Consider the following 57,671-nt stretch of genomic DNA (forward strand, 5'->3'; position numbering starts at 1 on the left):
CCCCTCATCCTCTACCACAAACTGCCTACGTAGCTCAGTTGGTGAGAGCATCTGACTGTTAATCAGAGGGTCCTAGGTTCGAGTCCTAGCGTGGGCGCCATCTTTTTTGTGTTTTTTCTTTTGTCCTTGAAACCCATTTTTAAATTAGTATTTTCTAATTTATTAAGTCAATTTTACAATCAATGATTGGCTTATTTTTTTAACAAAATTCTCTTTTTTTTAAGAAAATAATTTTAAATTGATTTTTTATAAATATCACTTAAAATTAAAATAATTATCTAATTATTAAGCTAGTTTGTTGAAATCAATTCAAACTCTAGCTTTTTATTTTTATATATTTTTTTTATCACATCCAAAATTCCCCCAATCCCAACCCAGTTACTTAAAGGAGTATCTCAAGTGTTAAAAAAAGTTTTTGAAACTATTAATTTAAAAGATTCTTTTCAAGTCGAAATAGGAACTTACGCCAGAAACGTTGATGCTTCCATTTTAGTACGCTACCAAGATACAGTGGTTCTTACAACTACTGTTTTTAGTCGCAAACCCAATAATCTTGATTTTTTACCTCTTACTGTTATTTATCAAGAAAAATTATATGCTGCTGGAAAAATTCCTGGCAGTTTTTTACGCCGAGAAGGACGTTCCAACGATCACGAAATCCTCACTTCACGCCTCATCGACCGTTCTTTACGCCCCCTATTCCCTGATTATTTTCAACAAGAAGTGCAAGTAATTAATACAGTTTTAAGCCTAGACCCTGATTTTAAAAGCGAGCTTGCCTCCATGCTTGGAAGCTCTCTTTCTCTATTGATTTCTGAAATCCCCCTTTTTGAAGCTATTTCCGGAGTTTATGTAGGAAAAATCAACGACAAGTTTATCATCAATCCCACTTTGCAACAACTTGCCAATTCTACTCTACATTTGATGGTTGCAGGTACCAAACACAACGTTACTATGATAGAAGCACACGCCAATGAAGTTAGCGAACAAGACTTTTTAGAAGCCATTAATTTTGCTCACCAATATATTAAAAAACTGTGCTTATTTCAAGAAAATATCAAGCAACAATTTGCACCTGCTAAAATAACAAACACCTTGCACCAAACCGAACAAACCCAACAACAAACCTTTTTTGCCAAACACCAATCCCAAGTTAAACAAGCTATTTTAAGTTGCAACAGCAAAAACGATTTACAGCAATTAAAAGAACAAATCCTAGATCAAGCCAAACAAACTCCTTTTTTCAAAACTATTGACACTACCACTGTTTTTGATTACGAAGCCCACAAAAAACATTTACAAACAACAGAAACCCTATTTCAAAAATTATCCAAACAAGAAACACGTTCTTTAATTTTGCAAGAAAAAATAAGACCAGATAAAAGAGGATTAGAAGAAATAAGAACTCTTGAATCTCAAATTGATTTGTTGCCCCGCGCTCATGGTTCTGCTTTGTTTACTAGAGGACAAACCCAAAGCCTTGCTGCAGTGACCTTAGGATGTTTATCAGAAAGCAAAATTATTGACGGTCTAAGCGACGAACAAAATAAACGTTTTATGCTTCATTACAACTTTCCTCCTTTTTCAGCTGGTGCAGTTGGTCGTTATACTGCCCCTAGTAGACGAGAAATCGGACACGGCACTCTTGCCGAAAAAGCCATATCTCAAGTTTTGCCCGAAGAAAAAGACTTCCCCTACACTATTAGAGTAGTTTCTGAAATTCTAGAATCTAACGGCTCTTCTTCTCAAGCCACTGTTTGTGCTTCTTCTTTGGCATTAATGGCATCAGGAGTTCCTTTAAAAAAAGCAGTTGCAGGAATGTCAGTAGGATTAGTTTTTGATCAAGCAACGAATAAATACGTTATTTTAAGTGATATCCAAGGTTTAGAAGACCACGTTGGAGACATGGATTTAAAAATCGCAGGCACCAATAAAGGAATTACTGCTTTACAAATGGATCTTAAAATTCAAGGAATCCCTTTTAAAATTTTGCAAGAAGCTTTTTTGCAAGCCAAAAAAGGACGCCTTCATATTTTAGAACACATGAGCCAAACAATTTCTCAACCTCGTTTAGAAGTTTCGAAGTACGCCCCTAAAGTTTGTATGATGCAAATCAAACCAGAAAAAATTCGTGATATTATTGGAAGTGGTGGCAAAATCATCAATCAAATTATTGAATCTCATGATGGTGTAAAAATCGATATTGAACAAGACGGACGCGTTTTTTTAATGCATTCCAACTTAGAAACAGTCAAAAAAACAGTCGCTTTTATTGAAAGTTTAATCCAAGAAATTCAAATAGGCACTTGTTATCAAGCCTCTATTTTGCGTTTTTTAAGTGACAAACAAGGAAAAATGATTGGAGCTGTGGCACAAGTTTGTCCAGGAATCGAAGGACTTATCCGCGTTAATCAAATGAAATTTCAAAAAATCACCGATGTTTTAAAAATAGGTGAAACAGTTTCGGTTAAATGCACCAAAATCAACGACCGCGGAAGAATTGATTTTTTGCTTTTGCCCAAAAATACACAAGAAAAAAACTCTTAGTTTGGCTTTCAAAAATTATTACCAATACCCATTAATTTATAAAAAAATACCGATATCATTTAAGAAAAGTGTGGTGTTAGTGCATGAATGAATCTTTAAATAATCCCAATATCGCAACAAAACAAAACTTTACAGGACTAACTAACAAGCAAGTAGAACAAAAAAAAACTGCGGGTCAAGTTAATGTTTTTAACTATAAAAATTCTAAAAGTATTAAAGATATTTTATTTAGTAATTTATTTAATTATCTTAATTTGTTGATTTTAATTGTAGCATTAATCATTATTTTCATAGAACAATATGAACATTTATTTTTTTTAGTAGTTTCTTTAACCAATGTTTTTATTAGTGTTATTCAAGAAATTAAAGCTAAAATAACTCTTGACAAAGTATCTTTGTTGATAAAAAACCATTCTCAAGTAATAAGAAATAGTCAAAAAGAAAAGGTTTTTGCTTCTGATTTAGTTTTGGGAGATCTTTTATTTTTGGAAGCAGGAGAACAAATTGCAGCTGATGCCAAGGTAAAATCGGGTGTTTTAGAAGTTAACGAATCACTTTTAACTGGTGAATCTAAATTAGTTATCAAAAAAGAAAATGATTTTTTATACTCTGGTAGCTACGTGGTATCAGGTAAAAGTTATGCCGAAATTGTAGCTGTAGGAAGTGATATGTATATTGAAAAAGTTTCCCAAGAAGCTAAAAAATACAAAAAACCGACCACTCCTTTAATGCAAAACTTATCTTCGTTAATCAAAACAATCATTATTTTCGTCACACTTTTTGCTATTATTTTAGCTTTTTTTGCTTTTAATAAAGAAAATAATAAAATATCAGGTTTCAGGCAAAATTCCTTACTAGGTTTGTGTGGCATGATGATAGCAATGCTTCCTTTGGGACTTTTTTTGCTGACTAACATTTCTTTGGCAGTAGGTTTTGTACGTTTAGCAAAACAAAAAACTTATGCCCAAAATCTATTTGGAATCGAAATGTTAGCTCAAATAAACACTTTATGCCTCGACAAAACAGGAACTATTACTGATGGCACTATGCAAGTTAAAAAAGTCATTCCTTATCACCCTAAAGAACTTGATTTTACTAAATTAATGAACTCTTTTTTATCTGCTTGCCCCACTTCTAATAGTACTTATAATGCTTTAATAAACAAATTTAGCCCCAATACTTTTCCTACTTCAACTCCTTATCAACCCTCCCAAAATCTTCCTTTGTCCAGCACAAGAAAATATAGTGCAGTTGAATTTAACAATTTAGGAACCATTTTTTTGGGGGCTCCTGAATTCATTTTAAAAAACAATTTTAACATTATTCAAAAAGATTTTGAAACTTACACTAAATCAGGTTATCGAGTGCTTTTATTAGCCAAAAGCCCTGAGCCTTGTATTTCTCAAATAACTTGTAAAAACCAAAAATTACACGACATCCCATGCATTCCTTTAGCTTTAATTATCATCAAAGATACTATTAAAAAAGACGCAGTTACTACCATTGATTTTTTCCAGAAAAATGGCGTTTGTGTTAAAGTAATTTCTGGTGATAATCATGTGGCAGTTTCTCAAATAGCTCAAAGAGTAGGTATTATTGATGCTTATAAAACCATCAGTTTAGAAGGACTTTCTGACCAAGAAGTTATCCAAATAGCTACTAAATATAATGTTTTTGGAAGAACTTCGCCCCAACAAAAAAAAATCTTAATCCAAACTTTTAAACAAGCAGGACAAAAAGTTGCCATGACAGGCGATGGTGTAAACGATATTTTAGCCCTAAAAGAAGCCGATCTTTCCATTGCGATGGCATCAGGCAGCCAAGCTACTTGTAATATTGCTAATTTAGTTTTGATGGATTCTAATTTTTCTTCCATGCCTAAAGTAGTTTTTGAAGGCAGAAGAATTATTAACAATTTAGATAAAATCTCTATTTTGTTTTTTACCAAAACTATTATTGCTTTTATGCTTGCAGTTGCTGTTATTTTATTTAATTTTTTAAGACGTCCTTGCTACTATCCATTATCACCTTTGAAATTACAATTTGTCATGGATTATTGGTCAATTGGCATTCCTTCGCTTTTTTTATCTTTTGAAAAAAACAACGAAATTATCAGCAAAAACTTTTTACTTAATAATCTCAAAAAAGCCTTTCCCTATGCAAGTCTAGCTTTTATTAGTTATGTCTTAACTTTTGGTGTGCGAATTGGTTTTGTATCAACCCAAACTCCCGATTTCAAACAATTAGAAACAGTTTCTAATTTTGTTATTTTGCTTTCCACCTTCATTTTATTTACTGTTTTATTTAGAATTTCTCAACCTTTAAATCTAGCTAAATTACTTTTATTTGTAGCAATGTTAATAGGATTTATGACAGCTTCATTTATTTTGGATGTTTTTGAAGAAATGTTTCAATTCGATAAACTTGAAAAAGTTTTATTAGTTTTAATCATCATTTTATCCCTTGTCATAACCCAAATCTCCCAAAAACCCCATCCAACAAAAACTACAAAATCGAAAGAAAACAAATAATTAATATGATTATTTACGGAAAAAACCCCATCAAAGAAGCAATTAAAGCGCAGAGAAAAATTTATCAACTATATTTAGATGAAAAAATTAAAGACCATCTTTTTATAATGTTTTTGAAAAAACACAATATTGCTTATCAATTAGTTGACAAAAAGTTTTTATATGATCTAACCAAACAAAAAACCCATCAAGGAGTCGCTGCCAATGTTTGTGACTACACTTTTTACGACTTAGACACTTATTTAGATTCTGCCAAATTCCAAAAATTCTTAATTTTAGACGCCATTAATGACCCTCATAACTTAGGAGCCATTTTAAGAACTGTTGAAGCTTGTGCTTTGGATGGTGTTATTATGAGTAAAAAACATCAAGCCCCACTCAATTCCACAGTTGCCAAAATTTCTTGTGGTGCCTTGGAATACACTAAAGTTTTTTTAGTTACTAATTTGCATCAAACCATTTTAAAACTAAAAAAAAATCAAGTTTTAATCGTTGGCACTGATAGCAATTCTTCCCAATCTTTTCACCAAATCCCTAAAAACAGTTCTTTGGCTATTATTGTTGGCAACGAAGGAATAGGCATTAGACATTTATTAAAACAGCAATGTGATTTGTTGGTTAAAATTCCTATGTATGGAAAAATCAATTCTTTAAATGTAAGTGTTTCTGCTGCATTAATGATCTACTCCACTTTTATTTTTGGCGATAATTAACCCTTGCCTCCTCCACAAAACAAACTAATCACTAGCTTTTTTAAGCAGCTAATCATTTATCTTATTTGGGTTACTGTTAGTTTTCTTACCATATTTCATCCAACATTCTAAATATTTTCTCCCCGGGATATTTTTTTGCACAAAGCAATTTTTATATTTTATTTTTTGCACAAAAACACTGATTTATGATATAATAAAAAAAGATGTTTTGAAAATAAATTAATGTTTTTTCAACTTTCTAACATAAAAGGAGCTATTTTTTTGAAAAAAAATATTTTAGTTTGTGTTTTGTGTCTAAACCGCAATTACAACACCAAACCACGAGCCAATCCAAACTCAAAACGTTTAACTTTAAAAAAATATTGCTCTTATTGCAACAAACACACTTTGCATCAAGAAACTAAGTAAAGGAGTTTTTAACTTTATGGGAATTAAAATAGTAAGCGAAAACAAACCAAATCAGTTATTAGAAGTAATCAAAAGAGAATATAGTTGGCTCAATATTTTACTCATTACCACTTCTATTTTGTCTCTTGCTCTTTGTGGGCAATTATGGCAACAAAAACAGTTTGAAACTATGCATTGGGCATTGCCTTGTGCTTTAGTTCTTTTGAGTGTTTTTATTTTTGCGATAGGTTCATTTGCTTTTTTCAAAGATGCATTTTTGCAAATTTGTAACATTAGTTGGCCTTCCTTAAAACAAATTTTGTTTAAAACATTACAAGTTATTTTTTTCACATTGTTCTTAATCTTTTTTGTTCATGCCATAGATTCTTATGTTATTGGCAAATTAACCCAATTTTGTGTCAAAATCAAAAATTTGTTGAGCAAATAAAATGAATAAAACAGAAAAACAAATAAAAGAGACACAAGCGCAAGAACAACAAGATCAAGAAAAAGACTCCCAAAATACATGTCACCTTAAATGGTATATTGCTCAAACTTATTCAGGTTATGAAAATGTTGTAAAAGACGATTTGTTAAGAAGAGTCGAAAGCATTGGCATAGGTGATTTAGTATCTAATGTTTTGTCTCCCAAAGAAGCATATTATGAAACTCGTTTGGATGGAAAAAAGGTTAAAAAAGAGCGTAAAATGTACCCCGGGTACGTTTTTATTCAAATGATGATTACTGACCGATCTTGGTTTGTTGTCAGAAACACTCCGCGAATTACTGGTTTTTTAGGTTCCAGAGGGATGGGTTCTAAACCAGTTCCTTTATCTGAAAACGAAATCAATCCTGTTTTATTAAAAATGGGCATCATCAATAAACCCGATTATAAAAATTTTATCGGCAAAAAAGTAGAAATTATTTCTGGTTCTTTTTCGGGTCAAATAGGGCAAGTATCAAGTATTGATGACGACCGTGAAAAAATGACAGTGGAAGTAGATTTGTTTGGTAGAGCAACTCCAGTAGATATTTCTTTCAACGACTTCAAAGAAATATCTTAATTTTTTCATAATTTCTAACATTTTTTTATCAAATATTTAAAATTTATGTTAAAATAAGTTGTCTAAAAAATTTTATCATATTTTTTTATGTGACAATATCAACAATATTCCAAATTTAATGAAACGCAAACAAAGAATAAACAACTCAAATTATCAAGTTTTTTATTTCAAGTCCTCGTTCCAAAGAAAGGTTTTTTATGGCTAAAAAAGTTGTTAAAACGGTAAAATTACAAATTCCTGCAGGAAAAGCTAATCCAGCTCCTCCAGTAGGACCTGCTTTAGGGCAAGCCCAAGTTAATATTCCTGCTTTTTGTTCCCAATTTAACGAAACAACTAAAGATCAAATGGGTTTCGTTATCCCTGTTATCATTTCTGTTTATGAGGACAGAACATTTGCTTTTGTGACTAAAACTCCTCCAGCAAGTGATCTTTTAAAAAAAGCTGCTAAAATTGAATCTGGTTCTGCTAATGCAAGTCAAACCAAAGTAGCTACTATCAGCCACAAACAAGTAGAAGAAATCGCCAATTTAAAGCTTCCAGATCTAAATGCTTATTGCGTTGAAAAAGCTTGCAAAATCATTGAAGGCACAGCTCGTAATATGGGAATTTTAGTAAAAGATTAAAATATTAAAATAGTTTTTACCCCAATTATTCAAATTTCAAATTAAAAAAATTTCTAAAAAATGTCAAGTTGTTTTGAGAAAGGAATTACTGCGATGAAACGAGGCAAAAAATATTTAGCATCATTACAAATGTTTGATGTTAAAAAAACATATCCGCTTCAAGAAGCTATTAGCTTAGCTAAACAAACTCAAGTTGCTAAATTTGATGCTGCGGTAGAATGTGCTTTTCATCTAAATTTAGATCCTAAAAAAGTTGATCAAAATTTAAGAGGAGCCTTAGTTTTACCACATGGCACTGGTAAAGTCTTAAAAGTAGCAGTTCTTGCTAAAGGAGAACAAGCTAAACAAGCACAAGAAGCCCAAGCAGATTACGTAGGCGACCAAGATTTAATTGATAAAATTGCCAAAAACTGGTTTGATTTTGATGTCTTAGTTGCTACTCCCGAAATGATGCCGCAATTAAGTAAATTAGGGCGTCTTTTAGGACCCAAAGGACTAATGCCTAATCCTAAAACAGGTACTGCAACAAATGATGTTTTACAAGCAGTCAAAGAAATTAAAAATGGTAAAATTGAATACCGCCTAGACAAAAGCGGGAATATTCACGCCATATTAGGTAAGGTTTCTTTTGATGAGACAAAATTACTAGAAAACTTAAAAACTTTATATCTTCAATTAATGGCTGTTAAACCTCGTACAGTGAAAGGCACTTACATTAAAAGTGTTACTATTTCAACTACGATGGCACCAGGTATTAAAATTGACCCTGTTACAATTTCGCAATAATCAAGATCAAAATTTTGAAGGAAGGGAAAGGGCATAATCATGATAAAACCTCAGTTAGCCAAAAAAATAGATTCAGTTGCTGTTTTGAAAGAAAAAATTAGCACTGCCAAAACAGTTATTGTTTTTGAATATGCAAGCTTACCGGTAAGCTCTTTTATGCAACTGCGTCGTGAGTTAAAAAAAACTAGTTGTGAAGTAAAAGTATATCCCAAAAACATCATGCAAAGAGCTGTTACCAACGCCAAACAAGCTGATTTAGTTACTTTTTTAAAAGGAGCAAAAGCTTTAATTATTAGTCCCCAAGAATTATTAGAACCAATCAAAACGATTTATAATTTTGCTAAAAAAAATAAAGCAGTTAAAATAGTTTCTGGCATCGTGGAACAAAAAATTGTCTCCTTGCAAGAAATAAACACCTTAGCTACTTTGCCTTCAAAAGAACAAATGTTAGCGCTTTTAGCTGCTTCAATGTTTGCACCTTTGCAAAATTTAGCAATTTGTCTAAATATGTTAGTACAAACCAAAGAACAAGAAAACCCCCAACAATAAACAATTAATTTATGAATGAAAAGATTATAACAAAGGAGATTGACATGGCTAAGTTAACGAAAGAAGCTTTTGTATCAGCTTTAAAAGAAATGTCTTTATTAGAGATTAAAGAATTATTAGATGGTTTGAAAGAAGAGTTTGGAATTGATCCAACTGCTTTAGCAGTTGCAGCTCCTGGAGCAAATAATGCAGCTGAAGTAGAAGAAAAAACCGAATTCACAGTAGTTATGAAAAGTTTTGATGAAAAAAAGAAACTTGCTGTTATCAAAACAGTGCGCGAAGTAACAGGATTAGGCTTGCTAGATGCTGCTAATTTTGTTAAAGTTCCTGACTCTAAAGTAAAAGAAAATGTTTCCAAAGCTTTAGCAGAAGATATCAAAAACAAGTTAGAACAAGCTGGAGCAGTTGTTGAACTTCAATAAATTATTATCTTGTAAGTAATATAAAAACCTGAGTTTTCTCAGGTTTTTTAGTCTTGCATTGTTTTTATTTTTATACCCCACCCCCAAAACCCAAAAATCGCAAAGACACAATTAAAAATAAAGATTTTGGCAAAACAAACTACCAATTAATAATTTATAGGAGCATAAGATGGTTTATCATAATGTCAAATATGGCAAAAAAGCACAACGTCGTAATTATTCTAAAACAATTTATGATGTTGATTTGCCCAATTTAATTGAAATTCAAAACCAATCTTTTGATTGGTTTTTAAAACACGGTATTAAAGAATTGTTGCAGGATTTTTGTCCTATTGAAAGTTATAATGGGGATTTAAAAATTCACTTTGATGATTATTTTTTAGCACCCCCAAAATATAGCATTGAAGAAACTAAAATTAAAGATATAAGTTATGTTGCCCAATTATTTGTCAAAACTACTTTAGAAAATGTTTTAACTGGCGAAACTAAACAAAGCAATATTTTACTTACTGAATTGCCTCTAATGACTCCCACTGGGACTTTTGTTATCAACGGTACTGAAAGAGTAGTAGTTTCTCAAATTGTACGTTCCGCTAGCGTGTATTTTGCAGGCAATTTTGACAGCAAACTCAACAGAACCACTTATTCTGGACAAGTAATTCCTTCACGTGGTGCTTGGATTGAATACGAAGAAGGCTCTAAAGAAATTTTGTATGCCAAACTAGATCGTTCCAAAAAAATCCCCTTGTCTAATTTTATTTATGCTCTAGGTTTTGACAGCAAAGAAGCAATCGAAAATGTCTTTGGCAAAAGCGCTATCCTTGATTCTGTTTTTGATAAAGAAACTGATATGGACTCAGACAATGCTTTGGTAGAACTGTATTCTAAAATCCGTCAAGGCGAAAAAGTTCCTGTCGACACTGCTAGAGATTTTATCAGAACAAGACTTTTTGATCAAAAAAAATACGATCTGGCTAAAGTGGGAAGATACAAATTTAACAAAAAACTAGACGTTCTTACCCGAGCTGAAAACACTTATTTAGCTTGTGATTTTGTCAATCCCAAAACTCAAGAAATAATAATTGCACAAGACGAACTTTTAACCAAAGAAAAAATTGCAATCCTGAAACAAAATCGTCATTTTTTGCTCCAAGAAATCTTCGACGCTAAACATAATTTAGAAAACGAAACTGATGAAGAGATTTTAGCATATAAAAAAAACCCCCAAAAAAACGAATTATTCACCAAAACTAACATCATCAACTCTCGTACTGGTGAAGTTTTAGTAGCTAAAGATACTTTAGTTAACGACGATATTATCAATCATTTAAGACACAATATTCACACTCTTGATGAAAAAGTATCTAAATTTTTCTTAGGAACTAAAGATATTTATCAAAAAGAAGCAGACCGTAAAGGAGTTTTTAACGAAATTTTAGAAGTCTATACTTCAAAAGACGAATCAGGCAAGCTATATCACAAAGTCAAACTTATTGGAAACGACCAAAGAGAAACCAAAAAACACATCACTTTATCAGATGTTATTGCAAGTATTAATTATTATTTGAATCTTTATGAAAACGTAGGCACTGTTGATGATATTGATCATTTAGGGAATCGTCGTTTAAGATTAATTGGAGAATTGTTAAAAAACCAATTCCGAATTGGTCTTACCAGAGCTGAAAAAAATATCAAAGATATGATTTCCACTAGCAAATTCAGCGAAGTTAACGGTCCAGGAGACCTAGTTAATTTTACTTTTTTAATGAGTGTAATCAAAACTTTTTTCACAAGTTCACGCTTATCGCAATTCATGGATCAAATCAATCCTTTAGCAGAATTAACCCAAAAAAGAAGGGTATCAGCTTTAGGTATCGGAGGAATTAATCGTGATCGTGCAGGCATTGAAGTGCGCGACGTGCACAATTCCCACTACGGCAGATTATGCCCCATTGAAACTCCTGAAGGACCTTCCATCGGACTTATCACATCCCTTTCCACTTATGCCAAAGTCAATAAGTGCGGTTTTATCCAAACTCCTTTCTTTAAGGTTTTGCACCAAGACGGGAAAACTACCCTTTCGCGCCACATAGATTATTTAACAGCTGACCAAGAAAAAGAAGAAATTATTGCCTCAGCTGGGTTTGTTTTGGATGCCAATAATGCTTTTAAAGACAAAAAAATAATTGCTCGTAGAAACGGTGAAACAGGCATTTTTGAAAGAAGCCAAATAACATATGCTGACGTTTCTCCTAAACAAATTGTCTCTGTTGCAACTTCTTCGATCCCCTTTTTAGAACACAACGACGCTTCCAGAGCTTTAATGGGAGCCAACATGCAACGTCAAGCAGTCCCTTTATTAATCCCTGAATCTCCTATTGTAGGAACAGGTGTTGAATATCGCGCTGCCAAAGACTCAGGTTGCTTAATTATTGCTCGCGAATCAGGATTTGTTACTTATGTTGATGCTCAAAAAATAATTATCACTAAAAAACCCAACCAAAATGTTTCATTAAATGGCAAAACCCTTTACGATACTACCCAAGAATTTACCTACGCCCAAGCCAAGGCTTTATACGAGAACAACTACAAAGAACACCAAGCCGAATACACCCTCATCAATTTTGCCAAATCCAACCAAGACACTTTAGTATTGCAAAAACCGATTGTAGTTTTGGGAGAACAAATCAATGAAGGCGATATTTTAGTAAGTGGACCTTCTACATCTCAAGGCGAATTAGCACTTGGCAGAAATGTTACAGTGGCTTTTATGACTTGGGAAGGTTATAACTATGAAGATGCCATCATTATGTCAGAAGAATTAGTCAAACACGATGTCTACACTTCAATCCACATTGATAAATACGAAGTTCAAACTAGAGAATTAAAAAAAGGTAGCGGTCAAGAAGAAATCACTAGAGAAGTTCCCAACGTGGGCGCTGATGCTATTAAAAACCTTGACGAAAGAGGAATTATTATTCCTGGTTCCGAAGTTAAAGAAGGAGATATTTTAGTAGGTAAAATAACTCCTCAAGGAAACATTGAACCTTCTCCTTCTGAAAAATTAATTCAAATTGTAATTGGTGAAAAAGCCCGCGAATACAAAGACTCTTCTTTAAGGGTTCCTTTTGGTGAAGGGGGGATCGTTCAAAGTGTTCATTATTTCTCCAGAAAAAACGGTGATATTCTTCCTGCTGGTGTCAACGAAAACATCCGTGTTTTCATCGCTAAAAAACGTAAAATCAACGAAGGCGACAAAATGGCAGGACGCCACGGGAACAAAGGTGTAATTTCTCGCATCTTACCTAAAGAAGACCTTCCTTATATGGCAGACGGCACCCCAATTGATATCATGTTAAATCCTTTAGGAGTTCCTAGTAGGATGAACATTGGACAAATTTTAGAAATCCATTTAGGAATGGCTGCCAAAAAATTAGGCATCAAAGTGGCAACTCCTGTTTTTGACGGCGTTAATGACTACGACCTTAAAGAAATCATGAAAGAAGCCAATTTAGATCCTGATGGCAAAATGGTTTTATATGACGGACGCACCGGCGAACCTTATGACAGTCGTATTTCTGTAGGAGTTATGTATATGGTTAAATTATCTCACATGGTAGATGACAAACTCCATGCCAGAAACGTAGGACCATACACTTTAGTGACCCAACAACCTATGGGAGGAAAAGTCCAAAACGGTGGACAACGCTTCGGTGAAATGGAAGTATGGGCGCTTTATGCTTATGGAGCTGCTCATACCTTACAAGAAATTTTAACAGTTAAAAGTGACGATATTGTAGGTAGAAACAAAACTTACAGTGCCATCGTGCAAGGAACTCCACTGCCTAAACCAAGCATTCCTGAAAGTTTCCGAGTTTTCATTAAAGAATTGCAATCTTTAGGATTGTATGTAGAACTAATCAAAACCGATACTAAAGAAAATGAAGTTAATAAATCCTTAATTGATTACAAAAAGGAAGGTTATAATTAAAGATGAGTGATAACAGATTATTTACTTCAGTAGAAACTTTAAATCTTTCATCTCAAGTTTTAGAAAAATTAAAACTTTCTGGAATCAATACTTTGGAAGATTTTAACACTTTTACTTTAGAAGAGTTAAGGCTTTTACTGCAAGAAGCTTTTTTAGAAGTTTTACCTATCCTCAAAAACTTCGCCCTACCTCGCAATTTACAAAATCTAGATTTGAGTGAAGCCGTTATTAACATTCTTACTGAACTAGGAATGGAAGATTTTCAAGATCTTTTACAAACTAAAATGGCTGTCCTTACAAAAGCATTTGAAACCAATCCCCTTGCTTTTCAAAAATTAAACGACCTATTTAATTTATACAACCACTTCCCTTCTATTTCATCTGACAAAGAATACGGTAGTAGAGATTATGATTATTTTAAAATCCGTTTAGCTGCTCCTGAAGAAATCAGACAGTGGTCTTATGGTGAGGTTACTAGCTACGAAACAATTAACTATCGCACCTATAAACCAGAGATATCAGGATTATTTTGTCAAAAGATTTTTGGTCCAGTAGTTGATTTCCAATGTGCTTGTTCTAAAAAACAAGTCAACATCAAAAGTCAATTTTGTAACAAATGTGGAGTTGAATTTACCGAAACCAAAGTGCGTCGTGAAAGAATGGGACACATCGAATTACAAACCCCCATCGTCCACACTTGGTACCTTAACTCTTCTCCCAGCCGTTTAGCTATTCTTTTAAACATCAAAACTAAACAATTAGAAGAAATAGTTTATTATGTTTCTTACGTTGTAATTGATCCTGGAAAAACCGAATTCAAACCTAAAGAAATTATTACAGAAACCCAATACAGTGAAGCTCTTTATGAATTTGGAAACGCTTTTGTAGCTTTAACAGGTGCCGAAGCGGTTAAAAAATTACTAGAAAATCTCAATTTAGAAAAAACTATCAAAGTCCTTCGCAAATCTTTATCGGAAAATTCCAAACAAAAAAGAGAAAACATTATTAAAAGACTAGAAATCATCGAATCTTTTCATCAATCAGACAACAAACCTGAATGGATGGTAATGGATGTTATTCCTGTATTGCCTCCGGGATTAAGACCGATGGTTCCTTTAGATGGTGGTCGTTTTGCCACTACTGAAGTCAACGATCTTTACCGCCGCATCCTTAATCGCAACAATCGTTTAAAAAAACAAATGCTCCAAAAAGCCCCTCGTTTAATCATTAAAAATGAAAAAAGAATGCTACAAGAAGCAGTTGATGCTTTATTTGATAATGCCAAAACTAGCAAAAAAAACGTTAACAACGTCGAAAAAAATCGCCCGCTTAAATCTTTATCCGAAATGCTACGCGGTAAACAAGGGCGTTTCCGTCAAAATCTTTTAGGTAAAAGAGTGGATTATTCGGGACGATCCGTAATTATTGTAGGTCCTGATTTAGAAATGCACCAATGCGGTGTGCCTCGTGAAATGGCAATTATTTTGTTCAAACCTTTCATTTTGAAAAAACTACAAGAAACCAAAGGCATTGACAAAAAAAACGCCAACACCATTTATGAAAAAATGAATGAAGAAGTTTGGAACGCCTTAGAAGAAGTAGTCAAAGAACACCCGGTCCTTTTAAACCGCGCCCCAACACTACACCGTTTAGGAATTCAAGCTTTTGATCCTAAATTAATTGACGGTAAAGCCATTCGCCTCCACCCTTTAGTTACGCCTTCCTTTAATGCCGATTTTGATGGCGACCAGATGGCAATTTATGTCCCTCTTTCTTTAGAAGCTCAAGCCGAAGCACGCTTATTGATGCTTGTTTCGAACAACATTTTAGACCCTAAAAATGGTAATCCAGTAGTAACACCTTCCCAAGATATGGTTTTAGGAAACTACTATTTAACCATTGAAGAAAAAAAAGATCGCACTATAAACAGCTATGATGCTGCCCAAAGAACTGCAGAACACCAATACAAACATCGCAATGAAGGAGCTTTTTTTGCTGACATCAACGAAGCCAAAACCGCTTATCAAAATAAAGAAATCCACCTTCACACAAGAATTTTTATCAAACCACAAGCAATTAATTTATCATTTACCGAAGAACAACGTCAAAAATATTTAATGACTACTTTAGGAAAATTAATTTTTAATGACATTTTGCCTCCAAGTTTCCCCTACATTAACGAACCAACTCAGTTTAATTTGGATGTCAAAACCCCTGATGCTTATTTTTTAGCTCCAGGAACCAACCCCAAACAATTCCTAAAAAAACTTCCCACCCCTAAACCTTTTAACAAAAAATTCCTATCTATGATTATTGCATGTTTTTTCAAACAAATGAAAATTACAGAAACTTCCAAAATGCTAGATCACATCAAAAACTTAGGTTTCAAGTATTCTACTATCGCAGGAATTACAGTTTCATTTGCAGACATCAATACTTACTCCAATAAACAAGAATTGTTACAAGAAGTAGAAGCCCGCAATATTCAAATTGAGACTTGGTACAACGATGGTTTTTTAACAGATGCCGAACGTCGTCGTTTAGTAATTAACGAATGGAAAACTATTCGTGATGAAATTCAAGAAGGCTTGATGAAAGAATTTCAACAAGACAACCACATTTTTATGATGAGCGAAAGTGGCGCACGTGGTAGTGTTTCTAACTTTACTCAATTAGCAGGGATGAGAGGGTTAATGAATAACCCTAAAGGTGAAATTATTGAAGTCCCTGTTAAAGCTTCTTTCCGAGAAGGTCTGAAAGTTTCTGAGTTTTTCATCTCTACTCACGGAGCCCGTAAAGGTTCAACTGACACTGCCCTCAAAACAGCCGAGTCAGGTTATCTAACGCGTCGTTTAGTTGACGTAACTCAAGATATTGTTGTTATCAAAGAAGACTGCAATAGTGACCGCGGTTTTGTTGTAGAAGCTATGATTAGCGACGGCAAAGAAATTGTTTCCCTCAAACAACGCATTATGGGACGCTTTGCTAGTTGCGACATTTGTCATCCCAAAACCAACGCCCTTATTATAGCGCGCAATGAATTAATTACTGAGTCCAAAGCCCAAGAAGTTATTACTGCCAAAATTAAAAAAGTTCCTATTAGAAGCATTTTAACTTGTAATTGTGAATATGGTATTTGCGCCAAAGACTACGGCGTCAATCTAGCTACCAATAAATTAGTAGAAATTGGCGAAGCTGTTGGTGTTATTGCTGCTCAATCCATTGGGGAACCAGGAACTCAATTAACTATGAGAACTTTCCATACTGGAGGAGTTGCTTCTGCCTCAGATATTACTCAAGGTCTTCCAAGGATCGAAGAATTATTTGAAGTACGCAAACCTAAAGGAAAAGCGCTAATCAGCGAATTAAAAGGAAAAATCAAAAAAATTGATAAAATCCGTTCCCAAAATCCAGAAATTGTAATCACAGAAGAAAATGACCCTGACACAGAGCACCGTTATATTTTGGAACCTAATGTCGATATTTTAGTAAGTAAAAACAACAGTGTTTATCCCGGTCAAAAACTAACTTCTGGTTCGGTTGATCTAAAAGAACTTTTAAGAGTGGCAGGCACAACAGAGGCTCAAAAATACATCTTAGAAGAAGTACAAAAAGTTTATCGTGCCCAAAATGTTTATATCAGCGACAAACACATCGAAATTATTATTCACCAAATGTTTAAACAAATTTTAATTATTGATGAAGGTGATACTCAACTTTTACCTGGCACAGAAATTACTATTAATAACTTTAAAAAAGCTAATTTAAAAATGTTAGAAGAAAACAAACTTTTAGCAGTGGGGCGCCCCATTATTTTAGGAATTACGCGTTCTTCTTTAAGAAGTGATTCTTTACTGTCAGCTGCATCTTTCCAAGAAACTACTAAAATTCTAATCGATGCTGCCATCAAAGGAAAAACCGACCATCTTTACGGACTTAAAGAAAATGTTATTATTGGTGGCTTAATTCCTGCAGGAACAGGTATTTTAGAAACTACTTTATTTAAATATCCAAAAGAACCTGCAACCACTTCTGAACTTGCTGAAAAAACTTACCAAAATTAAAAAAAGAAAGGAAATAAAAAATGTCTACTGTTTCTCAATTAATCAAAAAACGTCGTAGCAGTAAAACTTCCAAAACTAAAGCACCTGCTCTAAGTTACGGTTTTAATGTTTTGCAAAAAAAAGCTAAATATTACAATTCTCCTCAAAAAATGGGTGTTTGTCTGCGTGTAACTACCATGACTCCAAAAAAACCAAACTCAGCTTTACGTAAATTTGCAAGAGTGCGCCTAAGTAATGGTTCTGAAGTAACTGCCTACATTCCAGGCGTGGGACACTCCTTACAAGAACATAGCTCTGTTTTAGTTCGTGGCGGACGCGTAAAAGACCTTCCTGGTGTGCGTTATCATATCGTTCGTGGTGCTCTAGATGCTACTGGTGTTGCTAACCGCAAACAAGGGCGTTCTAAGTACGGCTCTAAATTACCTAAAGAAAAAAAATAATTACAATTACAAAGAATAAAAAATAAATAATAAAAAAATCACAAATCCCCAAAAAAATAAATAAAATAAAGAAAGTAGGTGAATTTTTGTGTCCCGTAAAGGTCATATTAAAAAAAGAGATGTACAGCCAGATCCTGTTTACAATTCTAAATTAGTTACTAAAATCATTAACATCATTATGGAAGACGGCAAAAAAGGTAAAGCTCAAACTATTTTTTATCAAGCTTTAAAACAAGTAAAAACTATCACTAACCGCGAGCCTATTGAAGTTTTTCATGAAGCCCTAAACAATATTATGCCTGTATTAGAAGTACGCACGCGTCGTGTGGGTGGTCAAAATTACCAAGTGCCTTCCGAAGTTCGTCCCGAAAGACGCCAGTCTTTAGGATTAAGATGGATTGTTAAATACACTAAAGAAAGCAATGAAAAAACAATGGAAGAAAGACTTACCAAAGAAATAGTAGATGCTTCTTTAGGTAACGGAGTATTAGTTAAAAAAAGAGAAGAAACGCATCGCATGGCAGAAGCTAATAAAGCCTTTGCTCATTATCGTTGGTGATTGTAACTTATAGGAGAATAAAAGATGGCACGTCAGTTTTCATTAGAAAAAACTCGTAATATTGGCATTATTGCTCATATTGATGCAGGAAAAACCACCACTACAGAAAGAATTTTGTTCCACACCGGAAAAATTCATAAAATCGGAGAAACCCATGATGGCGCTTCTCAGATGGATTGGATGGAACAAGAACAAGAAAGAGGAATCACTATCACCTCTGCTGCTACTACTGCTTTTTGGAAAGATCACCGTATCAATATTATTGACACTCCCGGACACGTTGATTTTACGGTGGAAGTTTCGCGCTCTCTTAGAGTTTTGGATGGAGCAGTAACAGTTATTGATGCTCAGGCAGGAGTAGAACCACAAACTGAAACTGTTTGGCGCCAAGCTAGTGAATATAAAGTCCCAAGAGTTATTTTTGTTAACAAAATGGATAAAGTAGGCGCTGATTTTGCTTATGCAATTGAAACCCTTAAACAACGCTTAGGAGTTCATGCAAGCGCTATTCAATGGCCAATTGGCTCAGAAAATGACTTTAATGGTATCATTGATTTAGTAGAAATGAATGCTTTTGAATATGATAACACTTCCCCAGAAACAGGAAAAGTAGTTCCTATTCCTAGCGATTTAGAATCAATTACCCAAACTAAAAGAAACGAATTAATAGAAACTTTATCTACCCTAGACGAAGAATTAATGATGTATTATTTAGAAGAAAAACCAATCTCTTCTGAAATGTTGAAAAATTCCATTAGAAAAGCAACCTTACAAGCTTCCTTTTTCCCAGTTCTTTGTGGTTCTTCTTTCAAAAATAAGGGTGTTGTTAAAATGTTAGACGCTATTGTTGACTACCTTCCTGCTCCTTGTGATGTTGCAGCTATTGTTGGTTTTGATTCTGACAACCAAGAAATTGTGCGCACCGGATTAGATGAAGAACCCTTCACAGCTCTAGCTTTCAAAGTGATGACCGATCCTTATGTAGGAAAATTAACCTTTTTCCGTATCTATTCAGGTTCAGTTAAAGCTGGTTCTTACGTAACTAACGCTACTAAAGGAACCAAAGAACGTTTTGGACGCTTATTACAAATGCATGCTAATTCTCGTGAAGAAGTAAAAGAAGCCTACACAGGCGATATTTTAGCAGTTGTAGGATTAAAAGCAACTACTACAGGAGACACTTTAGTATCAGAAGGACAAACCATCGTCTTAGAATCAATGAATTTCCCAGAACCAGTAATTGAAATTGCAGTAGAACCAAAAACTAAAGCTGACCAAGATAAAATGGGTATTGCCCTTGCAAAATTAGCTGAAGAAGACCCTACATTTAAGGTTTTTTCCAATCATGAAACCGGGCAAACTATTATTGCTGGAATGGGTGAACTTCATTTAGATATCATTATTGAACGTCTTAAAAGAGAATTCAAAGTACAAGCAAATGTTACAGAACCTCAAGTAGCATACCGCGAAACAATCACCCAAGAAACTGAGACAGAAGGAAAATTCATTCGTCAATCAGGTGGTCGTGGACAATACGGACATGTGTGGATGCGTTTTGAACCAAATCCTGGAAAAGGTTTTGAATTCGTTAATAAAATTGTAGGTGGTGTAGTTCCTCGTGAATACGTTCCTGCAGTTCAAAAAGGAATTCAAGAAGCTCTTGCTGGTGGTATTGTAGCTGGATATCAAATTATTGATGTTAAAGCAACTTTATTTGATGGCTCTTACCATGATGTCGATTCTTCCGAAATGGCTTTTAAAATTGCCGCTTCCATGGCATTAAAAGAAACCAAAACCAAAGGAACCCCAGTCATTTTAGAACCTATTATGGACGTTGAAGTAGTTACTCCCAACGATTATGTAGGAAATGTTATTGGTGATCTAACTTCTAGAAGAGGTAGATTAGAAAACCAAGAATCACGCGCCAACGCTGTTTCTATTAGAGCGTTTGTTCCCCTTTCTGAAATGTTTGGATATGCTACTGTTTTGCGTTCCAATACTCAAGGAAGAGCTACTTTTATTATGCAATTTGCTAAATATGAAAAAGCTCCTAAAAGCATCACTGAAGAAATTATTAAAAAACGAGCTTAGACAACCTTACACTAAAAAACATTTTTATTAACAAAATAGTTGTGAAAAGCCAAAAATAAGTTAAAATTTAAATGGTAAATATATTTTTAAAACAAACCTTAAAACATAATAAAAGGAGGCCTTTGAAAAATGGCTAATGAAAAATTTATACGAAACAAACCGCATTTAAATGTAGGTACTATTGGACACGTAGACCACGGTAAAACTACTCTTACAGCAGCTATTACCCAAGTTTTGTCTACTCGTGGCTTGGCTAAAAGTAGAGCTTATGATCAAATTGATAATGCTCCTGAAGAAAGAGAACGTGGAATCACTATTAAAACTTCACACGTAGAATATGAAACAGAAAAACGTCACTATGCTCACGTTGACTGTCCTGGACACGCCGATTATGTTAAAAACATGATTACTGGTGCTGCTCAAATGGATGCTGCTATTTTAGTTGTTTCTGGTGCAGATAGTGTTATGCCTCAAACTAGAGAACACATTTTATTAGCGCGCCAAGTTGGTGTTCCAAAAATTGTTGTTTTCTTAAATAAATGTGATCTTTCCCCAGACGAACAAATTTTAGAATTAGTAGAAATGGAAGTTCGTGAATTATTATCTCAATACGATTTCCCAGGAGACGACATTCCTGTTATTAGAGGATCTGCATTAAAAGCTTTAGAAGGTGACGCTCATTACGTTGCTCAAGTAAACGAATTAATCGAAACTCTAGACACCTACATTGAAGACCCGGTGCGCGAAGTTGACAAACCTTTCTTAATGCCTGTAGAAGATGTTTTCACTATTACTGGTAGAGGAACTGTTGTTACTGGTAGAGTAGAAAGAGGTCAAGTAAAAGCTGGTGATGAAGTAGAAATCGTAGGACTTAAAGAAACTAGAAAAACTATTGTAACTGCAGTAGAAATGTTTAAAAAAGACCTAGATTTTGCTCAAGCAGGAGACAACGTTGGAGCTTTATTACGTGGAATTAACCGTGAAGACGTACAACGTGGACAAGTTTTAGCTAAACCAGGTTCTGTTAAGCCTCATTCTAAATTTGTTGCTCAAGTTTATGTTTTAACTAAAGAAGAAGGAGGACGTCACACTGCCTTTTTCTCTCAATACCGTCCTCAATTCTATTTCCGTACTACAGATATTACAGGAGTAGTTGAATTACAAGGTGATGTTAAAATGGTAATGCCAGGTGACAACGCTGAATTAGTAGTTACCCTTAACAACCCAATTGCTATCGAAGAAGGAACTAAATTTTCTATTCGTGAAGGTGGAAAAACAGTTGGTGCAGGATCAGTTTCCAAACTTCTTAACTAAAAATTCATTATACCCAACCTTATTAATAAATAAAACCCACATTATGTGGGTTTTTATCTTTTTTAACTATTTTTTATTTTGTATTTTGCCCCTTTTTGCCCTTTTGCCTTTTTATCGCTTTTTAAAACTCCACAAATCTAACCCAACTCAACTAAAAGATGCAAATTTGGCAATAATGACATTTTAAACACTTATAAAAAAATTAGTTGTGTGCCAAAAAAACGCTATTTATTATCAAATTTCACAACACTAACCAAAAAAAACACCACTTTTTGTCATTTTTTGCAATAAAAAAGCAAAATATCTTCCAATTAATTTTTAAAAAAAGGTAAAATATATATGTGCTTGTTTATTAAGCAAGTTAAAAAAGATGTAAATATTTTTTTAAATAATAAGAATAATAAAATAAATTTAATTTTAATAATAAATAAAATTAAAAAAGGTGGTTTAAATGGAATCCAATAAAGTAAATAATTCGTTTACCCAAATTAAAAATAACTTTCTTTCTTTATTTGAAACAACTACTTATAATAATATTGCTACTCGTAAAGGAATTGCTTTAAAAACAATTTTGCTTTTATGTGTTACAGCAATCACTTCAATGTTTTTTTACCCAATTCTAAAACCCGTGATATTAAAAAATCCAAATATTAATGCAATTTGTTTTTCCATGATTGCGTTAGGTTTTATAAATTATGGCATTTATTCTGCAGGATTAAAACAAGTTGAAATTTCTAAAGCTTGTGGATTAATTTATTCTTTTATAGAAGGAATAATTTTATCAATTATTTTTGTTGTTCTAAATTTAGTTTATGCCAATTTAGTTGAAATTGCCTTTATGGCTATTTTTGCAACCTTTATCGTCTTTGTTGCAATGTCCCATGCTTATTATAAAGGTTTTATAAAAGTAACAAATAGATTTAGACAAATTATGCTATATTGTTCTTTTGCTTTGGCGGTTTCTTATATAGTTCGTTTAGTGTTGTCTTTATGCGGCATTTGGACAATTGAAAATATTATTTACAATAGCTTTTTAACTCTTCCTATTAGTTTAATTATGTTAGGATTTGTATTTATGTTTTTAGCACTTCATTTTGATTACACCGAACAAATGATTAAACAAGGAATGCCTAAAAAATATGAATGGCAAGTTTCTTTGGCTTTTGCAACAACTTTAATTGAAATTTTTTTAAGAATAATGTTAATTTTGCTAAGGTTATTTGGTAAAGATCAAGAAAGAAAATAAAAAAGATCACGAATATTCGTGATCTTTTTTTTATTATATTACCTTTTTTATTCGGTTTGGAATAATAAATTAGTTCTTGTTCCTAATTGCATTGGTAATTCCAATGTTTTTGCACTAACTAATTTAACTCTTATTTGCTTAATTATCTTTTTGTTAGCTTCTAATTCTTGTTGAAAGTTTTTACCTTTCATAGCAATAAAATAACCCTTTTTTTTCACTAAAGGAACACACCATTTTAAGATAATTTCCAATCTAGCCAAAGCGCGAGCAACAACACAATCATAACTGCCATTTTTGTCTATGTCATATTGTTCTACTCTTTGGTGAAAAAAACATATATTATCTAATTCCAAATGGCTTTCTAATTGTTTTAAGAAATTGATTTTTTTTAAAGATGATTCAATGATTACAATTTTTAAATGAGGAAAAAGAATTTTTAAAGGAAAGCTAGGAAAGCCAGCACCCGAGCCAACATCACAAAGATTAGTTACAGTATTAAAGTTAAATATTTCTTTTAAAATTAAAGAATCATAAAAATGTTTATAGCAAACATCAGATAAAGATATTAGAGAAGTAAGGTTCATTTTTTGGTTTTCTTGTTTTAAAAATTCATAGTAAAAAACAAACTTGTTTAATTGCTTTTCGTTGAGTGCAAATTTGTCTTTTAATGATTCAAAGTAAAGCATGATGTTTTTCCAAATAAACTAATAAAATCGAAATATCAACTTGATTGACTCCTAATATTCTTGTTGCTTGTCCTAAAGTTTGGGGTTTGATTAAATCAAGTTTTTCTTGAGCTTCTTTTGATAAATTTTTAATATCTGCGTAATTGATTTTGCTAGGAATTTTTTTTTGTTCTAACCTTGCTAATTTTTGAGCTTCTTTTTGGGCTTTAGCAATATAACCTTCGTATTTGATTTGTATTTCTATTTGTTCATAAATGGTTTTATCTGCTTTTTCCTGTAAAAAATGTTGTAAAGTGCAAAAATTTAATTCTGATCTTTTTAGTAGTTGTGCTAATGTGGTTTTTTCTCCAAGACTAGCTGAGTTTTGTTGTTTTAAATAAGATAGATTATCTGAATTAACTAAAATTTCATAATTTTTGCTTTTTTCTAATAAAAGGTTGATTTTAGCTTTTTTGTTTTGAAAATTGTTATAATCTTTTTCATCAATCAAACCTAGTTGATATCCGTAATCTTTGAGGCGCAAATCGGCATTGTCGTGTCTTAATAATAAACGAAATTCCGCGCGTGATGTCAAAAGACGGTATGGTTCTTTGGCGCCCTTAGTGATTAAATCATCGATCAAAACACCAATATAGGCTTCATTTCTTTTTAACACAAAAGGAGGTTTATTTTGGAGTTTTAAAGAAGCATTAATTCCTGCCATAAGCCCTTGACAAGCAGCTTCTTCATAACCGCTGGTGCCGTTCATTTGTCCTGCTAAAAAGAGATTTTGGATTTTTTTAGTCTCTAAACTGTGTTTGAGTTGGTTGGGATTAAAAGCATCGTATTCGATAGCATAAGCATATTTAGTGATTTGGGCGTTTTGTAATCCTGGAATAGTTTTAAGGATTTCGTGTTGAACGTGTTGAGGCATGCTGGTAGAAAGTCCTTGTAGATACATTTCATCCAAAGATAGGCTTTCTGGTTCAATAAAAATTTGATGACTGTTTTTATCACAAAATCTTACTACTTTATCTTCGATAGAAGGGCAATAACGAGGGCCTGTGCCTTCAACACAACCTCCATACATAGCTGATTGGTTTAAATGTTTTTGGATAACTTGGTGGGTGGTTTGGTTGGTGTGAGTTAAAAAACATGGTTCTTGGGGTCTTTGATTTGTTTGGGGAACAAAACTAAATATTTGTTCTAAATTATCTCCCATTTGTATTTTGGTTTGGCTATAATCAATGCTGTTTTTTTTAACTCTTGGTGGTGTGCCTGTTTTTAAACGAATAACTTCAAAACCTAATTCTTTTAATTGAGCGCTGATACCGTAAGTTGTAGGAACGCCATTAGGTCCCGAGGATTTTTTGGTATTTCCAATTAAAATTTGGCTTGCTAAATAAGTTCCTGTAGTGATAATGACAGTTTTGGCATTAATTTTTGTTCCATCAATAAGACAGACTCCTTGAACTTGGTTGTTTTGGATGACTAGATTGTTTACGAGCCCTTCCAATAGAGTTAAATTGAGGGTTTTTTGTAATATTTCTAAAATAATTTGAGGATATTCTAATTTATCAATTTGAGCTCTTAAAGCTCTTACTGCAGGACCTTTGGAAGAGTTAAGCATTTTGATCTGAATTTGTGCAAGATCTGCAGCTTTTGCCATAACACCACCTAAAGCATCTATTTCACGTACTACAACACCTTTGGCAGGACCTCCGATAGAAGGATTGCAAGGTAAGGAAGCAACTTGTTTTAAGGAGCCTGTAATGAGTAAAGTATTATGTTTTTTTGCCAATATTAAAGCAGCTTCAACACCTGCATGTCCTGCTCCAATAACAATACTATCGTAGATCATTTGAGTACCTTTCTTGATTGTTTTTTTGGGTTTTATAATCATTTATTTATCATTTGTTTAATTTAATTCGTTTGTTTCGTCTATTGTGTTGTCTTTGTTTTTGGGGTTGTCTTCATTGGGATTTTGGTCGGATTTGGGTTCAAAAAAAGTTGGATTGAATTGTTTTTGTTTTTCTTTTAATGATTCGTAAAGTTCTATTCCTAATGTTTCTTGGATTTTGTCCAATGTTTCTTGTAATTTTTTATCTCTAAATATGTGTAATTTTTTTTGTTGGTTTTTCATCCAATAATTCATAGAAAAACAAGAAGATATCAATACAACAAAAGCAGGAATTCTTAACCAAACAGAAATTTGTCCACTAAGCAAAAAAGCATTTAATAAAATAGGCACTAAAACTGCCACAAATAACAATTTTATTGTTTTGATTAAAGTAGCTTCTTTTTGGAAAATCTGCCATATAAAATCTAGCCACATATCGTTTATATCTTTTTGATAAAAAGCTCCAAACTCTTCGTAATATTTTTTTTCAACCAAAAGGCGGCACACTCCTTTATCAGCAGTCCAAACAGCAAATTGGCGTGATTGAAAAAGAGTACTATAATATTTGCTTTGATCCAAATAATAAAATTCTACTTTGGTTTCTTTTCCTTTTAATGTTGTTTCTTGGGTTAAAAATGGTTCTCCTTGTAAAGAGTTGTAAATATTAGTTAATAATTTAAATTCTTTTTCTTTTTGAAAAAATGAAACATTCATATGATTGCTCCTTTTCCTTTATTTTTTAGTTGTGAAATTGTTATTTTTCGAAAGTTTTTTTGCCAAAATTCATTAATAAAAATTTATTTTTTTGTTTTTTTAATTTTATGCATTGAATTGTTGTTTTAAAAATTGTTTTTTGGGTCTTTTATATTAAAAATAACCTTTTCAAACCCTATCTTCCACACAATAAAAATAACTTATGGCTGCTTCAATCAAGACCTGACCAAATTCGTCTCTTATTGTTGAATGATAAGGTTTGAAAAGGCTACCTTAGTTTTGTTGGATAAAAATACTTGTCTTTCGTTAATGATTTTTGTGATTTGTAAATTATTTTTTTCTTGAAAACATTTTTAAAAAATTTTGTATTTTTTGTTTTAATTTAGACATTATTTAGACATTATTTAGACATTATTTAGACATTATTTAGACATTATTTAGACATTATTTAGACATTATTTAGACATTATTTAGACATTATTTAGAAATTATTTAGAAATTATTTAGAAATTATTTAGAAATTATTTAGAAATTATTTAGAAATTATTTAGAAATTATTTAGAAATTATTTAGAAATTATTTAGAAATTATTTAGAAATTATTTAGAAATTATTTAGAAATTATTTAGAAATTATTTAGAAATTATTTAGAAATTATTTAGAAATTATTTAGAAATTATTTAGAAATTATTTAGAAATTATTTAGAAATTATTTAGAAATTATTTAGAAATTAAAAATCAACATTATTATTATATACTTTTTTTATGTATTTGTGCAAACTTTTTTTATTTAATAGATATTTAATGACTTTTGGATCGTTTTTTCTTTGAGGATTTAAATAAAGAAACTATCTTCACTACTTTAATTGCTTTTTTTTGTCCAAAACAATGATTTTATAGTATAATATTTGTTGTATGTTCGTTTGAGTAGCTCAGCTGGATAGAGCAACGGCCTTCTAAGCCGTCGGTCGGGGGTTCGAATCCCTTCTCAAACGCCAGTTTATCTTTTATTTTTTGCACCATTTCTCTTAATTTAGTAATTTAGCAATTAGGCATTTATATTTATTTTTAATATTTATTTTTTTGTCCCAAACATTTTCACACATTTTTATTTTATGTATGTTATTTGTTTTTCAAATAAGAAATAAATATTAAAAATATTTAAAGAACAAATCTCAATAATAACCCTTTTTTTATTTTTGTTTTGTTTTTTGTTTTTTATTTTTTGTATTTTTTTATATCAACTTTAATGCATCCCAAAGCTAAAAGACATTAAAAAAGAAAAAAAGAAAAAGGAATAACAAAATAAATGCCTCAAGAACAAATTGTTTTTGTATTAATCTTAACTTTATCGGTTATTTTGATTCTTATTTTGGGTGGTGTAACTTTCATTATTTATTTTTTTGTTGCCAAACCGAAAAAAACGCAATTCAATATCCAAGATTTTGTGAAACAAGCTTTTTTAGAGTCAGAATCTAGGGTTGTTTGTCATTTGGATGATAAAATTAACAATTTAACTCATCAAAGTCAAGATAGTTTAACTAAAGAAATTAAAGATACTCGCCAACATTTAACAATTAATCTGGAAAATTCTTTAAAAGTTTTAAGAGAACAAAATGCAAGTGGTTTTCAAGAAGTGCAAAACATTCATAAATTATTGTGCCAAAACGATAAAACAGGACAAGCTGGAGAATTTTTGTTGGCACGCGTTTTGGAAAATGTTTCTCATTTTAAAGATAAATTAGTTTTTGAAAAACAATATTTAATGAAAAAAACAAACAATAACGGTAATCGTCTTAAAGTGGATGTGATGTGTAAAGGTTCTGGTAAATTTGTTCAAATTCCTATTGATTCGAAGTTTCCTACCACAGATTTTCTAGCCTATATTAAAGCCAATTTCAACCAAACAGAATTAAAGAGTCGCTTTTTATTTCACATTAAAGAAAGAATTAAAGAAGTTCAAAAATACGTCAGCAAAGAAGACAACTGCCCTTATGCCATTATGTTTATTCCTTCTGAAAGTATTTTTGCCCAAATTAATTGCGATCCTGAAATAATATCATATGCTTTTAAACGCAATGTTATCATTACAAGTCCTTCGATTTTACTTGCTATTCTTAATTCAGTTGATTATTATTTTCAAATTTTCGAAAGTGTTCAAAACAACGAAGAAAAACTTGAATGTATTGAAAATGTGCTACAAGCGATGAAAAATTTTGATAAAGTCTTTATTTGTGATTTGAAAGCGGCTTTGGAAAAAGTTCTCAAAGTGATTGAAGATATTCAAAAAAAAGAAAAAACCTTAGAGCAACGTTATCAAAAATTGTTAGAAGTTCGCAAAAAAGAAAATAACAATTCCAAAAACAACATCAAAAATGAAAAGATAGATTTTTAAATCATTATTTTAACTCCTTTTTGACATTATTTTAACATTATTTTGCAAATACTTTTTTGAGTTATTATATAATATTTACGGATACTATTTTTTTTATTTAGTATCTTATATATTTCATTAATTAAATTATTAAAATTATCTATATTTTTAAATCCAAATTAAAATTAAAAAATTATGCATTCAAATCCAATTTATATTATTTATTATTCTTTATTTTGATATTTTGAGTTTTGGCATGATTTTTATTCAACAACCAAAGGATATCATTTTATTTTTAAATTTACTTCCAAGCAAATCATTATTACTAGCGTTTTTATTGTGATATTACTTGCCATTCCTATTATTATATTTTTTTCTTTAGAAGAAGAATCTCCTCAAGGGTCATCTTCTGATGAAGTTATTGAACAAATGCAATTTTCTGATGAAACACAAAACCCAAACCCAGCCCCTTCGATTTTAGAAAAAAAATCTTGGAAAGATGTATTTATTGAAAGATCAGGAGAAATTGTTGAAAAAGTTATAAAATCTCCGAAAGTATCTAAATCACTAGAAACTTTTTCTAATAAATTATCAAGCACCGTTAGCAAAAGCCTTTCGCAAAATAAAAACCAATCGCCAAGAAAAGCTTGATTATTAATTATATTAATAAATTCAAATATTTTGCTAGCACATAATAATATATAATAATTAAATATTTTTCATTACAAAAGCTAATCTTTTTAAGGTTAGCTTTTCAGTTTTTTTATTTTTGCCACTATTCATAACAGAACCATTATTTTTTGCATGGTTTTTGCTGAATTTTTTTCACAAACCAAACTTTATTATTTTTTTTAACCCCAATTTATACATTTTTATTTTTTCATTTCACGATGAAATTTTGTACTGAACAAATTAAAAAAAATAATAAAACTTCCAACCCACCCCATTCAAAATTAATTATAAATTAATTATCAATATTTAAAAAAACAAACTTATTTATTGTTTTAATGACAAAATTGCATCAAAAAATCTAATCTCCCCCTATTTTTTTATTTTTTGTTTTGCATTACAAATCATTAAACTAAATTCAAAAAGAAAAAGAGGTAAAACAATGATTTTACATTTGTTAACCCCCCCAAAAGAAAGGTATCAAGGATATGAAAGGTGATTATTGGCGAATTCATTGTATAATGGGTTGTTCCCTTCTTGTCTTTGCTTTAATTTGTGGATCAATTATCGGCTATTTTTTGTATTCTTTTTTTAATCAAAAGAAATTAGAAGAAAAAAAACAATCATTTGACAACAAACTAAAAGAAAAAGAAAAAGATTTGCAACAACGCGAACAAGAAATGATGCGTAATGCCAAAATAGAAATAACTTCTTTAAGACAAAAATTAGAACTGGATTTAGAACAAAGAACCAACATAATTGTTGATTTAGAATCCAAAAATAATCGTCGTGAAGAATTACTTAACAACAGAACTGAGAGCCTCAATAAAAGAGAAGAGCATTTAGATTCTGAACAACAAATAATTAGCCATACTAAAAAAAACCTAGAACAACAAATCAAAGAACAAGAAACAATTTTAAACACCCAAAAACAACAATTAGAAAAAATAGCTTCCTTAACGCAAGATCAAGCCAGACAAATCATAATGAAAGAAACAAGAGACCAAACCACTTATGAAATGATGTCATATATTAAACAAGAAGAAGAAAAAGCAAAAAGCGAAGCATCTAAAAAAGCCAAAACTCTTTTAGTTTTAGCCATGCAAAAATATGCTGGCGATATTACAGGAGAAAAAAATATTAGCGTTGTTAACATTCCTAACGAAGATATGAAAGGACGGATTATTGGGCGCCAAGGCAGAAATATTAAGTCTTTGGAAGTTTTAACCGGAGTAGACTTAATTATTGATGAGTCCCCTTGCACCATTATTTTAAGTAGTTTTGACCCGATTAGAAGAGAAATTGCCAAAAAAACTTTAGAATTTTTGGTCTCTGATGGGCGAATTCATCCTTCTCGCATCGAAAAAGCCTTAGAAACTTCAACCATAGAAGTAGACAATTTTATTAAAGAAATGGGCGAAGAAGCTGCTTTTATTACTAAAATCGGCGAAATGCACCCCGACTTAATTAAAATTTTGGGAAAACTGCACTTTCGCATTAGTTACAGTCAAAATGTTTTGAAACATTCTTTGGAAGTAGCTTTTTTAGCTGGTAAACTTGCCTCTGAAATTGGCGAAAACGAAATTCTTGCAAGAAGAGCAGGACTTTTTCATGACATCGGTAAAGCTCTAGACCACGAAATGGAAGGAAGCCACGTAGAAATTGGCGTTTCTATTGCTTCCAAATACAAAGAAAAAAAAGAAGTTATCGACGCTATTGCCTCTCATCATGAAGACCAAGAACCCCAATCAATTATCGCTGTTTTAGTTGCAATAGCAGACACCTTGTCTTCCGCTAGACCAGGAGCCAGAAAAGAATCAGTAGAAAACTACATCCAAAGACTAACCAAATTAGAAACTATTGCTAATGCAACAGAAGGAGTTGCCAAATCTTATGCTATTCAAGCTGGGCGCGAAATTCGTGTTATCGTTGAACCAGACAAAATCGCAGACAATTTTATTTTCCAGACTGCCCGCACCATTAAAGAACAAATTGAAAAAGACATTAGTTACAATGGTGTTATCAAAGTTACTGTTATAAGAGAAACCAGAGCTGTGGAAGTGGCTAAATTATAATCCACCAAAGGAGATAATTAATTTATGAAAATAATGTTTATCGGAGATATTTACGGAAACCCAGGAATTAGTTATTTTGCCGAAAAAGTGGTTTTTTTAAAAGAAACTTACAAACCTAACCTCATTATTGCCAATGCTGAAAACGCTGATAATGGCAAAGGTTTAAGTTTTAAAATTTATAAAAAATTACAAAAATTAGGTGTTGATTTGATGACTATGGGAAACCATGTTTGGAAAAATAAACAAATTAAAAAATTTATTGACAAATCAAATGTAATTCGTCCCATCAATGACACCCAACAATTAGGGCAAGGTTATAAAATTATTGATTGCGAAGATAAAAAAATTTTAGTTATGAATGCTTTAGGACGTGTTTTTATTAACTCCAAATTGCATTGCCCTTTCAAAACTATTGATAATGTTTTGGAACAAAATAAAGCTAAATATGATTTTTCTTTTTTGGATTTTCATGCCGAAGCCACTAGTGAAAAAATTGCTTTAACTCATTATTTTGATGGTAAAATTGATGCTATTGTAGGCACTCACACTCATGTCCAAACTAACGACGAACGCCTTTTTCCCCACAATACTCTTTATATTTCTGATGCAGGAATGACAGGAGCCAAGGACGGCGTCATTGGTAAAGAAAAAGAACCTATAATTCAATCTTTTTTAGGAAATCGTGTTGTTTCAAGACCTAATGCCGAAGGAAAAAGACAATTAAACGGTTTACTTGTCACTCTTAAACCTCACAAAACTATTGAAAAGATTAATTTATCAGAATGAAATAAAATTTGTTTTATGAAAACTAAGCGAAAAAGAATCAAAATTATCTTCTGTATCACTTTAATTTTTTTTGTTTTTTAACGCTTTGCATTTTTTTATTTTATTCTGGTTTTTTAATTATTTAAATTATTAAATTATTATACCAAACATAACTTTTCCATATAAATTTATAATGATTTTATATTTTGGAAAATATTTAATAACCCCAAAACACTTCTACCCTCATAAAGGAAAATTATGAAAAAAGTAATCGCTATTACAGGTCCTACCGCTTCAGGAAAAACTAGCCTTTCTATTAAAATAGCTAAAAAAATTAATTTAGAAATAATTAATTGCGATTCTCTTCAAATGTATCAAAAATACGATATTGGAACTGCTAAAATAACTCTCGAAGAAGCCCAAGGAATTAAACATCATCTTTTAGATTTTCTTGCTCCTGAAACAAATTACAGTATTTATCATTTTCAAAAAGATGCCCGCAAAAAAATCGAAGAAACGTCCCTTCCTTTATTTGTGGGTGGTAGCGGGCTTTATCTTAAATCAGCTCTTTTTGATTATGAATTAACTCCTAAATCTTTGTTTTTGCCACCTACTTCTTTATCTGCAATAGAAAATATGATTGATTTTATTAAACAAAAAGATCCTCAATTAATTGCGAACCTAGATTTAAAAAATCCTCGTCGCATCCTAAGCGCTTATCAAGATTTACTTGCAGGCACTTTAAGGTCACAAAAAAATAAAAAACACAATCCTTTATATTCTTCGCTAATTTTTTATCTCGATATTGATAGACAAATTTTGAAAAAAAGAGTTATTTTAAGATTGGAACAAATGTTAAAACAAGGTTTTATAGAAGAAGTTAACCAAATTCAAACTCATTTTCCAAACGCCAATTTTAATATTATTGGTTATCGTGAAATTAAAGCTTTGTTAAAAGGAAAAATAACTTTAGACCAAGCCAAAACCTTAATTATTCAAAAAACTATGCAATATGCCAAACGTCAAAAAACTTGGTTTAAAAATCAAATTAAGCCCATCATTCTAGATGCCTTATCCCCTGATTTAGAAAAAACCACTATTTGCCTTATTAACGATTTTTTAAAAACTGATTAAACATTAAACAATTAAACCAACGAAAACAATTCCAAAAAATAAGAAAGTAATTAGAAATATGATTAATACAAACGATTTTAAAACTGGACAAACCATTAAATTCAACAACCAAATTTATCAAATCCTAGAATTTTTACATGTCAAACCTGGTAAAGGTGCTGCATTTGTAAGAACCAAATTAAGAAACCTAAGAACAGGTAGTGTCATTGACTACACTTTTAACGCTGGTATCAAAGTGCAGCCTGCCTTAATTACTAAAATTAAGATGCAATTTCTTTATGCTTTGGAAGATAATTATATTTTTATCAATACTCAAAATTACGAACAATTAGAAATTAACAAACATCAATTAAAAGATTTTCTTAAATATCTTTATGAAGGGCTTTTAGTAGATATTATTTTTTATGAAAATGATGAAATTGTAGGTATCAGTTTACCTGACAAAATCTCTATTAAAGTAGCTTACACCGAACCTGGAGCCAAAGGAGATACCAAAACTAATTCTTTAAAAGATGCCACTTTAGAAACAGGTTTAGTAATTAAAGTTCCTCTTTTTATCAATATTGGAGAAAAAATTATTATCAATACTAAAACAGGACTTTATTTATCAAGAGACAACAATAAACAATAAATAAAACACCTTATTTTTGCAGTTTTAAACTGCTTTTTTGTTTTATCCACCACATTTAAGCCTTTTTCTTATATATTTTTATAAATTGTGTTTGTTAATTTCTTTGTTTGTTATATAATTATAGGTAGTTCATGTCATCTACATTTTGCCTTTATATAGTGTTTTGCGATTTGAATCCGTTTATAAAAATTATAAAAAATAAAAAAAGGATGATGATATTGTGTCTTTTTGGGAAAAATTTTTCAACATAACAAAACAATTTGCTTTTTTTAATACTTTCTTTATGGGTATTCTTTCTGGTGTTATTTTAAGCTCTTTTATTTATTGTCTTCTTTCTTTGCGTAGTGTGAAAAAAACTTTAGCAGCTCATAGACTAGAAAAAACAGATGTTAGTCAACAAGAAATAATTAAATTAATTGAAGCTAAGAAAAAAGATTTCAAAGAAAAAATGAAAAAAGATAAAGGCAATTTTGGGCATTTTTTGATAACTTCTACCCAAGAATTAATTTTAGAAATCTCAAGCCAATTTTATCCCAACTCCAAATATCCCTATCTGGAACTTACCATTGATGAAAGTCTTATTTTGATGTTTTACATAAATCAAAGAGTTGACAAAGTATTTCAAAACAAAATTTTGAGAATGTTTCGCAAAATGACTTTAAAAAGAATCTTTGTAATTAGAGAAATGGTTGTTAAAAAAAACATGATTCAAAAGTATCAAAAAGTTGCCAAAGTAACTAATACTTTTAATAATATCAGAAATTTTTTCAATCCTTTTCATTGGTTTAAAAAAATAATTTTTGACAAACCCTTAGAACTTATTTATCATCAAATAGGAGTTTCTTTGATTGCAATTACAGGCGAAGAAGTTTATAAAATTTATAGTAAAAAGATTTTTGAAACTGAAGAAGACCTCGAAAAAGATCTACAAAAAGTTTTAGATACTATCTCTAAAGTAAGTGCAGATCAAAGCGAAAAAGAGTAATTTACTTAACAAAAGAAATAGGTTTAACAATGAAAACATTTAATTGGTTTCCTGGTCATATGAAAAAAACTTTTGACCAAATTAAAAATAATTTATCTTTGGTTGATATTGTTTTAGTAATTTTGGATGCAAGAATTCCTCTTTCAAGCCTCAATTCTCAAATTTTTTCTTTAATTAACCAACGCCAAAAACCCCTCCTTATTTTGCTAAATAAATTTTCTTTAACTGATCCTTGTAAAATCAATAATTTTATCGCTAATTATCACAAAAAACAAATTCCTGTTTTAACAATTGATGCTATCAAATCCCCTAAACTTCAAGAAATATATCAAAAAGCTTTAACAACAATCAAAGCCAAAAAACCCCTTTTTAAATCTAGAAGAATAGCAACCCAAACTCCCAACATTAAAGCTATGATTGTAGGAACTCCCAATGTTGGCAAATCAACTTTAATTAACAGTTTTGCCCAAAAAAAAGTTTTAAAAACAGCTAATTTAGCAGGCACTACCAAACGCATTCAATGGATTGACATTGCTAAACCCAATATCCAGTTTTTGGATACTCCAGGAGTTTTGTGGCACAATTTTTCTGATCCTCGCATAAGTTTGGCATTAGCACTTGCAGGCTGCTTTAAAGATTCCATTTTACCTTTAGAAAAATTAGGCATTCACGCACTTTGCTATCTTATAAAACATTATGGTACCAATTTGAAAAAACGCTTCAATTTAGACCAAAATGATTTATCTAACCCTAATTTAGTTGATATTATCGGACAAAAAAGAAATATTTATACTAAAAATCAAAAAGTTGATCAATCTAGAGTTTATCAAATGTTATTGCAAGAAATAAGGCAAGGTAACTTAGGGAAATTAAATTTTGACTTAGATGTTTTACCTCTCTTTGAAAAACTTTTCTAAAACCCAACCAACCACCAAACCAAAAAATAGAAACGCAAAACAATTAATTACCCAAACTAACCATATCTTTTAATTGAGGGAGCCCAAAAAATGAAATCAAAAGTTATTATAGTAGAATCTCCTGCTAAAACCAAAACTTTAAGCCGTTTTTTAAATGATGAATTTTTAATTTTATCTTCCAAAGGTCATATTAGAGATTTGTCGCTAAAAGGCAAAGACAGAATGGGAATTGACATCGAAAAAGGATTTATTCCTAAATACAGCATTATCAAAGAAAAAGACAATATCGTAGAAACTCTTATCCAAAAAACTAAAGGCAAAGAAGTGCTATTAGCAACCGATCCTGATCGCGAAGGAGAAGCAATTGCTTGGCATTTATCACAAATTCTTAATTTAGACCCCCAAAAAACTAATAGAATTGTTTTTCGAGAAATTACCAAAGAAGCAGTCTTAAAAGCTTTGCAACAACCTCGCAAAATCGATGAACTATTAGTGTTTTCACAAGAAACTCGCAGAATGCTAGACCGTATTATTGGGTTTAAACTGTCGCGTTTGGTAAGGAGACTCAAATCACAATCAGCAGGAAGAGTGCAATCAGTTGCCCTTAAATTAATTGTTGATTTAGAAGAAAAAATAAAAGCTTTTGTCTCTGAAGAATACTATATTATTACTGCTTTTTTTAAAGATTTTCAAGCAGAATACCAAAATCCTTACAAAGGCAAAACCAAAGCCAAAGAAGCTTTTAAAATTGTCCAACAAATCACAGATAAACCCTTTTTAGTTAAAGAATTAAAACAAAAAGAAGTCAAACAATCACCCAAACCACCCTTTATTACATCTACCCTGCAACAAGAAGCCATCAACAGCCTAAATATAACTTCTAATCAAGTTATGAGAGTTGCTCAAAAACTTTATGAAGGAGTTGATATTTTAGGTGAATCTATAGGGTTAATTACTTATATGAGAACAGATTCGCAAAGACTTGCAGACAGCTTTGTTAAAGATGCTCAAAAATTAATTAAAACACAATATGGCAAAGAATATTTAGGTACTTACAAAACCAATAAAAAAGCTCAGTCGCAAGACGCTCACGAAGCTATAAGACCCACTGATTTATCCAAAACGCCCGAAAGCCTAGCACCTCATCTTGATAAATACGAAAATAAACTCTATAAACTTATTTATCAAAGAACTTTGGCTTCTTTAATAACACCTGCCATATTTCAAAAAACCCAAGTTTTTTTTGAAGTTGCAAACCATTTTTTTTTAACTGAAGGTTTGATAAAAACTTTCGATGGCTATCAAAAAATTTTGCAAGATGGCACCAAAGACAAAATTATTCCTTCCTTTAAATTAAATGAAACTTATTTGCCTCAAGAAATCCAAAATTTACAAAAATTTACTAATCCTCCAGCACGCTTTTCTGAATCCACTTTGATTAAAACTTTAGAAAAACTAAATATTGGAAGGCCTTCTACTTACTCTCAAATCATTTTTACCCTCAAAAAAAGAATTTATGTTGATTTAGTAGAAAAACGTTTTGTTCCTACCGAACAAGGAATTTTGACTGCTAAAAACTTAGAATTGTTTTTCAAACAAATTATTGATGTTAAATATACTGCCAAAATGGAAGAAAATTTAGATAAAATCTCTTCAGGATTAGTTAATAATAAAGAATTATTGCAAGAATTTTATGATGCTTTCAAACAACTTTATCAAATAGCCGATCAAAAATTAGAAAAACCAAAAGATATCGAAACCGATCAAAAATGTAATTTATGCAACGCTCCTTTACTCATCAAAAAAGGACGCTATGGTAATTTTTTAGGTTGCAGTCGCTTTCCTGAATGTAAAAATATTGTTTCTTTAAAAGAAAAATCAAGTTCTGTAGAAACAAATCCTTCTATGCAAACCGATCAAAAATGTAATTTATGCAACGCTCCTTTACTCATCAAAAAAGGACGCTATGGTAATTTTTTAGGTTGCAGTCGCTTTCCTGAATGTAAAAATATTGTTAAAATTAAAAAAACTTAAGTTTTTTCGATGAAAAACATAAAAAATTTATTTCATATTTACAATACTTTCAAGTCATTTATATAACAAAAAAGACTATCGATTGATAGTCTTTTTTAATTTATGAATTTATTTAAAACTTTTTGGTTGCTTTTCTTTTTTTAATTTATATACAAAACGAACACATACAAAAACGATAAACATTAACATAATGAAATTAGCACTGAAATTGGCAAATCCATATGCATTATTTATTTTAATGCTTGTTTTTTCTTCATTTCCAAACCAAACATTTCTAAAGAAATAAAGGGCAGGTATTCTGAAAAGAAAAACACGACCCAAACTTAACAACAAATCATATTTAGGTTGTTTAGCTGCAATTAAGAAAGTAGAAAAAACTTCTAATTGAGTAGTTAATAGACCAGTTGTTAAAAGAGCACCCAACAAAAAGGACTTAAATTCTGGGTTTTTTGCATGAAACATATCTAATGTCATTTGGTCTTTTTTTTCTTTGCCTAAATTTTTAAAAAATAAGCATAAATCATCACCAAAACCAAGCCCACAATATTCTTTAGGAGCACAAATTAAATAAGTAACTGCAAATACTAAAAAACAACAAAATGAGACAAGCATTAAAGTTTTAATTGCTCTTTTGTTATTTTTGTTCCCTAAGTTTTCAGAAACAATCATTAATTGTCCTTCTTTTAACGAAAACGATATTTGAGCAAATAAAGTAATAATGCTATCAGCAACTCCAATTGCACCTAAGCCGCCCAAACCTTTAAATTCGAAAGGAGTTCCAGCTAAAAATGGTTTATCAAATGTGCTATCTACCATAAATAAGGTAAACATTCTTCCGACTTCATAAATAAATTTGCCTATTGTTAAAGTAATACTTAATTTCAAAATAGTTTTAAGTAATTTTTTGTCTTGGAAAAAAGTTTTAAAAGAAAAATCACCTAAACTTAAAAATAAAGGATTTTTTTTGTTAAAAAGAGTTAAAAAAGCAACTATTGTAATAAATAAATAAGCAAGACATGAAGCTGTTTGCAACCCTAAAACATTGGGACACAACGCTTCTAAACCAATGACTTTGATGCCAAAACATAAAGTACTTAATCCAATTTTTAAACCCATCATAATACAGTTTAGAACCAAAATTTTTTTAAGTTTTCCCAAAATTCTTTCAATTCCTAAAAAGAAAACATTAATAGCAGCTAAAATAGTGCCCAACATTTGTAATCTAAAAGCGTTAATGCAAAGATTTTTTTCCTCAGTTGTTATTGCCTTTGGTACTCCGTTAATTACTTTTTCCTTTAAAAAAAGACTACAAATAGGGCTGGAAAAACCAATCATAACACAAGTTACAACCAAACTTACTATGAATAACAAAACAAAAACGCTAGATGCTATTTTACGAGCTTTTAAAGATTTGACATTTTTATTTTTACCCACTTCGCGCGAAATTAATGCAACTCCTGTAATTCCTAAACAAACTCCTACTGCTTCTACAATGCTTTGAGCGGATTTGGAAAATTGAATGTAGCTTTGGGTTGCTCCTTCTAGACCAGCTCCAAAAAAAGTATCAACACTACCGAAACAAGCTTTAAAAACATTAAAAACAATAATAGGCAAAGAAATAATCCATAAAGTTTTTAATAAGTTTCCCTCCAAAACAAGCCTACTTATTTTATCTTTTTTATTAATTACTTTGTTTTTTGTCATTTATTTAAAAAACCTTCCTTTTGATTTGAAATTAATTGAAATAAATTGATAAATTATTATATTTATTTTTATTGCATTTGTTGTGCAAAAAAGTATAAATTTAAAAAACAAATGGCAGTTATTTTTTGCAGTTTTAAAAATGTTTGTTTGTATCTTTTTTGTCCACTCAAAAATTAATTATTTTTCAAATAAACATTTTTTCCTTTATTTTAAGGATTTTTAATTAAGGATTTTTAAAGGTTTTCAAAAAAGATTTTAGGTTTAATTGGTTAAAGTTTTTGTTTTCTTTTAGCAAGCATTTGATGAAAAAACATAACAAAAAAATGCTTATTAAATCTAAAATAACTGCAAATTGTTTTCTTAACTACTCTTTAAGTATAACATATAAAAAAATAAGTGTTAATATTTTTGCTACTCCCAAAGATAAAAAACAACTAAAAAAAGGAAATCCAAATCCAAAAAGCTAATAAAATTATTCCAAAAAACAACTTCATTATTTTTTTGCAAACTTATTTTTTAATTGTTTTATTTATTTTAGCCAATAAATATTTGTTGCAATATTTTGTTTTATTTTGCGAAAAAGCCCCCAATATCACAAAATTTTTACAAAAAGAACAAAAATAATACGTTTTAATTGCAATATTTGATTAAATCGTATACAATTTAAATGTAGCTGTTAATAAATCAAAAAATTCTAAGACTAGCATAAAAAGTTTTTTCATAAAAATTTTCATAAAAAAAGATTAGTTAGTTTTTGAAATACCTAAAAATTTACTTAAAATAATAATTTATAATTTGGATAAAGACACAAAAAAGACAGTTAAAACAAAAAACCAAACTAATCATATTATATTTTATTATTTTTTTAAACGCTTTGGAACTTTTTCAAGTACACTATTTTTTTACTTATTAACATTTAACAACTATTTATTTCATTTATTTTAATTTTGACTCGCGCGCGCGGATTTATTAAAAAACATTCATCAAACTAATCATTTAACAATATTTACAATATTTCAAAAATATAAAAGAGACTTAATTTTAAAATGAAAAATGAAAACCAAAAAGCAAAAACAACAACAAAAGAAAACAAAAAAATTGCTGTGTTAACTTCAGGCGGAGATGCTCCTGGAATGAATGCAGCTATTCGTGCTGTAGTTTTTGAAAGCGCTAAACAAGGATTTGAAGTTTTCGGCGTAAAAGATGGTTATTTAGGACTTTTTAATAACCAAATCGAAATCTTAAATCCTCAAACATTTCCTCGTGTTCTTAATGTGTCTGGTACTTTTTTGGGAACTGCTCGTTTTTTAGATTTTCAAAATAATTTAGATGTTCGCAAGCAATGCGCCCAAAATTTAAAAACTTTAGGAATTGATAAATTAGTTGTAATTGGTGGTGATGGTTCTTATAAAGGAGCATCCAAATTGCACGAACTTGGCATCAAATGCGTAGGACTGCCAGCCACCATTGACAATGATATTTGTGCCACTGATTTTACTATTGGATTTAGCACTGCTCTCAATAATATTGTAGATGCCATCGAAAAATTGCGCGATACTTCTGTTTCTCACAACCGATGCAGTATTATTGAAGTGATGGGACGCCACAAAGGGGATTTGGCTTTATTTGGTGGACTTGCTGCAGGAGCAGACGTTATTGTTACTCGCGAAAATCTTTTATCCCAACAAACTATTTGCCAAAAAATTAAATCTTTGCACCAAACAAACCAAAGACATGCTATTGTAGTTGTCACTGAACATATTTTTGATGTTGCAAGTTTAGCCAAAGAGGTAGAAAATTACAGTGGTTTCGAAACTAGAGCCCAAGTTTTAGGACACATTCAAAGAGGTGGTAAACCAACTGCAGAAGATCTAGTCCTTGCTTTTAGAATGGGAAGTTATGCCGTTTCTTTATTGCAACAAAACATTTTTAATTGTGCTGTTGGCACTTGCGGACTTAATTTGCATTACACTACTTTTGGTGATCTTTTTGAAAAAACTTATGATAAAAATGAATTATTTAATGTAGTAGCTAAATTGTTGTAAAATGATTGTAGAATAAAATATTGTATTTATCAAAATTAATTTTTGTACTTCCAAATCCCAAACCCCAAATAAATTACAATTGATTTTGATATAAATACTTAAAAAATAAAACGGAGTATATTTATGTCTACTGAAAAAAATTATTTGCCACACCCTTCCAAACCTGCCAACCAAACCCCTAAATCATTTAAAAGACCTATTTGGATCAATTTAATTATTCTTACTTTTCCCATTGCTATTTATTTGTTATTTCAAAAATTATCCTTATCCATTGATTTTTATATTATTGGGAACCAACCCAATTCCAACACCAATTTAGATAAAACCATCTCTTATATGGCACAAATTAAAAAATTTTTGCAAAGTGTTGCTATAGCTTTAGGTGGAGCAGGTGTTATTTTAGTAGCTAGAGAATACAAAAAAAAGAATTTTACTAAAGCCAAACAATACGCTACCCTAGCTTTTTTATTGGCAATTATTTCTTCTTTATTCTTTTTAGTGGTTTTGGGTTTAGGTGTCCTTTTACCAGCTCCATTTGGAGATATATTTTTAAATAAAAGTTATCATAGCCAAAATGGACTTACATATTATTATCTTATTTTAATTACTTTTGTAGCTATTACTATGAATGCAGTTTTTATTGGATTAGAACGCGCCAAGGAAAAAACTAGATTTGTCTTAATCCTTAATATTTGTCTTATTATTACAAGAATTAGTATTTCTTTTGCTTTTAAAGCAATCAAACAAAACCAAGTTAATTTAATTGATTTAGCCTTAGCTGATTTAATTGCTAATTTATTGCTTACTTTGGTAACTTTTTATTGTATGTTTAGTTCTAAAAATATTTTTAAGTTGCAATTTAAAAACCTAGTCTTTTCTAAACGCACAGTAAAAACTATCCTGAAATTAGCAGGAACATTAATTATTGCCAAATCTACTTATGAAATTGGAAAACTCATTATTCTTGCTATGATAGACAGTTATTTTACCAAAGATCAAGAAAACTTAGTAGATATTTTTGGATTTGTTATGGCAGTTAATGGTATTTTTTATGCTATTTCTAATTCTTTTGAAGATAGTCAATCTGCTATGGTATCTCAAAGTGTTACTTTTCAAAGCAATAGCAAAACTTTTAAAATCTTTAAAAATGTTGTTGTAATTACTCTTATTATAGGAATTATTGGAGTATTTATAAATCAATTTTGTGGAGAAAAATTATTGCGTGCCTTAAAAACTGAAAAAGTTTTTACCACACAAGAAATAACATCCTTTAAAGAAATCCTTAATTGGGAACAAACTTCTTTGTTTTTTTCTGTATGGACTACTTTAATGATGGGTTATGTCGCATCTTATAAGAAAAATGCTAATCTTATTTTTGTAATTAATCTTTTAAGAGTTGTTTTAAGAATAACTATTTTATGGTTTTTGCATGACATTTTGCCCCAATTAAAAGATGTTTCAATTCCTGATGCTACTCAATGTGGTTTAAGTACTTTTGGAAGCAATATTGTTGTCTTTTTGACAACTACTTATTTATTTTTATCTTTTTTGCGTCAAAACAAAACCAACCAAACCCCGCGTTTTAAGATAAATAAAAATAATGCTTTTCAAACCAAAATTATTAAATAAAAATTAATACAATACTGAAAAACATTTAAAAATATTTAAACATTTAATAAATGAGAATAAAATATTTAATAAATTATAACAAAGCACCAAATAATAAATAATAAAAGGAGTAAAATTACACAATGTTGAAATTAAACCTTGAAGGGATTTATAATTTTTTAGATTGGCACAATTATGCCCAAACTTTTGCCCCTCAAATCAAAGTCATACACCAAAAATTACATCAAGACCAACAACTAAAAGAAAAATATTTGGGTTGGTTAGAACTACCCTTACATTTTGATTTCCAAGAACTTGAAAAAATGAAACAACTAAAAAACTCCCAACCCAATTTAGATTTTTTAGTAGTAATTGGCATTGGAGGCTCTTATTTGGGCGCCAAAGCAGGAATTGAATTTTTGCAAACGACCTTTAAAAAAACTAAGCCAGAAATTCTTTTTGCAGGTCATCAAGTATCAGGCAATTACTTAACTAATTTGCTCCATTATCTTAAAGACAAAAATTGGGCAATTAATGTTATTTCAAAATCAGGTACCACTTTGGAACCAGCCCTTGCTTTTAGAATCTTGAAAAAAGAAATAGAAGAAAAATACGGCAAACAACTTGCCAAAAATCGTATTTTTGTAACCACTGACAGCCAAAAAGGCGTTTTGTTAAATTTAGCCCTTAAAGAAGGTTATCAAACATTTTTTATTCCTGATTCTGTGGGTGGAAGATTTAGTGTTTTTACAAACGTAGGCATCCTTCCTTTTGTTTTTGCTAATTTAGATGTTGTCTCAATGATGAAAGGCGCTTTGCAAGCTTATCACGACACTTTTCAAGGAGACCTTTTTCAAAATCAAGCCTATCAGTACGCTTTAGCAAGGTATTTGCTTCACACCCAACAAAACAAAAAAATGGAATTATTGGTCAGTTACGAACCGCATCTCCTTTCTTTTTCGGAATGGTGGAAACAATTATTTGCTGAATCTGAGGGCAAAGAAGAAAAAGGGCTTTTTGTAGGAGCCACCAACAATTCTACTGATCTACATTCCTTAGGGCAATTTATCCAAGAAGGCACCAAAATGCTTTTTGAAACAGTTTTAAATGTTACATCAATAAAAGATGATTGCGTTGTTCCTCACATTCCAAACGAACTTGATAATCTTAATTATGTAGCTGGAAAAACTTATTCACAAATTAATCAAAAAATTCTTCAAGCCACTAAACAAGCCCACATTGAAGGCAAAGTTCCTAATTTAGAAATTGTCATTCCTACTTTGGATGCATATCATTTTGGATATTTAGCGTATTTTTTCCAAAAAACTTGTGCAATGTCAGGTTTGTTGTTAGGAATTAACCCTTTTAATCAACCCGGAGTAGAAATATACAAACAAAAAATGTTTGCTTTATTAAAGTCATAATTGCAATTATGACAAAAATATTCATTTATTACACATTAAAATACATTTTTTAGCAAAAAACCATATATAATATTTATGGTTAGTAAATTTAACTATTTGTCCCACAAACAAAAGTTATTTTATTTTTCATTTTATAATTAAAAACCAATTTAAAAAAGGAGTATTAATTATGCCATATATTGAAAGTATTTTAGCGCGCGAAGTGCTAGATTCCAGAGGAAATCCTACAGTAGAAGTAGAAGTTTATACAGAATCAGGAGCGTTTGGAAGAGCTATTGTTCCTTCAGGGGCTTCTACCGGACAACACGAAGCAGTTGAATTAAGGGATGGGGATGCCAAAAGATTTTTAGGTAAAGGCGTTTTGCAAGCTGTTAAAAATGTTACTGAAGTTATTCAACCAGAATTAGAAGGTTATTCTGTCTTAGAACAAACTTTAATTGATAAATTATTAATTAAACTTGACGGAACTCCTAACAAATCTAATTTAGGAGCTAACGCTATTTTAGGTGTTTCTTTGGCTTGTGCTAAAGCTGCAGCTAACTACTTAAATCTTGAGTTTTATCAATATGTAGGAGGTGTTTTACCTAAACAAATGCCAGTTCCTATGATGAATGTTATCAACGGTGGAGCTCATGCTTCTAACAGTGTTGATTTTCAAGAGTTTATGATTTTACCAACTGGACCACAATCTTTTAAAGAAGCTTTACGTTATGGGGCTGAAGTTTTTCACCATTTAGGAAAAATCTTAAAACAAAAAGGACTTCCAACTACAGTAGGAGACGAAGGCGGATATGCACCTGACCTTAATTCTAACGAAGAAGCCTTACAAATCATTTTGGAAGCTATCAAAAGTGCAGGATACGAGCCAGGAAAAGACATTTTTTTAGGAATGGACGTTGCAGCTTCCGAGTTTTATGACCAAAAACTTCAAAAATACGTTCTTGCATCTGAAAATAACAAAGCTTTTAGTAGCCAAGAATTAGTTCATTATTACGAAACTTTAGTTGCTAAATATCCAATTATTTCAATCGAAGACGGACTTGATGAAAATGATTGGGATGGATGGAAATACTTAACCCAAAAATTAGGTAACCAAATCCAATTAGTAGGGGATGACCTATTTGTTACTAACACCCAAAAATTAGCTCAAGGAATTGAAAACAAAATAGGAAACTCTATTTTAATTAAATTAAATCAAATAGGAACTCTAACAGAAACCCTAGAAACAATTGAAATGGCAAAAAAAGCTTCTTACACCGCTGTTATTTCTCACCGTAGTGGCGAAACCGAAGACACAACTATTGCTGATTTAGCTGTTGCTACTAATGCGGGTCAAATTAAAACTGGTTCTTGTTCACGTACTGATCGTATGGCAAAATACAATCAATTATTAAGAATTGAAGACCAATTAGTAGAAACTCCTTTTTTAGGATTAAAAACTTTTTATAATTTGAAAAAATGAAACCCAATTAAACACAAAACAAAAGTGATTTAATAATACAAACAATACAAAAACAAAATAACATTATTATTGACAAGACCATCGTTTAAGATGGTATTTTGAGGTAGGGAGTTTGGGAATATGACTAAAAAATTTGTAGGATTAATTATTTTAGATGGCTTAGGCTTAACCGACCAAAAAGAAAATAACGCTTTTCATTTGGCAAAGACTCCCTATCTAGATTATCTTTTAAAAAACTTTCCCAATACCACTCTTAAAGCCTCAGGTGAAGAAGTGGGTCTTCCCCAAGGTCAAATGGGAAATAGTGAAGTAGGACACCTTAATTTAGGAGCAGGAAGAGTTGTTTATCAATCACTTACTCAAATTAATAAAGCTATTCGTGATAAATCTTTTTTCACCAACAAACAATTTCTCCAAGCCATCGAACATGTTAAAAAAAACAACAGTAAAATGCATCTTTTAGGACTTATCTCTGATGGAGGAATTCATTCTCATTTAGATCATTTTAAAGCTTTATTTGATTTATTAAAAGAAAACAATTTAGCAAACAATACCTTTTTACACGCTTTTACTGATGGAAGAGACACAAGTCCTCATTCAGGTATTAACTACATCAAAAACCTTCTTGATTATGGCTTTAATATTGCTTCTGTTGTTGGTAGATATTATGCTCTTGACCGTGATAACAATTGGAACCGCATTAATTTAGTCTATAATATGCTTACATCCAAACAAGCTCCTGTTATTGACTTGCCATTAGAAAACACTATACAAAATTTTTATAATCAAGGCATTACAGATGAATTTATCACTCCTTTTATTACCAATCCAAATGGTTTAATTGATGATAATGATGCAGTTATTTTTGTTAATTTTCGTCCTGACCGTGCCATGCGTCTTGCAACTGCTCTATCTAATCCTTGTGCTACTAATGCTTTTTGTTCTGAGGGTAAAACCAATTTTTGCGGTACTAAATTATTAAATAATCTTTTTTTAGTAACAATGACTAAATACAGCGCTCAAGTTAAAAGTGTAGTTGCTTTTGAAAAAATAACTCTAAAAAATATTTATGGTGAAGTAATTGCCAATTTAGGAATGCACCAACTAAGAATTGCGGAAACTGAAAAATATCCTCATGTAACTTTTTTCTTTGATGGTGGCAAGGAACTGCAATTAAAAAATGCAGATAGAATCTTAATTCCTTCTCCCAAAGTAAAAACTTATGATCTTAAACCCGAAATGAGTGCTTTAGAAATTACCACCCATGCTAAAACTGCTATTTTATCTGGTAAATACGATACTTTAATTCTTAATTTTGCAAATCCTGATATGGTAGGACATACTGGTTTTTTAGATGCTACCATTAAAGCGATTCAAACAGTAGACAGCTGTCTTAAAGAAGTTTTAAATGCCATTTTTGCAGTTAAAGGCAAAGCCTGTATTGTAGCAGATCATGGAAATGCCGAACAAATGACAGATAACCAAGGAAATCCACACACAGCTCATACCACTAATTTAGTTCCTTTCATCGTTACAGATAAAAATGTTGTCTTAAAACCAGGGTCTTTATGTGATGTTGCAGCCACAATGCTAGATTTATTAGAAATTAAAAAACCTCAAGAAATGACAGGAAATAGTTTAATTAAAAAACTAGTTTAATCATTAACTTTATTATTTAAGAATACCATAATTAATTATTTAAGTGATTTTGATTACTTATTTAGCTAATAATTTTGAAAATAAAAAATCACAAAAAAAAATTTATTAACCATTTATTTATAACTTTATTATTTATATTACATCATATTTATAAATTTATTAGTTATTTTATTTTTTTTTGTAGAATCGGAGTAAATTATAATGAAAAAAGACAAACAAATAAAGATTTTTGGGTTTCACCCTTTAATGTTTCTTTTTTTTGTAGCTGTTTGTGCTTTACATCTTTTTGCAGTTAAAGAATGGGGAATAACAAAATTATATCACCCTCTTTTAACCCCTTTATTTATTATTTTTGTCTTAGGATATGGTCTTAATTTTATTGGTGATAGTGTCCCTTATTTAAATAAAATAGGATTAGGATTTTTGCTTTGTATTTTTGTTCCTTCTTATTTAGTTTATAAAGGATGGATACCGCAAGATTTAGCAGACAAATGTAATGAAAATTTTTTCAGTACCAAAACACCAAATAATCATTTAGGATCTGATTTTGCTAACTTTTTTATAACTTGTGTTATTGCTGGAAGTATTTTAAGTGTTGATAGAAATTTATTAAAAAGATCGCTTTCTAAGTTTCTTCCTTTAACATTAATTGTTTGTTTAGTAGCTATTTTAAGTGTTGGTTTTGTAGGATTCTTATTTAATTATCAAAAACCAGAAGGGTTTAGCACTCAAGGTTCCTTTTTAGACTCTATTTTTTATGTAGCTGTTCCGTTAACAAATGGAGGAACTAATTTAGGTATTAATGGTTTTACAAATGGTATTTATAAAGATGCTTTTCCTCAATTAGATCAAAAAACTATTAGAACAGCAATTATAGTGCCTTTAATTATGGCTAGATGCTTAAGTATTTTATTTGCTGGCTTAATGTATGTTATTTTTGACAAAACTAAATTTAGTGGTAAAGGAAAATTAGAATACAAAAACAATAAACTTACACCCGAACCAAAAGAGAAAAAAACTCCTTTAGAATATAAAAATATTGGTATGGGTTTAATGATGATTTTTGTATTATTTAGTTTAAGTGGTCTTTTAAATAAATTATTATGGGGTTATTTAGAATCGTTAGTTTATTTTATTCTTTTCTTAATTTTGATTAGAGTTTTTAATTTATTATCACAAGAAAATCAAAGTCATATTTCTCAAGCAGGACAAGTAATATCTAAAAATTTCACTACTCCTATTTTAGCAGGTTTGGGAATGACAGTTAAATGGCAACAATTAATGGGAGGAATAAAACAAATGCCTGTTTTAACTATGGTTTTAACTGCTTTATTGGTAGTTGTTTTAGTATCCTTTGTTCTTGCTAAAGCTTTGGGTTTTTATCCTTTTGAAACATCTCTTACAGCTGGTTTAGGTGCTTTAAGTGTAGGAGGAACTGGACATTTAGGAATAATGTCAATAAGTAAAAGAGACAATTTATTACCTTTTATTATGATTGCTACTAGAATTATTGGACCTATTATCTATACTTTGGCTTATTTCTTATTTAAATTTTTTTATATGTCATAATGTCATAATTTAACTAATTTTGACAATCATTTTTATATTTTAAAAAACAAAAAAGGATTTAGTTATTCATGAACAAAACTAAAATAATTTGTACCTTAGGACCTGCTTCTTATGATAAAAACATTTTACAAGCCTTAATTCAAACAGGTTTGAATGTAGCAAGATTTAATTTTTCTCACGCTCAATACGAACAAACTAAACTTTTAATGAAAACCATTAAAACTATTAGCGATAAATTAGACAAACACACAGGACTTATGTTAGATACTAAAGGACCTGAAATTAGAACTCACGAATTTGATGGTGTAGTAACAATTCAAAAAGATTCTGAAGTAAAAATATCTATGACAGAAGTTTTAGGTAATGTTAAACTTTTTTCAGTTAGTTATTCTAATTTATACAATGAATTAAAAGTTGGCGATATGGTTAATATTGATGATGGATACTTATCTTTGGAAGTTGTAGGCAAAGACGAAGCCAAACAACAATTAGTTACTAAAGCCAAAAATACTCACTCCATCAAATCTCGTAGAGGTGTAAATGTTCCTAAAGTTAATTTAGAAATGGATTTTATTTCTCCTAAAGATTATCAAGATATTGTTTTTGCTGCCCAACAAGATTTTGATTATATTGCTGCTTCATTTGTTAGAAGAGCTCAAGATGTCAAAGATATTAGAAAAATTTTACAAGAACAAGGAAATTCCAACATCCAAATTATTTCTAAAATAGAAAATCAAGAAGGTGTTGATAATTTAGAAGAAATCATTCAAGAATCAGACGGTATTATGGTTGCAAGAGGCGATTTAGGAATAGAAGTTGATGGTGAATTAGTACCACTTTACCAAACACGTATGATTACTAAATGTTTAGAATACGGCAAACCAGTTGTAGTAGCTACTCAAATGTTAGAATCTATGCAAAGAAATCCGCGTCCAACCAAAGCTGAAACTTCTGATGTCTTTAATGCAGTTAGAGAAGGCACCACCTTTACTATGCTATCGGGCGAAAGTGCTTCAGGTGAATATCCTGTAGAAGCTGTAACTTATATGAAAAAAATTAATTATCAAGCTGAAAAAGTAGTTAATTATCAAGCTTTATCACAAGTATACCAACCTAAAAACTCCAAAGAAAACCTTTTATTAAGTGCTGTGGAATTGGCTTTACGCACCGATGTTAAAGCAATTGTTGTCTATGACTTAAAAGATGCTTATAATGTTTCTAAATTTCATCCATCCGTTCCTGTTTTGGCTTTAGTTAAAACTGAACAAGAAGCTCGTCGTTTAGTACTAAATTTTGGTGTTTGTCCTTTTGTTTCTGAAACCAAATTACAAACTAAATTGGAAGAGCTTACCCAAAATCAAAGTAGTAATTGTCTTGTTGTTAAAGATGGGATGCTTTATTTTAAATAATAACATTAAATAACAACGAACCAAACATACATCAAAAAACATTCAAATTATAATTTAGGTAGTTATTACCTCATATTTTATATTAAAAAAACAGTAGATTGAATTTACAATCTACTGTTTTTTTTTTAAATTTTGTAATAAAGTGTTTTTGATTGTCCTGTGTGTTTAGAATATACATTAATTTTTCTAAGACTTTTGATATGAGTATTTGATAATAAACCTTCTATTTTGTAGTTATAAAAAGGAAATTTTAACTCTAAATCTAGTCCATCAAGTGAACAAGGCACTTCAATTTTACATTTAACAGGAAAAGTGGCAATAATTTCATTAGTGTTAATATTTTTTAAAGCAATGTGTTTGACATTCAAATAAGAAGGTCCACCTAAAAAAGATCCTTTTTCATAAATAAGGTCAGTGCAAAAGTTGTTTTGAATAAAGTTTTTGTCATTAAAAGGACTTTCATCTTGCCAAAGAATATACATATTTTGAGCACCATTACCTAAAGTTTTTAATGCCTCCAAAGAATAACAATTATTAGCTTTATCTCTTGTGCCTCCATCAAAATAAACTAATAAAAGGTTTTGGGGTGGTGGTTCTTTGATGCGTGAATCAAAAAAAACTGTGGATTGGATAATTTGAGAATTATACAAACCATAAGAAAAGTTAATTTGATAATGTTGATTAGAAAAGTTTTTTCGTAACCATTCTAACGCTATATCTTTATCGCTTTTTTTCCCTAAATATACATTATAAATGTTCATTCCTTGGATTTGAGATTCCAATTGAGGTTTAATTTGATCACTAAATTGATTATCTAGTTCTTTGGGTTTGTTTTTTTCATTTTCCAAAAGTAAGATTTGTTCTTTTAAATCAATAATTTTTTGGTTTTGGTAAACTAGTTTTTTTTGCATCACTTTTCTTTTATTTTTGGCTTTTTGTAAATGAGGATTTTTTTTGATAGTTTGTGTGTTTTTGTTTTGGTTAGGTTTGGGAGTTGCTTTTGGTCTGTATTTGCTTGTTTCTTTTATTTCTTCATTTTCTTCAATTTCTGTTATTTGTGGATACAATGTTTTTTTTCCTTTTTGATTGGGATTATCTAAATTGTTTTCTTTTGCTTCTGGAGCTTGTTCTTCGATTTTTTCATTTTGGTTTTTTGGTAAATCTTGTAAATCATTATAATTAAAATTTTTAGAGGATAAAGAAGTATTTTTAGTAGAATTTTGTGAAGCTTCTAAAGCAAAAAAGTTATTTTGCCATCCTAACCAACCAAATATTATTAAAAGTATAGAAAAGATTATTATTACAATAATTATGTTTTTTTTAAAAGATGGTATTTTCACTTATCTTTTTTTCCAATATTTCTATTTTATTTTTTATAAATTTATAAATATAAAATAAAAAAGAGGCTATAAACCTCTTTGATATTTTTTAATTATGATTGAGTATTTCTTTTTTTAAAAATAACAAAAAGCAAACTTAAAAAAGTGATGGAAATTAATATAATGCAAGCAATAACAATATAAAATCCATAATTTGTATTTTCGTTATTATCTGTTTTTTCGCTTGTTATTTTAGGAGATAATATTGTTTGTGAGTTGTTTTGCAACCCTTCTTTATTGGACATAGAAGTTGTTAATTTTTCAGATAAAGTATTGCCATCATTTAATAAAAGTGCGACTGCTTCTTGAACTTTTTCCATAACTAAGTCTTTAGTTGAATCTGGGTTTCCTACTTCTTCTGCAATTACATTTTCAATTGTTTCATCTAATTGATTTTGTTTTATGGGTGAGTCAAATGGAATATTATATTCTTTTTTAACTTCCGCAATAAACTCTTCTTTATTTATTTTTTTAATTTGATAAGTTAATTTAGCTTTTCCTTTATATTTAGGAGATTTATCCAATGCTTCAATGGTTATATAACCTTTTGAGCGATCTTTTTTAGGAAAATAAATATCTTCTTTTGTAATTACTAAACCATTATTTTTACTTTTAATGGCATTTAATAAATCCTCATTAGAAATCAATGCTTCACTGTGAATTTTATTTAATTCTATATCCCCTAAAGCTTTATTTTGAATTAAAACATTTAGGTCTTCTTTGACATTAAAAATAACTTCTACTTGACCTTTAATTTTTTTAGAATTTTCTTTTGCTTTGACAGTTGCTTTGTTATTGTTTATCGAAACAACTTCTAAATCGTCTCCAATAGCAAGACCACTTATATTTTTTTGATTTTTTACAATTTTTTCAATGATTTTTTTGTCATTTGGTGCACTTTCAAAAGATCCTATATTTTTTTCAATAGTGCTGATATCTATTGGTTCTGGTGGAGCAGCTTTTAAAGTGTAATTAAAACTTATTACAAATAAGATCCAAAGTAATAATGCACTTAAACAATAAATAAACCTTTGTTTTAAACAAGGTTGTTTTTGGTAAATATTTTTCAATGATTTTATTTTTGCTTTCTAATATCTTAATCTTTGCAAAATCCAAATGTACAAATTTGTAAAATGCAAAAAGTTTAAGATGAACTAAAGAATTTTAAACGAATTTATTACTAGCGGTTTTTGAAAATTTCTCGAATTCCTTTAAAATCCACTAATATTATAACTGAATCAAAACGAAAAAGAAACACTTTTTTATTTTTTATAAAAAAAATATTTTTCTTCTTTTAAATGCTAAAATAATGTTAAAATTTAAGTATTAAGATGTAGATAAAGTATAAAAATAAATGCAGAATTAATATTTTGTTTTCCGCCTTTTCCTCTTATTTTTGCTCAAATATCTGCTTATTATATGGATTAATATTGATTATTATGACCAAAATTAAAAAAATACCTTATCTACGCTTACATTTTATTTTATTTTGTTTTTGTGTTTTTGATTTTGCAAGTGTTTCCAACAAAATATACAAACAAAAAAACAACACAAGCAACAAACAAAAAAATTAAAATTAACAAAATTAACAAAAAAAATAAAAATAATAAAAAAGAGGTTAGAGAATGATTGATTTTAAAAAAGAGGTTTTAAAAAGAAAAGACGCCTTAATTGAGGCTTTGCAAACATTATTAAAAATTAACACTGAACTTACCACCTTTGATCCTAATAGAACAGGCGCTCCTTTTGGCGAAGGAAATCAACAAGCCCTAGATTTTATTCTTGATTTAGGCTCCCAAAGCGGCTTGAAAACCCTGAATTTAGAAGGATACGCTGGTCATATTGAATACGGCAACCAAAAAGAATGGGTTGGTATGATTGGTCATTTGGATGTAGTGCCAGCAGGAACTGGTTGGGACTATCCACCTTATGCGGCTTTAATTGTTGATGGCACGCTTTATGGCAGAGGAACCCAAGACGATAAAGGTCCTACAATGGCAGCTTTCTGGGCTTTGAAAATATTGCACGAACTAAATTTGCCGCTTTCCAAAAGAATTAAATTCATTTTGGGTGTCGATGAAGAAACTGGATTTCGTTGTATGAAACACTATTTTAAACAAGTCCCTGAATTACCTGTATCTGGTTTTGTTCCTGACAGCCATTTTCCTGCTATTTATTGCGAAAAAGGAATTGGGGATTTTACTTTTGAAGGCACAGTTTTAGATAATAGAATTGTAAGTATTCAAAGCGGGCAAGCCTCTAATGTTGTTCCTGATTTGGCACAAGCAGTTCTAAAATTTGATCCTAACTACTCAGATTTATTCCATAATTTTGTTAAAACCAACAGCATCAAAGCCACTTTAGAACCACAAGGCGATTTGTTAAAGCTTGAAGTTCACGGCGTTTCTGCGCATGGTTCGACTCCTGAAACAGGAAAAAATGCCCTTTATGATTTGATGAAAGTTCTTAAAGCATTGGGAATTACAAATGCTTTGGTTGATTTTTTTGATCAATATTTGGTAGATAGTTTGGATGGAAAAAAATTAGGCATTAATCACTTTGATGAAGAAACTTATAATTTGGTTTGTTTTTCTGGAGTTTTAAAATTAGAAAATAATCAAGCTTTTTTCACTCTTAATTTAAGATATCCTAAAGGAATTACTTTTGAAAAAATCCTTTTTCAATTGGAAAAAGCAGCCAAGAGCCAACATTTTTGCCTCAAAACTACCCTTCATCATCCCATTATGTATGTTGATCCTAAAAGTGAATTAATGCAAACATTATTAAAAGTTTATCAAAAACATACTAATGATTTAGTTTCCAAACCTATGTGTGTGGGTGGTGGTTCTTTTGCAAAATGCGCCCCTAATTTAGTTCCTTTCGGACCTGTTTTCCCCAATCAAAAGTCTTTAGCTCATCAAGTGGATGAATCTATTTCAATTGACCAATTAATTACCTTAACTGCCATTTACACAGAAGTTTTATATCTTTTGTCCCGTTAAACATCAAACATTTATTCAATTAAAAAACAAGGAGTTATACAATTATGAATACTTATTTAGATTTATGTCGTTTTATTTTTCAAAAAGGCAGTTTTAGAAACGACCGCACTAATACAGGTACCAAAAGTGTTTTTGGCTACCAAATGCGCTTTAATCTTGAAGAAGGTTTCCCTTTGTTAACTACTAAAAAAATGAATCTTAGATCAATTATCCACGAACTTTTATGGTTTTTAAAAGGGGATACTAATATTTGTTATTTGGTACAAAAAAATGTTAATATTTGGAATGAATGGCCTTATCAAAAATATCAACAATCAGCTTTTTTTCAAAATGAAACATTGAAAGAATTTGTAGAAAAAATCAAAAATGATCCTCTTTTTGCCATAAAGCACGGTAATTTAGGTCCTGTTTATGGTAAACAATGGCGCGATTTTAATGGTGTTGATCAAATCAAATTTTTAATTTCTGAAATCAAAACCAATCCCAATTCCAGACGTTTGATTCTTAATTCTTGGAATCCGCCCTTATTAAACCAAATGGCATTGCCACCTTGTCATGTCTTAATTCAATTCTACGTTCATCAAGGCAAACTCTCCTTGCAACTATATCAACGTAGTGGAGATGTTTTTTTGGGAATGCCTTTTAATATCGCTTCTTATTCTTTATTACTTATGATGATCGCACAAGTAACTAACTTACAACCTTACGAATTTATCCATACTTTAGGAGATGCCCACATTTATTCCAATCACCTTGCACAAGTTCAGACCCAAATTCAAAGAACTCCTAAAAAATTACCTCAAATGATTTTAAATCCTGACATCAAAAATATTGATGATTTTAAATTTAGTGATTTTACTTTGCAAAATTATCAATGTGATGGCATTTTGAAAGGCGATATTGCTGTATGATTAATTTAATTACTGCCTTTGACGGCAATTATTTGATTGGCAAAGACCACAAACTACCTTGGCATTATTCCCAAGATTTACAATATTTTAAAAAAATTACCCTTAATCAAAATGTTTTAATGGGGTATGAAACTTATAAATCCTTAAAAAATTATTTCAAAAAAAAACCCTTTAATTTTAAAAAAACTTATGTAGCATCTTTAAAACATGATTTGGAATTGCCTAATTGTACTGTTGTTTCTGATTTGCAATCCTTCATGGCAAGTGATGCTGCCCAAGATATTTTTATTATTGGTGGAGGAAAAATCTATCAACAAACCCTACCTTGGGTAACAACTTTATACATCACCCACATTTTACAAAGACATCAAGGAAATGTTTTTTTTCCCAAAATTGACTTATCACAATACCAATTAATCCAAAAAGAAATTCACCCACAATTAATTTTTGCTATTTATCAAAAGAAATTAGATACGCCCAAATGTTAACTTTTATTTTTGTTGTCGTTTGGCTAACATCTGTTTTTTTGCAAACTTCCAAAACTATGCTAGTTGATTTTTCTTTTTGCTACAAACTGACAGTTAATTTAATTTTGGGTTTGTTGTTGGCTTTTTTAATAACGTTTATAATTTTGGTTTTTTGCCTCGTTTTAATGACTTTTTTGCCCCCTAATCATTATTTTAAAGGATTTGTTTCGCGTAGTTTGTCGCGTTTTGTCAACCGTTTTTTAAGAATTAAAGTAGTAGTTCAAAATCCTCATTTAATCCCTTCAAAAGAAAACGTTGTTATTTATGCCAATCACAAGTCATACACCGATCCTTTTGTTATTACAAGCGTTATTCCAAGAACTTTATCATTTGCTCCCAAACAAAATTTTAATTGTTTTTTTGGAACTGCATGGTTTTTAAAATTAGCTTTTTTATCTTTGGATTGTATGGTAATCTCAAGGGATGATATCAGAAAAACTGCCCAAAATTTAATAAAGGCAATGCCTAAAGTTAAAAATGGGATGGCAATGGTAGTTTTTCCTGAGGGAGGCATTAAAGATAGAAATAACGAACAAGCAATGCCACTTTTAGGAGGGGCTTTTAAAATTGCTTGCAAAAGTAAATCTTCTATTTTGCCTTTAACTATCAAAGGAGCCAATCAAATCAAAAATAAGCGTTTTTGGCAAAAAAAAATAGTAGAAATAATTATTCATCCTCCTTTAAAATACGATCATTATTGCAATACAAATATGCATCAAGTAGCTATTGATGTTCAAAATATTATCAACTCTAGTTTTAATTAAAATAATTATATTTTAACTT

43 protein-coding genes, 2 tRNA genes and 1 other RNA gene are annotated in these 57,671 nt (G+C 30.6%); 39 read left to right on the forward strand and 7 right to left on the reverse strand.

Annotated features, from left to right (window positions below):
- Positions 1 to 23: 23 nt before the first annotated feature.
- The 18 genes from KE631_RS00890 (at position 24) to KE631_RS00975 (ending at position 23,327) form a co-directional block, all read left to right on the forward strand.
- A tRNA-Asn gene (locus KE631_RS00890) sits at positions 24 to 100 on the forward strand.
- Positions 101 to 399: 299 nt separating this feature from the next.
- Positions 400 to 2,547: a polyribonucleotide nucleotidyltransferase gene (locus KE631_RS00895; RefSeq protein WP_212509005.1), complete on the forward strand. Its 2,148-nt coding sequence runs from the start codon at positions 400 to 402 to the stop codon at positions 2,545 to 2,547.
- Between the two features lie 83 nt (positions 2,548 to 2,630).
- A complete protein-coding gene (locus KE631_RS00900) occupies positions 2,631 to 5,078 on the forward strand; it encodes an HAD-IC family P-type ATPase (protein ID WP_212509006.1) in 2,448 nt (815 codons plus the stop codon).
- Between the two features lie 5 nt (positions 5,079 to 5,083).
- Positions 5,084 to 5,791: a 23S rRNA (guanosine(2251)-2'-O)-methyltransferase RlmB gene (gene rlmB / locus KE631_RS00905; protein ID WP_212509007.1), complete on the forward strand. Its 708-nt coding sequence runs from the start codon at positions 5,084 to 5,086 to the stop codon at positions 5,789 to 5,791.
- Positions 5,792 to 6,052: 261 nt separating this feature from the next.
- Positions 6,053 to 6,199, forward strand: coding sequence for a 50S ribosomal protein L33 (rpmG, locus tag KE631_RS00910; RefSeq protein WP_212509008.1), 147 nt, complete (start codon positions 6,053 to 6,055; stop codon positions 6,197 to 6,199).
- 16 nt (positions 6,200 to 6,215) lie between these two features.
- Positions 6,216 to 6,626: a preprotein translocase subunit SecE gene (gene secE / locus KE631_RS00915; protein ID WP_212509009.1), complete on the forward strand. Its 411-nt coding sequence runs from the start codon at positions 6,216 to 6,218 to the stop codon at positions 6,624 to 6,626.
- Position 6,627: 1 nt separating this feature from the next.
- Positions 6,628 to 7,242, forward strand: a complete 615-nt coding sequence (gene nusG, locus KE631_RS00920) for a transcription termination/antitermination protein NusG (protein WP_212509010.1) — start codon at positions 6,628 to 6,630, stop codon at positions 7,240 to 7,242.
- Between the two features lie 197 nt (positions 7,243 to 7,439).
- A complete protein-coding gene (gene rplK, locus KE631_RS00925) occupies positions 7,440 to 7,865 on the forward strand; it encodes a 50S ribosomal protein L11 (protein ID WP_212509011.1) in 426 nt (141 codons plus the stop codon).
- Between the two features lie 93 nt (positions 7,866 to 7,958).
- Entirely contained in the window at positions 7,959 to 8,651 is a 693-nt protein-coding gene (gene rplA, locus KE631_RS00930; protein ID WP_212509055.1) for a 50S ribosomal protein L1, read from the forward strand.
- Positions 8,652 to 8,690: 39 nt separating this feature from the next.
- Entirely contained in the window at positions 8,691 to 9,200 is a 510-nt protein-coding gene (gene rplJ / locus KE631_RS00935) for a 50S ribosomal protein L10 (RefSeq protein ID WP_212509012.1), read from the forward strand.
- 44 nt (positions 9,201 to 9,244) lie between these two features.
- Positions 9,245 to 9,622, forward strand: a complete 378-nt coding sequence (rplL, locus tag KE631_RS00940) for a 50S ribosomal protein L7/L12 (RefSeq protein ID WP_042067771.1) — start codon at positions 9,245 to 9,247, stop codon at positions 9,620 to 9,622.
- A 169-nt stretch (positions 9,623 to 9,791) separates the two neighbouring features.
- Positions 9,792 to 13,613: a DNA-directed RNA polymerase subunit beta gene (locus tag KE631_RS00945; protein WP_212509013.1), complete on the forward strand. Its 3,822-nt coding sequence runs from the start codon at positions 9,792 to 9,794 to the stop codon at positions 13,611 to 13,613.
- A gap of 2 nt (positions 13,614 to 13,615) precedes the next feature.
- Entirely contained in the window at positions 13,616 to 17,677 is a 4,062-nt protein-coding gene (gene rpoC, locus KE631_RS00950) for a DNA-directed RNA polymerase subunit beta' (protein ID WP_212509014.1), read from the forward strand.
- 20 nt (positions 17,678 to 17,697) lie between these two features.
- Positions 17,698 to 18,117 (forward strand): 30S ribosomal protein S12, encoded by a 420-nt coding sequence (gene rpsL, locus KE631_RS00955; protein WP_212509015.1) that lies wholly within the window; start codon positions 17,698 to 17,700, stop codon positions 18,115 to 18,117.
- Between the two features lie 88 nt (positions 18,118 to 18,205).
- Positions 18,206 to 18,676: a 30S ribosomal protein S7 gene (gene rpsG, locus KE631_RS00960; protein ID WP_212509016.1), complete on the forward strand. Its 471-nt coding sequence runs from the start codon at positions 18,206 to 18,208 to the stop codon at positions 18,674 to 18,676.
- Between the two features lie 24 nt (positions 18,677 to 18,700).
- A complete protein-coding gene (gene fusA, locus KE631_RS00965) occupies positions 18,701 to 20,767 on the forward strand; it encodes an elongation factor G (RefSeq protein WP_212509017.1) in 2,067 nt (688 codons plus the stop codon).
- A gap of 129 nt (positions 20,768 to 20,896) precedes the next feature.
- Complete coding sequence (gene tuf / locus KE631_RS00970; protein WP_011160639.1) at positions 20,897 to 22,081, forward strand: elongation factor Tu; 1,185 nt, start codon at positions 20,897 to 20,899, stop codon at positions 22,079 to 22,081.
- A 451-nt stretch (positions 22,082 to 22,532) separates the two neighbouring features.
- Positions 22,533 to 23,327: a Bax inhibitor-1/YccA family protein gene (locus KE631_RS00975; protein WP_212509018.1), complete on the forward strand. Its 795-nt coding sequence runs from the start codon at positions 22,533 to 22,535 to the stop codon at positions 23,325 to 23,327.
- 47 nt (positions 23,328 to 23,374) lie between these two features.
- On the opposite strand, the gene rsmG is transcribed toward KE631_RS00975, so the two are convergent.
- From rsmG to ffs, 4 genes are all read right to left on the reverse strand, one after another.
- On the reverse strand, positions 23,375 to 24,013 hold the full coding sequence (rsmG, locus tag KE631_RS00980) for a 16S rRNA (guanine(527)-N(7))-methyltransferase RsmG (RefSeq protein WP_212509019.1): 639 nt from the start codon (positions 24,011 to 24,013) through the stop codon (positions 23,375 to 23,377).
- Positions 24,000 to 25,853: a tRNA uridine-5-carboxymethylaminomethyl(34) synthesis enzyme MnmG gene (gene mnmG / locus KE631_RS00985; RefSeq protein WP_212509056.1), complete on the reverse strand. Its 1,854-nt coding sequence runs from the start codon at positions 25,851 to 25,853 to the stop codon at positions 24,000 to 24,002. The genes rsmG and mnmG overlap by 14 nt, the downstream gene beginning before the upstream one ends.
- A gap of 57 nt (positions 25,854 to 25,910) precedes the next feature.
- Positions 25,911 to 26,606 carry a hypothetical protein gene (locus KE631_RS00990; RefSeq protein WP_212509020.1) on the reverse strand — a complete coding sequence of 232 codons (696 nt, stop codon included), beginning with the start codon at positions 26,604 to 26,606 and terminating at the stop codon, positions 25,911 to 25,913.
- Between the two features lie 168 nt (positions 26,607 to 26,774).
- An RNA gene (ffs, locus tag KE631_RS00995) (signal recognition particle sRNA small type) lies at positions 26,775 to 26,866 on the reverse strand.
- A 660-nt stretch (positions 26,867 to 27,526) separates the two neighbouring features.
- Here ffs and KE631_RS01000 point away from each other — a divergent pair.
- The 10 genes from KE631_RS01000 (at position 27,527) to topA (ending at position 38,189) form a co-directional block, all read left to right on the forward strand.
- A tRNA-Arg gene (locus KE631_RS01000) sits at positions 27,527 to 27,603 on the forward strand.
- A 311-nt stretch (positions 27,604 to 27,914) separates the two neighbouring features.
- Positions 27,915 to 29,000 (forward strand): DNA recombination protein RmuC, encoded by a 1,086-nt coding sequence (locus tag KE631_RS01005; protein WP_212509021.1) that lies wholly within the window; start codon positions 27,915 to 27,917, stop codon positions 28,998 to 29,000.
- A gap of 318 nt (positions 29,001 to 29,318) precedes the next feature.
- Positions 29,319 to 29,630 (forward strand): hypothetical protein, encoded by a 312-nt coding sequence (locus KE631_RS01010; RefSeq protein ID WP_212509022.1) that lies wholly within the window; start codon positions 29,319 to 29,321, stop codon positions 29,628 to 29,630.
- 506 nt (positions 29,631 to 30,136) lie between these two features.
- Positions 30,137 to 31,723, forward strand: coding sequence for a ribonuclease Y (rny, locus tag KE631_RS01015; protein ID WP_212509023.1), 1,587 nt, complete (start codon positions 30,137 to 30,139; stop codon positions 31,721 to 31,723).
- 24 nt (positions 31,724 to 31,747) lie between these two features.
- The gene (locus KE631_RS01020) at positions 31,748 to 32,509 is read left to right on the forward strand and encodes a TIGR00282 family metallophosphoesterase (RefSeq protein ID WP_212509024.1); all 762 of its coding nucleotides are present in this window, start codon (positions 31,748 to 31,750) and stop codon (positions 32,507 to 32,509) included.
- 237 nt (positions 32,510 to 32,746) lie between these two features.
- Entirely contained in the window at positions 32,747 to 33,622 is an 876-nt protein-coding gene (gene miaA, locus KE631_RS01025) for a tRNA (adenosine(37)-N6)-dimethylallyltransferase MiaA (protein WP_212509025.1), read from the forward strand.
- Positions 33,623 to 33,680: 58 nt separating this feature from the next.
- Positions 33,681 to 34,253, forward strand: coding sequence for an elongation factor P (efp, locus tag KE631_RS01030; RefSeq protein ID WP_212509026.1), 573 nt, complete (start codon positions 33,681 to 33,683; stop codon positions 34,251 to 34,253).
- 220 nt (positions 34,254 to 34,473) lie between these two features.
- Positions 34,474 to 35,238, forward strand: a complete 765-nt coding sequence (locus KE631_RS01035; protein ID WP_212509027.1) for a hypothetical protein — start codon at positions 34,474 to 34,476, stop codon at positions 35,236 to 35,238.
- 29 nt (positions 35,239 to 35,267) lie between these two features.
- Positions 35,268 to 36,155, forward strand: coding sequence for a ribosome biogenesis GTPase YlqF (gene ylqF, locus KE631_RS01040; protein ID WP_212509028.1), 888 nt, complete (start codon positions 35,268 to 35,270; stop codon positions 36,153 to 36,155).
- Between the two features lie 90 nt (positions 36,156 to 36,245).
- On the forward strand, positions 36,246 to 38,189 hold the full coding sequence (topA, locus tag KE631_RS01045) for a type I DNA topoisomerase (RefSeq protein WP_212509029.1): 1,944 nt from the start codon (positions 36,246 to 36,248) through the stop codon (positions 38,187 to 38,189).
- 108 nt (positions 38,190 to 38,297) lie between these two features.
- On the opposite strand, the gene KE631_RS01050 is transcribed toward topA, so the two are convergent.
- Complete coding sequence (locus tag KE631_RS01050; RefSeq protein ID WP_212509030.1) at positions 38,298 to 39,893, reverse strand: multidrug transporter; 1,596 nt, start codon at positions 39,891 to 39,893, stop codon at positions 38,298 to 38,300.
- A 1,046-nt stretch (positions 39,894 to 40,939) separates the two neighbouring features.
- Here KE631_RS01050 and KE631_RS01055 point away from each other — a divergent pair.
- The 7 genes from KE631_RS01055 to pyk all read left to right on the forward strand — a co-directional run bounded on the left by KE631_RS01055 (position 40,940) and on the right by pyk (position 51,069).
- A complete protein-coding gene (locus tag KE631_RS01055; RefSeq protein WP_212509031.1) occupies positions 40,940 to 41,938 on the forward strand; it encodes an ATP-dependent 6-phosphofructokinase in 999 nt (332 codons plus the stop codon).
- Positions 41,939 to 42,061: 123 nt separating this feature from the next.
- Positions 42,062 to 43,567 carry an MATE family efflux transporter gene (locus KE631_RS01060; RefSeq protein ID WP_212509032.1) on the forward strand — a complete coding sequence of 502 codons (1,506 nt, stop codon included), beginning with the start codon at positions 42,062 to 42,064 and terminating at the stop codon, positions 43,565 to 43,567.
- A 122-nt stretch (positions 43,568 to 43,689) separates the two neighbouring features.
- Entirely contained in the window at positions 43,690 to 44,970 is a 1,281-nt protein-coding gene (locus KE631_RS01065; protein WP_212509033.1) for a glucose-6-phosphate isomerase, read from the forward strand.
- A 169-nt stretch (positions 44,971 to 45,139) separates the two neighbouring features.
- Positions 45,140 to 46,432 (forward strand): phosphopyruvate hydratase, encoded by a 1,293-nt coding sequence (eno, locus tag KE631_RS01070; RefSeq protein ID WP_212509034.1) that lies wholly within the window; start codon positions 45,140 to 45,142, stop codon positions 46,430 to 46,432.
- Between the two features lie 120 nt (positions 46,433 to 46,552).
- Positions 46,553 to 48,091, forward strand: a complete 1,539-nt coding sequence (gene gpmI, locus KE631_RS01075; protein ID WP_212509035.1) for a 2,3-bisphosphoglycerate-independent phosphoglycerate mutase — start codon at positions 46,553 to 46,555, stop codon at positions 48,089 to 48,091.
- 201 nt (positions 48,092 to 48,292) lie between these two features.
- Positions 48,293 to 49,660, forward strand: a complete 1,368-nt coding sequence (locus KE631_RS01080) for a 2-hydroxycarboxylate transporter family protein (RefSeq protein WP_212509036.1) — start codon at positions 48,293 to 48,295, stop codon at positions 49,658 to 49,660.
- A 68-nt stretch (positions 49,661 to 49,728) separates the two neighbouring features.
- The gene (pyk, locus tag KE631_RS01085) at positions 49,729 to 51,069 is read left to right on the forward strand and encodes a pyruvate kinase (RefSeq protein WP_212509037.1); all 1,341 of its coding nucleotides are present in this window, start codon (positions 49,729 to 49,731) and stop codon (positions 51,067 to 51,069) included.
- 125 nt (positions 51,070 to 51,194) lie between these two features.
- Here pyk and KE631_RS01090 read toward each other — a convergent pair whose 3' ends face one another.
- Together KE631_RS01090 and KE631_RS01095 are read right to left on the reverse strand one after the other, a co-directional pair.
- Positions 51,195 to 52,409, reverse strand: coding sequence for a hypothetical protein (locus KE631_RS01090; RefSeq protein WP_212509038.1), 1,215 nt, complete (start codon positions 52,407 to 52,409; stop codon positions 51,195 to 51,197).
- Between the two features lie 92 nt (positions 52,410 to 52,501).
- Entirely contained in the window at positions 52,502 to 53,518 is a 1,017-nt protein-coding gene (locus KE631_RS01095; protein ID WP_249291080.1) for a hypothetical protein, read from the reverse strand.
- Positions 53,519 to 54,073: 555 nt separating this feature from the next.
- On the opposite strand from KE631_RS01095, the gene pepV reads away from it, so the two are divergent.
- Genes pepV through KE631_RS01115 form a run of 4 tightly spaced genes read left to right on the forward strand, consistent with a single transcriptional unit; the run spans position 54,074 to position 57,652 of the window.
- Entirely contained in the window at positions 54,074 to 55,450 is a 1,377-nt protein-coding gene (gene pepV / locus KE631_RS01100) for a dipeptidase PepV (RefSeq protein WP_212509039.1), read from the forward strand.
- 44 nt (positions 55,451 to 55,494) lie between these two features.
- Positions 55,495 to 56,361, forward strand: a complete 867-nt coding sequence (locus tag KE631_RS01105) for a thymidylate synthase (RefSeq protein ID WP_212509040.1) — start codon at positions 55,495 to 55,497, stop codon at positions 56,359 to 56,361.
- Positions 56,358 to 56,849 (forward strand): dihydrofolate reductase, encoded by a 492-nt coding sequence (locus KE631_RS01110; RefSeq protein WP_212509041.1) that lies wholly within the window; start codon positions 56,358 to 56,360, stop codon positions 56,847 to 56,849. Before KE631_RS01105 ends, KE631_RS01110 begins: the two co-directional genes overlap by 4 nt.
- Positions 56,843 to 57,652: a lysophospholipid acyltransferase family protein gene (locus tag KE631_RS01115; RefSeq protein WP_212509042.1), complete on the forward strand. Its 810-nt coding sequence runs from the start codon at positions 56,843 to 56,845 to the stop codon at positions 57,650 to 57,652. Before KE631_RS01110 ends, KE631_RS01115 begins: the two co-directional genes overlap by 7 nt.
- The last annotated feature ends 19 nt before the right edge of the window (positions 57,653 to 57,671 follow it).

The organism is 'Santalum album' aster yellows phytoplasma (assembly GCF_018283495.1).
GTDB lineage: Bacteria > Bacillota_I > Bacilli_A > Acholeplasmatales > Acholeplasmataceae > Phytoplasma > Phytoplasma asteris.

Excerpts from the sequence above, each read along its gene's own strand:
- KE631_RS00900 (WP_212509006.1), top strand. The coding sequence starts at position 2,631 with ATGAATGAATCTTTAAATAATCCCAATATCGCAACAAAACAAAACTTT.
- rlmB (WP_212509007.1), top strand. The coding sequence starts at position 5,084 with ATGATTATTTACGGAAAAAACCCCATCAAAGAAGCAATTAAAGCGCAG.
- secE (WP_212509009.1), top strand. The coding sequence starts at position 6,216 with ATGGGAATTAAAATAGTAAGCGAAAACAAACCAAATCAGTTATTAGAA.
- nusG (WP_212509010.1), top strand. The coding sequence starts at position 6,628 with ATGAATAAAACAGAAAAACAAATAAAAGAGACACAAGCGCAAGAACAA.
- rplK (WP_212509011.1), top strand. The coding sequence starts at position 7,440 with ATGGCTAAAAAAGTTGTTAAAACGGTAAAATTACAAATTCCTGCAGGA.
- rplA (WP_212509055.1), top strand. The coding sequence starts at position 7,959 with ATGAAACGAGGCAAAAAATATTTAGCATCATTACAAATGTTTGATGTT.
- rplJ (WP_212509012.1), top strand. The coding sequence starts at position 8,691 with ATGATAAAACCTCAGTTAGCCAAAAAAATAGATTCAGTTGCTGTTTTG.
- rplL (WP_042067771.1), top strand. The coding sequence starts at position 9,245 with ATGGCTAAGTTAACGAAAGAAGCTTTTGTATCAGCTTTAAAAGAAATG.
- KE631_RS00945 (WP_212509013.1), top strand. The coding sequence starts at position 9,792 with ATGGTTTATCATAATGTCAAATATGGCAAAAAAGCACAACGTCGTAAT.
- rpoC (WP_212509014.1), top strand. The coding sequence starts at position 13,616 with ATGAGTGATAACAGATTATTTACTTCAGTAGAAACTTTAAATCTTTCA.
- rpsL (WP_212509015.1), top strand. The coding sequence starts at position 17,698 with ATGTCTACTGTTTCTCAATTAATCAAAAAACGTCGTAGCAGTAAAACT.
- fusA (WP_212509017.1), top strand. The coding sequence starts at position 18,701 with ATGGCACGTCAGTTTTCATTAGAAAAAACTCGTAATATTGGCATTATT.
- tuf (WP_011160639.1), top strand. The coding sequence starts at position 20,897 with ATGGCTAATGAAAAATTTATACGAAACAAACCGCATTTAAATGTAGGT.
- KE631_RS00975 (WP_212509018.1), top strand. The coding sequence starts at position 22,533 with ATGGAATCCAATAAAGTAAATAATTCGTTTACCCAAATTAAAAATAAC.
- rsmG (WP_212509019.1), bottom strand. The coding sequence starts at position 24,013 with ATGCTTTACTTTGAATCATTAAAAGACAAATTTGCACTCAACGAAAAG.
- mnmG (WP_212509056.1), bottom strand. The coding sequence starts at position 25,853 with ATGATCTACGATAGTATTGTTATTGGAGCAGGACATGCAGGTGTTGAA.
- KE631_RS00990 (WP_212509020.1), bottom strand. The coding sequence starts at position 26,606 with ATGAATGTTTCATTTTTTCAAAAAGAAAAAGAATTTAAATTATTAACT.
- KE631_RS01005 (WP_212509021.1), top strand. The coding sequence starts at position 27,915 with ATGCCTCAAGAACAAATTGTTTTTGTATTAATCTTAACTTTATCGGTT.
- rny (WP_212509023.1), top strand. The coding sequence starts at position 30,137 with ATGAAAGGTGATTATTGGCGAATTCATTGTATAATGGGTTGTTCCCTT.
- KE631_RS01020 (WP_212509024.1), top strand. The coding sequence starts at position 31,748 with ATGAAAATAATGTTTATCGGAGATATTTACGGAAACCCAGGAATTAGT.
- miaA (WP_212509025.1), top strand. The coding sequence starts at position 32,747 with ATGAAAAAAGTAATCGCTATTACAGGTCCTACCGCTTCAGGAAAAACT.
- efp (WP_212509026.1), top strand. The coding sequence starts at position 33,681 with ATGATTAATACAAACGATTTTAAAACTGGACAAACCATTAAATTCAAC.
- ylqF (WP_212509028.1), top strand. The coding sequence starts at position 35,268 with ATGAAAACATTTAATTGGTTTCCTGGTCATATGAAAAAAACTTTTGAC.
- topA (WP_212509029.1), top strand. The coding sequence starts at position 36,246 with ATGAAATCAAAAGTTATTATAGTAGAATCTCCTGCTAAAACCAAAACT.
- KE631_RS01050 (WP_212509030.1), bottom strand. The coding sequence starts at position 39,893 with ATGACAAAAAACAAAGTAATTAATAAAAAAGATAAAATAAGTAGGCTT.
- KE631_RS01055 (WP_212509031.1), top strand. The coding sequence starts at position 40,940 with ATGAAAAATGAAAACCAAAAAGCAAAAACAACAACAAAAGAAAACAAA.
- KE631_RS01060 (WP_212509032.1), top strand. The coding sequence starts at position 42,062 with ATGTCTACTGAAAAAAATTATTTGCCACACCCTTCCAAACCTGCCAAC.
- KE631_RS01065 (WP_212509033.1), top strand. The coding sequence starts at position 43,690 with ATGTTGAAATTAAACCTTGAAGGGATTTATAATTTTTTAGATTGGCAC.
- eno (WP_212509034.1), top strand. The coding sequence starts at position 45,140 with ATGCCATATATTGAAAGTATTTTAGCGCGCGAAGTGCTAGATTCCAGA.
- gpmI (WP_212509035.1), top strand. The coding sequence starts at position 46,553 with ATGACTAAAAAATTTGTAGGATTAATTATTTTAGATGGCTTAGGCTTA.
- KE631_RS01080 (WP_212509036.1), top strand. The coding sequence starts at position 48,293 with ATGAAAAAAGACAAACAAATAAAGATTTTTGGGTTTCACCCTTTAATG.
- pyk (WP_212509037.1), top strand. The coding sequence starts at position 49,729 with ATGAACAAAACTAAAATAATTTGTACCTTAGGACCTGCTTCTTATGAT.
- pepV (WP_212509039.1), top strand. The coding sequence starts at position 54,074 with ATGATTGATTTTAAAAAAGAGGTTTTAAAAAGAAAAGACGCCTTAATT.
- KE631_RS01105 (WP_212509040.1), top strand. The coding sequence starts at position 55,495 with ATGAATACTTATTTAGATTTATGTCGTTTTATTTTTCAAAAAGGCAGT.
- KE631_RS01110 (WP_212509041.1), top strand. The coding sequence starts at position 56,358 with ATGATTAATTTAATTACTGCCTTTGACGGCAATTATTTGATTGGCAAA.
- KE631_RS01115 (WP_212509042.1), top strand. The coding sequence starts at position 56,843 with ATGTTAACTTTTATTTTTGTTGTCGTTTGGCTAACATCTGTTTTTTTG.